This is a genomic window from Qipengyuania sp. ABI-127-1, assembly GCA_022953095.1.
Lineage (GTDB): Bacteria > Pseudomonadota > Alphaproteobacteria > Sphingomonadales > Sphingomonadaceae > Qipengyuania.
Genome location: JALJCR010000002.1, coordinates 506677 through 563816 on the forward strand (window position 1 = coordinate 506677; position 57140 = coordinate 563816).

The 57140-nt window shown below is 60.6% G+C and carries 50 protein-coding genes and 2 tRNA genes; 32 read left to right on the top strand and 20 right to left on the bottom strand.

Annotation, left to right across the window (positions count from 1 at the left end):
* Positions 1-148 precede the first annotated feature (148 nt).
* The 11 genes from MUY37_RS11970 to MUY37_RS12020 all read left to right on the top strand — a co-directional run bounded on the left by MUY37_RS11970 (position 149) and on the right by MUY37_RS12020 (position 8780).
* A tRNA-His gene (locus MUY37_RS11970) sits at positions 149-225 on the top strand.
* A 53-nt stretch (positions 226-278) separates the two neighbouring features.
* Positions 279-1343, top strand: a complete 1065-nt coding sequence (locus tag MUY37_RS11975) for a Leu/Phe/Val dehydrogenase (protein ID WP_499195573.1) — start codon at positions 279-281, stop codon at positions 1341-1343.
* 59 nt (positions 1344-1402) lie between these two features.
* A complete protein-coding gene (gene ccmC / locus MUY37_RS11980) occupies positions 1403-2125 on the top strand; it encodes a heme ABC transporter permease CcmC (RefSeq protein WP_499195574.1) in 723 nt (240 codons plus the stop codon).
* Entirely contained in the window at positions 2125-2265 is a 141-nt protein-coding gene (locus MUY37_RS11985) for a hypothetical protein (protein ID WP_236924728.1), read from the top strand. The genes ccmC and MUY37_RS11985 overlap by 1 nt, the downstream gene beginning before the upstream one ends.
* Positions 2262-2732, top strand: coding sequence for a cytochrome c maturation protein CcmE (gene ccmE / locus MUY37_RS11990; protein WP_236924727.1), 471 nt, complete (start codon positions 2262-2264; stop codon positions 2730-2732). Before MUY37_RS11985 ends, ccmE begins: the two co-directional genes overlap by 4 nt.
* Entirely contained in the window at positions 2729-4684 is a 1956-nt protein-coding gene (locus tag MUY37_RS11995; protein WP_499195575.1) for a heme lyase CcmF/NrfE family subunit, read from the top strand. The genes ccmE and MUY37_RS11995 overlap by 4 nt, the downstream gene beginning before the upstream one ends.
* A complete protein-coding gene (locus tag MUY37_RS12000; protein WP_499195576.1) occupies positions 4681-5205 on the top strand; it encodes a DsbE family thiol:disulfide interchange protein in 525 nt (174 codons plus the stop codon). The genes MUY37_RS11995 and MUY37_RS12000 overlap by 4 nt, the downstream gene beginning before the upstream one ends.
* The gene (locus MUY37_RS12005) at positions 5202-5609 is read left to right on the top strand and encodes a cytochrome c-type biogenesis protein (protein WP_499195577.1); all 408 of its coding nucleotides are present in this window, start codon (positions 5202-5204) and stop codon (positions 5607-5609) included. The genes MUY37_RS12000 and MUY37_RS12005 overlap by 4 nt, the downstream gene beginning before the upstream one ends.
* Positions 5606-6259 carry a tetratricopeptide repeat protein gene (locus MUY37_RS12010; RefSeq protein WP_499195578.1) on the top strand — a complete coding sequence of 218 codons (654 nt, stop codon included), beginning with the start codon at positions 5606-5608 and terminating at the stop codon, positions 6257-6259. The genes MUY37_RS12005 and MUY37_RS12010 overlap by 4 nt, the downstream gene beginning before the upstream one ends.
* A gap of 106 nt (positions 6260-6365) precedes the next feature.
* Positions 6366-8309 (top strand): potassium transporter Kup, encoded by a 1944-nt coding sequence (locus MUY37_RS12015; RefSeq protein WP_499195579.1) that lies wholly within the window; start codon positions 6366-6368, stop codon positions 8307-8309.
* Between the two features lie 45 nt (positions 8310-8354).
* Positions 8355-8780, top strand: coding sequence for a hypothetical protein (locus tag MUY37_RS12020; RefSeq protein WP_499195580.1), 426 nt, complete (start codon positions 8355-8357; stop codon positions 8778-8780).
* Here the strand turns inward: MUY37_RS12020 and MUY37_RS12025 are convergent.
* The 5 genes from MUY37_RS12025 to MUY37_RS12045 form a co-directional block, all read right to left on the bottom strand.
* Positions 8777-9427: an inner membrane-spanning protein YciB gene (locus tag MUY37_RS12025; protein ID WP_499195581.1), complete on the bottom strand. Its 651-nt coding sequence runs from the start codon at positions 9425-9427 to the stop codon at positions 8777-8779. The genes MUY37_RS12020 and MUY37_RS12025 overlap by 4 nt on opposite strands.
* A gap of 129 nt (positions 9428-9556) precedes the next feature.
* The gene (gene ftsY / locus MUY37_RS12030; RefSeq protein WP_499195582.1) at positions 9557-10483 is read right to left on the bottom strand and encodes a signal recognition particle-docking protein FtsY; all 927 of its coding nucleotides are present in this window, start codon (positions 10481-10483) and stop codon (positions 9557-9559) included.
* Positions 10480-11655, bottom strand: a complete 1176-nt coding sequence (locus MUY37_RS12035) for a MiaB/RimO family radical SAM methylthiotransferase (protein WP_499195583.1) — start codon at positions 11653-11655, stop codon at positions 10480-10482. Before MUY37_RS12035 ends, ftsY begins: the two co-directional genes overlap by 4 nt.
* A complete protein-coding gene (gene dapF, locus MUY37_RS12040; RefSeq protein WP_499195584.1) occupies positions 11652-12461 on the bottom strand; it encodes a diaminopimelate epimerase in 810 nt (269 codons plus the stop codon). The genes MUY37_RS12035 and dapF overlap by 4 nt, the downstream gene beginning before the upstream one ends.
* 48 nt (positions 12462-12509) lie before the next feature.
* Complete coding sequence (locus MUY37_RS12045; protein ID WP_499195585.1) at positions 12510-14180, bottom strand: putative bifunctional diguanylate cyclase/phosphodiesterase; 1671 nt, start codon at positions 14178-14180, stop codon at positions 12510-12512.
* Between the two features lie 187 nt (positions 14181-14367).
* Between MUY37_RS12045 and MUY37_RS12050 the strand changes: the two genes are divergently transcribed.
* The gene (locus MUY37_RS12050) at positions 14368-14775 is read left to right on the top strand and encodes an EVE domain-containing protein (protein ID WP_499195586.1); all 408 of its coding nucleotides are present in this window, start codon (positions 14368-14370) and stop codon (positions 14773-14775) included.
* Between the two features lie 75 nt (positions 14776-14850).
* Here MUY37_RS12050 and MUY37_RS12055 read toward each other — a convergent pair whose 3' ends face one another.
* Positions 14851-16518, bottom strand: coding sequence for a thiamine pyrophosphate-binding protein (locus MUY37_RS12055; protein WP_499195587.1), 1668 nt, complete (start codon positions 16516-16518; stop codon positions 14851-14853).
* Positions 16519-16654: 136 nt separating this feature from the next.
* Here MUY37_RS12055 and MUY37_RS12060 point away from each other — a divergent pair, with 136 nt between their 5' ends.
* Positions 16655-16849 (top strand): hypothetical protein, encoded by a 195-nt coding sequence (locus MUY37_RS12060; protein WP_499195588.1) that lies wholly within the window; start codon positions 16655-16657, stop codon positions 16847-16849.
* A 3-nt stretch (positions 16850-16852) separates the two neighbouring features.
* Here the strand turns inward: MUY37_RS12060 and MUY37_RS12065 are convergent, their stop codons facing one another.
* Complete coding sequence (locus MUY37_RS12065; RefSeq protein ID WP_499195589.1) at positions 16853-18190, bottom strand: MFS transporter; 1338 nt, start codon at positions 18188-18190, stop codon at positions 16853-16855.
* A 115-nt stretch (positions 18191-18305) separates the two neighbouring features.
* On the opposite strand from MUY37_RS12065, the gene pgsA reads away from it, so the two are divergent.
* Positions 18306-18899, top strand: coding sequence for a CDP-diacylglycerol--glycerol-3-phosphate 3-phosphatidyltransferase (gene pgsA / locus MUY37_RS12070; protein WP_499195590.1), 594 nt, complete (start codon positions 18306-18308; stop codon positions 18897-18899).
* Positions 18900-18919: 20 nt separating this feature from the next.
* Here the strand turns inward: pgsA and MUY37_RS12075 are convergent, their stop codons facing one another.
* Both MUY37_RS12075 and rnd read right to left on the bottom strand, forming a co-directional pair.
* Positions 18920-19816, bottom strand: coding sequence for a LysR substrate-binding domain-containing protein (locus tag MUY37_RS12075; protein WP_115416451.1), 897 nt, complete (start codon positions 19814-19816; stop codon positions 18920-18922).
* Positions 19813-21015 carry a ribonuclease D gene (rnd, locus tag MUY37_RS12080; protein WP_499195591.1) on the bottom strand — a complete coding sequence of 401 codons (1203 nt, stop codon included), beginning with the start codon at positions 21013-21015 and terminating at the stop codon, positions 19813-19815. The genes MUY37_RS12075 and rnd overlap by 4 nt, the downstream gene beginning before the upstream one ends.
* 214 nt (positions 21016-21229) lie before the next feature.
* Between rnd and MUY37_RS12085 the strand changes: the two genes are divergently transcribed.
* Together MUY37_RS12085 and aspS are read left to right on the top strand one after the other, a co-directional pair.
* Positions 21230-22087: a hypothetical protein gene (locus MUY37_RS12085; protein ID WP_499195592.1), complete on the top strand. Its 858-nt coding sequence runs from the start codon at positions 21230-21232 to the stop codon at positions 22085-22087.
* A 120-nt stretch (positions 22088-22207) separates the two neighbouring features.
* A complete protein-coding gene (gene aspS / locus MUY37_RS12090; protein WP_499195593.1) occupies positions 22208-24073 on the top strand; it encodes an aspartate--tRNA ligase in 1866 nt (621 codons plus the stop codon).
* Between the two features lie 52 nt (positions 24074-24125).
* Here the strand turns inward: aspS and MUY37_RS12095 are convergent, their stop codons facing one another.
* On the bottom strand, positions 24126-24557 hold the full coding sequence (locus MUY37_RS12095) for a ferritin-like domain-containing protein (protein ID WP_499195594.1): 432 nt from the start codon (positions 24555-24557) through the stop codon (positions 24126-24128).
* 154 nt (positions 24558-24711) lie between these two features.
* Between MUY37_RS12095 and MUY37_RS12100 the strand changes: the two genes are divergently transcribed.
* From MUY37_RS12100 to MUY37_RS12120, 5 genes are all read left to right on the top strand, one after another.
* The gene (locus tag MUY37_RS12100) at positions 24712-24948 is read left to right on the top strand and encodes an acyl carrier protein (protein ID WP_006834437.1); all 237 of its coding nucleotides are present in this window, start codon (positions 24712-24714) and stop codon (positions 24946-24948) included.
* Positions 24949-25042: 94 nt separating this feature from the next.
* A complete protein-coding gene (fabF, locus tag MUY37_RS12105) occupies positions 25043-26302 on the top strand; it encodes a beta-ketoacyl-ACP synthase II (RefSeq protein ID WP_499195595.1) in 1260 nt (419 codons plus the stop codon).
* 1 nt (position 26303) lies between these two features.
* A complete protein-coding gene (gene mltG / locus MUY37_RS12110; protein WP_499195596.1) occupies positions 26304-27275 on the top strand; it encodes an endolytic transglycosylase MltG in 972 nt (323 codons plus the stop codon).
* The gene (locus MUY37_RS12115) at positions 27272-27802 is read left to right on the top strand and encodes a 2'-5' RNA ligase family protein (RefSeq protein WP_499195597.1); all 531 of its coding nucleotides are present in this window, start codon (positions 27272-27274) and stop codon (positions 27800-27802) included. The genes mltG and MUY37_RS12115 overlap by 4 nt, the downstream gene beginning before the upstream one ends.
* A gap of 262 nt (positions 27803-28064) precedes the next feature.
* Positions 28065-28141: transfer RNA gene (locus MUY37_RS12120), tRNA-Met, on the top strand.
* A gap of 348 nt (positions 28142-28489) precedes the next feature.
* On the opposite strand, the gene MUY37_RS12125 is transcribed toward MUY37_RS12120, so the two are convergent.
* On the bottom strand, positions 28490-29743 hold the full coding sequence (locus MUY37_RS12125) for an aminotransferase class V-fold PLP-dependent enzyme (RefSeq protein ID WP_499195598.1): 1254 nt from the start codon (positions 29741-29743) through the stop codon (positions 28490-28492).
* Positions 29744-29785: 42 nt separating this feature from the next.
* Positions 29786-32140, bottom strand: a complete 2355-nt coding sequence (locus tag MUY37_RS12130) for a TonB-dependent receptor plug domain-containing protein (protein ID WP_499195599.1) — start codon at positions 32138-32140, stop codon at positions 29786-29788.
* A gap of 167 nt (positions 32141-32307) precedes the next feature.
* On the opposite strand from MUY37_RS12130, the gene MUY37_RS12135 reads away from it, so the two are divergent.
* From MUY37_RS12135 to MUY37_RS12165, 7 genes are all read left to right on the top strand, one after another.
* On the top strand, positions 32308-32541 hold the full coding sequence (locus MUY37_RS12135) for a hypothetical protein (protein WP_499195600.1): 234 nt from the start codon (positions 32308-32310) through the stop codon (positions 32539-32541).
* A 292-nt stretch (positions 32542-32833) separates the two neighbouring features.
* A complete protein-coding gene (locus MUY37_RS12140; RefSeq protein WP_499195601.1) occupies positions 32834-33451 on the top strand; it encodes a TetR/AcrR family transcriptional regulator in 618 nt (205 codons plus the stop codon).
* Complete coding sequence (locus MUY37_RS12145) at positions 33448-34452, top strand: HlyD family secretion protein (RefSeq protein WP_499195602.1); 1005 nt, start codon at positions 33448-33450, stop codon at positions 34450-34452. The genes MUY37_RS12140 and MUY37_RS12145 overlap by 4 nt, the downstream gene beginning before the upstream one ends.
* Before the next feature lie 3 nt (positions 34453-34455).
* The gene (locus MUY37_RS12150; protein ID WP_499195603.1) at positions 34456-36180 is read left to right on the top strand and encodes an ATP-binding cassette domain-containing protein; all 1725 of its coding nucleotides are present in this window, start codon (positions 34456-34458) and stop codon (positions 36178-36180) included.
* The gene (locus MUY37_RS12155; protein WP_499195604.1) at positions 36177-37295 is read left to right on the top strand and encodes an ABC transporter permease; all 1119 of its coding nucleotides are present in this window, start codon (positions 36177-36179) and stop codon (positions 37293-37295) included. Before MUY37_RS12150 ends, MUY37_RS12155 begins: the two co-directional genes overlap by 4 nt.
* Positions 37296-37299: 4 nt before the next feature.
* Positions 37300-38406 carry an ABC transporter permease gene (locus MUY37_RS12160; RefSeq protein ID WP_499195605.1) on the top strand — a complete coding sequence of 369 codons (1107 nt, stop codon included), beginning with the start codon at positions 37300-37302 and terminating at the stop codon, positions 38404-38406.
* Between the two features lie 373 nt (positions 38407-38779).
* Positions 38780-39355: an RNA polymerase sigma factor gene (locus MUY37_RS12165; protein ID WP_499195727.1), complete on the top strand. Its 576-nt coding sequence runs from the start codon at positions 38780-38782 to the stop codon at positions 39353-39355.
* Between the two features lie 280 nt (positions 39356-39635).
* Here MUY37_RS12165 and MUY37_RS12170 read toward each other — a convergent pair whose 3' ends face one another.
* From MUY37_RS12170 to MUY37_RS12190, 5 genes are all read right to left on the bottom strand, one after another.
* Positions 39636-40682: a type II glyceraldehyde-3-phosphate dehydrogenase gene (locus tag MUY37_RS12170; RefSeq protein ID WP_499195606.1), complete on the bottom strand. Its 1047-nt coding sequence runs from the start codon at positions 40680-40682 to the stop codon at positions 39636-39638.
* Positions 40683-40728: 46 nt separating this feature from the next.
* Entirely contained in the window at positions 40729-41667 is a 939-nt protein-coding gene (locus MUY37_RS12175; protein WP_499195607.1) for a ribose-phosphate pyrophosphokinase, read from the bottom strand.
* A complete protein-coding gene (locus MUY37_RS12180) occupies positions 41667-43202 on the bottom strand; it encodes a thymidine phosphorylase family protein (protein ID WP_499195608.1) in 1536 nt (511 codons plus the stop codon). Before MUY37_RS12180 ends, MUY37_RS12175 begins: the two co-directional genes overlap by 1 nt.
* Positions 43202-44563: an MBL fold metallo-hydrolase RNA specificity domain-containing protein gene (locus MUY37_RS12185; protein WP_499195609.1), complete on the bottom strand. Its 1362-nt coding sequence runs from the start codon at positions 44561-44563 to the stop codon at positions 43202-43204. Before MUY37_RS12185 ends, MUY37_RS12180 begins: the two co-directional genes overlap by 1 nt.
* A gap of 96 nt (positions 44564-44659) precedes the next feature.
* The gene (locus MUY37_RS12190; protein ID WP_499195610.1) at positions 44660-45979 is read right to left on the bottom strand and encodes a hypothetical protein; all 1320 of its coding nucleotides are present in this window, start codon (positions 45977-45979) and stop codon (positions 44660-44662) included.
* An 84-nt stretch (positions 45980-46063) separates the two neighbouring features.
* Here MUY37_RS12190 and MUY37_RS12195 point away from each other — a divergent pair, with 84 nt between their 5' ends.
* Positions 46064-47716 (top strand): acyl-CoA dehydrogenase family protein, encoded by a 1653-nt coding sequence (locus MUY37_RS12195; protein WP_499195611.1) that lies wholly within the window; start codon positions 46064-46066, stop codon positions 47714-47716.
* A gap of 45 nt (positions 47717-47761) precedes the next feature.
* On the opposite strand, the gene MUY37_RS12200 is transcribed toward MUY37_RS12195, so the two are convergent.
* Together MUY37_RS12200 and MUY37_RS12205 are read right to left on the bottom strand one after the other, a co-directional pair.
* Positions 47762-50134, bottom strand: coding sequence for a heavy metal translocating P-type ATPase (locus MUY37_RS12200; RefSeq protein WP_499195612.1), 2373 nt, complete (start codon positions 50132-50134; stop codon positions 47762-47764).
* A 220-nt stretch (positions 50135-50354) separates the two neighbouring features.
* The gene (locus tag MUY37_RS12205; protein WP_499195613.1) at positions 50355-53093 is read right to left on the bottom strand and encodes an HAD-IC family P-type ATPase; all 2739 of its coding nucleotides are present in this window, start codon (positions 53091-53093) and stop codon (positions 50355-50357) included.
* A gap of 337 nt (positions 53094-53430) precedes the next feature.
* On the opposite strand from MUY37_RS12205, the gene MUY37_RS12210 reads away from it, so the two are divergent.
* Positions 53431-53958, top strand: a complete 528-nt coding sequence (locus MUY37_RS12210; protein ID WP_499195614.1) for a hypothetical protein — start codon at positions 53431-53433, stop codon at positions 53956-53958.
* Positions 53959-53964: 6 nt separating this feature from the next.
* Here MUY37_RS12210 and MUY37_RS12215 read toward each other — a convergent pair whose 3' ends face one another.
* On the bottom strand, positions 53965-54162 hold the full coding sequence (locus MUY37_RS12215; protein WP_499195615.1) for a hypothetical protein: 198 nt from the start codon (positions 54160-54162) through the stop codon (positions 53965-53967).
* Between MUY37_RS12215 and MUY37_RS12220 the strand changes: the two genes are divergently transcribed.
* Positions 54143-55750 carry an L-lactate permease gene (locus MUY37_RS12220; protein WP_499195616.1) on the top strand — a complete coding sequence of 536 codons (1608 nt, stop codon included), beginning with the start codon at positions 54143-54145 and terminating at the stop codon, positions 55748-55750. The genes MUY37_RS12215 and MUY37_RS12220 overlap by 20 nt on opposite strands.
* Positions 55747-56973 carry a cation:proton antiporter gene (locus MUY37_RS12225; protein WP_499195617.1) on the top strand — a complete coding sequence of 409 codons (1227 nt, stop codon included), beginning with the start codon at positions 55747-55749 and terminating at the stop codon, positions 56971-56973. The genes MUY37_RS12220 and MUY37_RS12225 overlap by 4 nt, the downstream gene beginning before the upstream one ends.
* Positions 56974-57140 lie beyond the last annotated feature (167 nt).

Consider the following 57140-nt stretch of genomic DNA (forward strand, 5'->3'; position numbering starts at 1 on the left):
GAAAATTGCGCGCATTTACGCCTTTGACGTTTTTCGCTTCCCAATCACCGCTCATTGTGCAACAGGCACGCGCCGTTACGCAGGGCGGCTTGACGCTGCCACACTCATGCGTATCAGGCCCCTTCCCGGACGGTTCCGGGGGCATGTGGCGATCGTAGCTCAGTTGGTTAGAGCGCCGGTTTGTGGTACCGGAGGTCGCGGGTTCGAACCCCGTCGATCGCCCCATCTTTTCCCCTTGTCGCAGCCGTCCTTCACAGCTCTTTGGGGGCACGCAAGGCATGACGGCTTTCTGGACCGAACCGGATTTCGATGACCATGAACTCGTACAGGTTGTACGGGATGCGAAGAGCGGTCTGACTGCCATTATTGCACTTCATTCGACTCACCTTGGCCCGGGCGCGGGCGGAACCCGTTTCTGGCACTATGCGGAACCGGCCGATGCCATGCGCGATGCGCTGCGCCTGTCGCGTGGCATGAGTTATAAGAACGCGATGGCCGGACTGCCCATGGGCGGCGGTAAAGCGGTGATCCTGGCGGACAAGGACAAGACGAAGACGCCGGAAATGCTTGCGGCTTTCGCCGATGCGGTCGAGGCGCTGGGCGGCCAGTATGTCACTGCCGAGGATGTGGGCATCTCGGAAGCCGATATGGCCGCCGTGGCCCAGCGCACCCAGCATGTTTCCGGCCTTCCTGTGGAAGGAGAGGATACGGCGGGCGGCGATCCAGGCCCGTTCACCGCCTTGGGCATCTTTCTCGGCATCAAGGCTGCCGTGCGGCACAAGCTGGGCAAGGATAGCGTCGAGGGTGTTCATGTCGCCTTGCAGGGCACCGGCAGCGTCGGTGGCGGCGTTGCGCGCCTGCTCGCCCGCGACGGCGCGAAGTTGACCCTGTCGGACATCCACCAGGACCGCGCCCAAGCGCTGGCCGCCGAACTGGGCGCCGCCACCGCTGCACCCGATGCGATCATGTCGGTGGCCTGCGACGTGTTCAGCCCGAACGCCTTGGGGGCGATTCTCGACGAAGAGGGTATCGCGCGGCTCGATTGCCAGATTGTGGCAGGCGGCGCGAACAACCAGTTGCGGCGTCCCGAACACGGCCCGATGCTTGCCGAGCGCGGTATCCTTTACGCGCCGGATTACGTCATCAATGCGGGGGGGATCATCTCGGTAACGCTCGAATATCTGTGCCGCCAGGACAAGGCGCCCTGCGATATCAACGAAGTGCGCAAGCGTATCGCGCTGATCCCCGGTCGGCTCGAACGGATATGGCAGGAAAGCGATCGCGGTGGCGGTTCGCCCGACCAGGTTGCCGACCGTATGGCCCAGGAACTGATCGGTCGCTGAACTGCACTCTTGCTAGGCCGGATGAGCACTGCCAAAGCGGAGCTGAACGGTATATTTCGATGCATGGCTTCGCCAATCCCAAGCGCTTCCTTTCGCTCGCAAACTGGTTGACCCCGCTGCTGCTGGTCGCCGGTCTGCTGGTGAGTACGGCTGCGCTCTACTGGGGATTGTTTCGCGTTCCCCCGGACCGGCTGATGGGCGAGACCGTGCGAATTCTCTTCCTCCACGTTCCCACAGCGTGGCTGGGGATGGGTGGGTGGACCGCCATTGCTGTGTCCAGCCTCGTATTTCTGGTCTGGCGTCATCCCCTGGCCGCGCTGGCCGCACGCGCCGCAGCGGTGCCGGGCCTCGTCTTCACGCTGATCTGCCTTGCCAGTGGTTCTATCTGGGGACGGCCGACCTGGGGCACCTGGTGGGTGTGGGACGGGCGGTTGACCAGCATGCTGGTGCTCGCCTTCCTTTACCTTGCCTATATGGCGCTCGCCCAGGCGGCTGAGCGCGAGGGCGTATCTCCGCGTATCCCCGCGATTTTCGGACTGCTTGGCGCGATCAACATCCCGATTATCAATCGCAGCGTGGTATGGTGGAATTCGCTCCACCAACCGCCCAGCATCACCATGGGCAAGAGCGCCATCGATGGCGAGTTTCTGGTGCCGTTGCTGGTCGCGGTGACCGGCTTCTCGCTGCTGTTCGGCGGTGTGGTGCTGGCCCGCATGCGCGCGCTGCTCGCCGATATTCAGGCGGAGGCGCGCCTGCGCCGCAAGGCGATGGAGGCTGCGTGATGCGCGAGGCGCTCGACCAGTGGGATTTCGTGATCGCGGCCTACGCGGTTGGCGTGGTGGGCACACTCGCCATGATCGCCTGGGCGTGGATCGACATGAAGCGCGCGGAGAAACGCCGCGAAGAGAGCAGGCGAAAATGAGCGCATTAAAACCCAAGCATCAGCGTCTCGTGCTGGTCGTCCTTGCGCTCGTCGCGCTGGTCGGGGCGGGACTTCTGGCGGCCTATGCGCTGCGCAGCCAGGCGAGCTATTTTTACCTCCCTGAGCAGATGCTGGCCGACCCGCCCGAAGTGGGGCAGGCGGTGCGGCTTGGCGGAATGGTGGAAGAGGGGTCTCTTCAAACCGCAGATGACGGGATCACATTGACCTTTGCCGTGACCGGCAATGATGGTTCGCGCGTGCCGGTCCGCTTCAGCGGGATCGCGCCCGACCTGTTCGTCGAAGGTTCGGGCGTAGTGGCCGAGGGGCGCCTGGGCGCCGATGGCACCTTTGTCGCGGACAATCTCCTCGCCAAGCATGACGAGAATTACGTCCCGCGCGAATTGCAGGAAATGGAACAGCATCAGGCGGCCAAAATGGCCGAGGAAACTACCGTAGGCCTCGAATGATCGCCGAACTTGGCCTGGCCGCCCTATGGCTCGCCGCCGCGCTTGCCGCGTTGCAGATGATCGCCGGCTTCATGGCGGTGCGCGATGACGGCAAGGGTGAACTGGCCGGACTGATCCGCCCTGCGGCCATCATACAGGGCGTGCTGGTGACTCTATCGTTCGCCATGCTCGTCTGGCTGTTCGCGATCACCGATTTGTCGGTGAAGCTGGTTGCATCGAATTCGCACTCGATGAAGCCGTTGATCTTCAAGCTGTCGGGCAGTTTCGGCAACCATGAGGGCTCCATGCTGCTGTGGGTCATGGTCATGGGCTTGGCAGGCGCGCTGATCGCGCTGGTCGAGCGACGCCTCCCCGAGCGCACCATGAACGCCACGCTCGCTGCGCAAGGGGTGGTTGCGCTTGGCTTCTACGCCTTCTTGTTGCTCAGCTCGAACCCGTTCGAGCGCATGCCGAACCCGCCAGCGGAAGGAATGGGGCTGAATCCCCTGTTGCAGGATATCGGTCTCGTCTTCCACCCGCCAACGCTCTATCTGGGCTATGTCGGCCTGTCGGTTGCCTTCAGCTTTGCGGTCGGCGCGCTGCTGACGCGGCAGGTGACGCCCGATTTCGCGCGCGCCATGCGGCCCTGGGTGCTGGGCGCGTGGGTCCTGCTGACGATCGGCATCACAGCGGGCAGTTACTGGGCCTATTACGAGCTGGGCTGGGGTGGCTGGTGGTTCTGGGACCCGGTGGAAAACGCCTCGCTCATGCCATGGCTCGCCGCGACGGCGCTGCTCCATTCGGCCAGCGTCCTTGCCAGCCGCGATGCGCTGCGGACCTGGACCATCATGCTCGGCGTGGTCGCCTTTTCGATGAGCATGGTCGGCACCTTTCTCGTTCGGTCGGGCATTCTCACCAGCGTCCACGCCTTCGCTGTCGATCCGGAGCGCGGAACGTTTATCCTCGTGCTGCTCGGCATTTTCATAGGCGGCGCGCTGCTTCTGTTCGCGATGCGCGCAAATACGATCAACGAGGGGCAGCGCTTCGCGCTTGCCAGCCGCGAAGGGGCGTTGGTTTTCAACAATGTGATGCTGAGCGCGATCCTCGCGATCGTGCTCCTCGGCACGCTCTATCCGCTGCTGACCGAGGCCTTCGATGTGCGTGTTTCGGTCGGGCCGCCCTATTTTAACCCGGTTGGGGCCATTTTCACTATCCCCATGCTGGCGGTGATGGCGGTCGGGCCACTGCTGCGCTGGCGGCAGGACCGGGTGGACCGGATCGGCAAGGAGATTGCACTTTTCGCGGCGCTGGTGCTGGCCGCGCTGATTCTGTTCAGCCTGTTGGCGGAAATTGCCCTGCTCCCACTGCTCGGGCTGGCGCTCGGCCTTGGCCTCGCAGTTGCGAGCCTGCTGCCGCTGCGCGGGCGCAAACTCTCACGTACACCACTCGCGACATGGGGCATGGTCGTTGCCCATTTCGGCATCGCTGTCGCCCTGATCGGCATGGCGAGCGAAAGCGCTTTCACCGAAGAACGGCTCGCGGCGGTGGCGGAGGGAGGAAGCGCCAGTGTAGGGCCGTGGACAGTGGTGTTGCAAGGCGTGGAACCCGTCGCCGGCCCCAACTGGACCGCGATCGAGGGTCGTCTCGCGGCAAGCTATAATGGCGGGGAGGCCAGGGTTCTCACCCCGCAGGCCCGCAATTTCTGGGCTCCGCCGCAACAGACGACCGAAAGCGCGCTGGTCACACGCTGGAACGGCCAGCTCTATGCCGTGGTCGGCGATCGCGCGGCCGACGGCCGGTGGCAGTTGCGCCTATGGTGGAAGCCCTTCGTCACGCTGATCTGGTATGGCGGACTACTTGTCGCGCTCGGCGGCGTCCTGGCGTTGATCGGCCGGTTGTTGAGCGACCTGCGCCATCGCCGCCTGGCAGCGCGTATCGCCGAACGGCGCGCCGATCGGGAGGCTGTAGCATGAGCTGGCGCTTGTGGGTCCCGCTATTCGCGTTCGCGCTGTTCGTCGGCCTTGCCGCTTATCAGCTCACTCAGCCGAAAGACGACTTCGTCGAAAGCCGTATGGTCGGCGAAGCGTTGCCCTATTTCGATCTTCCGCCGGCGATGGAGGGTGTCGAGGGCGTCTCGAACGCGACCTTCGCCGATGGCAAGCCGCGCCTGCTCAATATTTGGGCGAGCTGGTGCCTGCCCTGCATCGCCGAGGCGCCACATCTCGAAAGCCTGCAAGAACAGGGGGCGGAAATCGTCGGTGTCGCGATCCGCGATCGGCCCGAGGATATCGCGCGTTTCCTCGCCCGGCATGGCAATCCCTACAGCCGGATCGGGCGTGACGATCTATCCGAAGTCCAGCTTGCCATCGGTTCGTCCGGCGTGCCCGAAACCTTCGTGATCGATGGCCAGGGCGTGATCCGCTATCAGCATATCGGCGACATTCGTGCCGACGATGTGCCGGTGTTGCTCGCCGAACTGGAGAAAGTGCGATGATCCGCGCACTCGTTTCGTCAATCGTTCTGGCTCTGGCGATCCCGCTCGCCGCGCAGCAATCCATGCCGCCCGCGCCCTATGCGTACCGTCAGCTCGACGATCCGGCACAGGAGGCGGCGGCGCAGGAACTGATGGAAACGCTGCGCTGCCTCACATGCCAATCGCAATCGATTGCCGATAGCGATGCGCCGATGGCGGGGGACATGCGCCACCAGGTCCGCATCCGTATCGCCGCAGGCGAAAGCCCTGGCGAAATTCGCAGTTGGCTGATGCAGCGCTATGGCGACTATGTCAGCTACAAGCCCGAAGTCAGTTCGACCACCTGGCCGCTCTTCGCCATCCCGCTGCTGCTCGTGCTTGTCGTGGGCGCTGTCCTGCTCGGTCGGTTCCGGAGGCGGGCGTGAACTGGCTCCCGATCCTCGTCCTCGCGCTTCTGGCCTTCGTACTGGCGATCTATGCGCTTAAACTGCCCCGCAGCCTGTGGATGCTGTTCGGTTCGACATTGCTCTTCGGGCTTGCGGGCTACGCCACCCAGGGCAATCCCGGCCAGGCATCCGCTCCCGCCGGGGCCGCACTGACGGCGGCGCCGGAAACTGGTGAACTGCTCGTCGAGGCCCGCCGCGAATTCTATGGAGGAGGTCGTGCGCCCTCCCGTTTCGTCGTGACCGCCGACGCGTTCACGCGCCGCGGCCAGCATGCCCAGGCGGCGAATTTCCTGCGCAATGCCGTGGCTGAGAATCCCGGGGATGGCGAAGCATGGGTCGCGCTGGGCAATGCCCTGGTGGAACATGCCGACGGACGGCTGACCGCCGCAGCTCTTTACGCCTTTTCACGGGCCGAGCAGGTGGCACCGAACAATCCGGCGCCAACATATTTCCTCGGCCTTTCCTATTTGCGAGCGGGAGAGCCGGGCAAAACGCTTTCCCTGTGGCGCGAATTGCTCGAATCCGCTCCCGCCGATGCGCAATGGCGTCTTCCGCTTGCCGCGCGACTCGCGCGTCTTGAAGGCCTTTTGGGTATTTCGCCTCGCGAGGAGCCGAAAGAACAGGAGTAAAATCAGCGGCTTGCGCGATATGTTGCGAGCGCAAACCTAGGCTGCTAACGCCCGCGCCTTCGCCCTAATGGCTGAGTGACACGATGCTGTCGGAACCCAATCTTTCATGAACGACACCGCGCCAGCGCAAACCCCGGTCCCAGAAGGCGCGCCTTCCAAGAGTGGTCACGGCCATGGACATGGTGCGTCGAAAGGCGCGCTGGCGATCGGAGCGATCGGTATCGTGTTCGGCGATATCGGGACGAGCCCGCTTTACGCTTTTCGCGAAACCTTTTCCGGCGCGGCGAATATCGCGATCGACCGGATGCACGTGCTTGGCGTGGTCAGCCTGATCTTCTGGTCGATGCTGATTGTGGTGGCGATCCAGTATGTCACCATTCTGATGCGTGCGGACAATAAGGGGCAGGGCGGCAGCCTGGCCCTGGTCGCGCTGCTCAGCCGCCATATCGGCAAGTCCCGCTGGGGCTGGCTGGTCGTGCTTCTGGGCGTGTTCGCGACCTCGCTGTTTTATGGCGACAGTATGATTACGCCCGCGATTTCGGTGCTCTCGGCGGTCGAAGGGCTTACCGTGGTCGATGAAGGTCTGACTTCCTACGTCATCCCCATTGCACTCGTCCTGCTCGTATGCCTGTTCCTTCTGCAACGGCGGGGCACCGCGAAAGTCGGAGCTCTGTTCGCGCCGGTAATGATCGTCTGGTTCCTTACGCTCGGCGGTCTCGGGCTCAATCAGATCGTTCAGAACCCCGACATTCTGTGGGCGCTCAACCCCTACTACGCGGTCATGTTTTTCGTAACCGACGGCTTCATCGCCTTTCTCGCGATGGGCGCGGTTGTCCTGGCGGTGACGGGGTCTGAAGCCCTCTATTCGGATATGGGGCATTTCGGCCGCGGGCCGATGCGTTTGTCATGGTTTGGCTTCGTCATGCCGTGCCTGCTGCTGAACTATTTCGGGCAGGGCGCGATGATCGCGGGCCTTCCGCCGGAGCAGGCAGCAGCAGTCGTCAAAAACCCGTTCTTCCTCCTGGCCAGCGAGGAGTTCCGCCTGCCGCTGGTGATCCTCGCCACGGTCGCAACTTTCATCGCCAGCCAGGCGGTCATCTCGGGTGCCTTCAGCATCACCCATCAGGCGATGCAGTTGGGCTTCATGCCGCGCCTGTCGATTCGCCACACCAGCGAGACCGAGGCCGGGCAAATCTACATCCCGGTGGTGAATTGGGCTTTGATGGTGGCGGTTGTCATCCTGGTGCTCACTTTCCAGACCTCATCCAGTCTTGCGAGCGCTTACGGCATCGCTGTAACGGGTGCGGTCACCATCGACACGCTGCTGATGGGCGTTCTGTTCGTGGGCGTGTGGAAATGGAAGTGGTGGTACGCGGCGCCGGTCGTGATCTTTTTCCTGATTATCGATGGCGCGTATTTCGCGGCGAACCTGTTCAAGGTCCCCGATGGCGGCTGGTTCCCGCTGGTCGTCGGCCTTGTCGCCTTCACCTTGCTCACCACCTGGGCGCGCGGGCGCAAGCTGATGCGCGACCGCATGAGCGAGACTGCGCTGCCGATCGAAATCTTTGCCAAAAGCGCCAAGAATTCCGCCACTCGCGTGCCGGGCACCGCCATCTTCATGGCCAGCCAGACGGCCGGCGTGCCATCCGCGCTGCTGCACAATATCAAGCACAACAAGGTGCTGCATGAACGCGTGGTGATCCTGACCGTGCTGATCGCCGATGCACCCTATGTCGATCCCGAGGAACGCTGCGAATATCACGATCTCGGCGACGGCTTCTATCGCGCGATCCTGCACTATGGCTTCATGGAAGAAACCGACGTGCCGCAGGGGCTCAAGAAGATGCAGCGGTGTGGCGGTGAATTCGACATGATGCACACCAGCTTCTTCCTCAGCCGCCAGACGTTGCTCGCCAGCGACAAGCCCGGAATGCCGATCTGGCGTGAGAAAATCTTCGCCTGGATGCTGCGCAATGCCGCCACCGCAATGGATTTCTTCCGCCTGCCGACCAACCGCGTGGTCGAGCTGGGGAGCCAGGTGGAGATTTAGGCGGGGCTAACCCAATGTTTAGCGATCGGGGTGTAGTTGTTCCCCATGATCGGGTTGGCAGAGCGCTGGTGCTTCGTTGCAATTTGGGCGCTGACGCTTCCGCTTGTCGGCTATAGCTTCTTCGTGGTCCTTACACTGGGCGTTGCAGGTCTGGGACTTCTGATCGGCCTGAAAAACCTGATCGTAGCGATCTATATCATGGGCTTCGTGCCGACAGTTCTCACAGGCATTGTCTATGAATTTTTCCTGCGCCGCCATTCCGTCGTGGTGGCGACCATCGGTGTGTGCATTGTCGGATTTGCTTCGGCGTGGGCCTGGTGGTTTCTCGTTCAGACGAAACCTCTGCGCATGGGATATGGCATGTTTGCGATGTTCGCGGCGACGGCTCTGTCCGTCGCCCTGATGCCTGTCATCGGGCGCGCGTGGGAAGAGCGCAAGTGCAAGAATTCGGCCGCGAAAGAGCCCTCCTAGGCCGTGGGCGGTTCGTCCTTTATCACTTCGTCCTTTTCCGCCAGCGCGAGGCCATGCTTCAGCAGCATCGGGATCTGGGTGAAAGTGAACAGGAACGAGAGCGGCATGAACACCCACAGCTTGGCCCAGAGCCAGCTTTCGAAGCTCAACTGCATACGCAGGACTTCGTTGAGGCCCGCCATGAAGAAGAAGAACACCCCCCAATTGCGCGACAGCTTAAGCCAGCCTTCGCGGTTCAATCCTTCGAAGGCGGCCTCTAGCAGGATTTGCAGCAGCGCCTTTCCGCGCAGCCAGCCGCCGATCAGCAGTACGCCGAACAGAAGGTAGATCGCGGTCGGCTTGATCTGGATGAATTTTTCGTCCTGCAACCAGATGGTCAGCCCGCCGAAGCCCACGATCAGCGCGGTCGACAGGATCAGCATCGGGCTGACATGGCCGAATTTGAACTTGCTGAAAACCAGCGCCGCCACCGCCGCGATCATGAAGGCGATGGTGCCGTAGATCACCGCGGCGATCTCCCCGAAGGTCGAAGTCTCCGGCGGCTGGTAGAACTTGTACACGCCGAGGAAGACCAGCAGCGGGCCATAATCGACGAGGATGTTGAGCCAGCCCGATTTCGGTTTGGGATTGGTTTTAGCTTCGGTCATTTCTTCCCAATCAGTCATTGCGAGGAGCCGCAGGCGACGCGGCAATCCATGGTGCATCGGAGGCCGCACGTTCCCGGATGATGGATTGCCGCGCGGCTGCGTCGCTTGCAATGACGGTGAAAGGACCCATCATGCCACTCCCGCAATCACGCGCGCCACCAGGTCCGGATCGAAGGGGCGCAGATCGTCGATCTTCTCTCCCACGCCGATGGCATGGATCGGCAGGCCATATTGCTCGGCCGCCTGCACCAATACGCCGCCGCGCGCCGTACCGTCGAGCTTGGTCATAACGATGCCGCTGACGCCTGCGACCTCCTTGAATACATCGATCTGGCTCAAGGCGTTCTGGCCATTGGTGGCATCGAGCACCAGCACCACATCATGCGGGGCCTCGGGATTGAGACGGCCGAGGACTTTCCTGATCTTGGCCAGTTCGTCCATCAGCTCGCGCTTGTTCTGAAGCCGCCCCGCAGTGTCGACGATGAGCACGTCGGTACCGATCTCTGTCGCCTGCTTGACCGCATCGAAAACAATACTGGCCGGATCGCCGCCTTCCGGCCCGCGCACGATCGGCACACCGACGCGGTCGGCCCAGGTCTGTAGCTGGCCGATGGCTGCGGCGCGGAAAGTGTCTCCCGCCGCCAGCATCACCGCATAGTCGTCTTCCTGGAACAAGTGGGCGAGCTTGGCGATCGTGGTGGTCTTGCCGCTGCCATTGACGCCGATCACCAGCAGCACTTGCGGGCGCGGGAACGCGGTGATTTCGAGCGGCTTGGCGACGGGGCGCAATATCGCGGCGATTTCCTCGGCAACGGCTTCCTTGAGTTCCGTCTCGCTGATTTCCAGACCGAAGCGCTTATCGCGCAGCCTTTCGCGGATACGCGCGGCAGCCGAAGGGCCAAGGTCCGACAGGATCAGCGCGTCCTCGACCTCGTCGAGCGTCGCATCGTCGAGCTTGGCCGTGCCGACGACCTCGGTGAGATTGCTCGTCAGCTTTTCGGAGGTCTTGCGAAACCCTCCGAACAGCCGGTCGGTCCAGCTTTGCTTGTCACTCATTGCAGAAGGCCATTCTCGAATGTGGTCGGCGTCACGGTGACAAGGTCACCGGCGGGAGTGCCCTCGGGCACGGAAACACGAGCAAAATGCGGCGTGTAGCCGGTCCCGTCGCGTTCGGCGAGGACCGCGTGCGGCTTATCGACGAGCGACGCCAGCCACTGATCGCGCATCGCGGTCACCGCCGCGCGCAGCTCGGCGGCCCGGCGCTTGACCTCGCCACGCTCGACCTGCGGCATGCGCGCGGCGGGCGTGCCTGGGCGGGGCGAATAGGGGAAGATGTGTCCGTGGACGATTTCCAACTCGTCGATGATCGAGAGGTTTGCCGCGTGATGCGCGCCGGTTTCGGTCGGGAAGCCCGCAATCAGGTCCGCTCCCACTGCCAGATCGGGGCGAAGCTCCCTCAAGCGGGTAATCAGATCCACCGCATCGCCACGAAGGTGTCGGCGTTTCATCCGTTTCAGGATCAGGTCGTGCCCGTGCTGCAGCGAAAGGTGGAGGTGCGGCATCAGGCGCTGTTCGTGCGCGAAAAGTTCGAACAGCAGCGGATCGATCTCGATCCCGTCGAGCGAAGACATCCGCAACCGTTCAAGTTGCGGGAAGGTGTCGAGCACTGCGTGAGCCAGCTTCCCCAGCGCAGGTGTGCCCGGCAGATCGTGCCCCCATGATGTCACATCGACGCCGGTCAGAACCACTTCGCGCGCGCCAAAGTCGAGATGGCGTTCCACCTCGGCAAGTACCTGCGCGATCGATAGCGAGCGGCTCGGCCCGCGCCCCTGAGGGATGACGCAGAATGTACAGGCATGATCGCAGCCATTCTGCACCGCGATGAAGGCGCGGGTGCGGTCCTGCGGGGCAGGGGGCGCTTCCGAAGGGACGTTCCAGGCGCGCGGATCGAGCTTGGCCGTGTTGGCGACGAGGCCGTCGACTTCCGGCATGGCGGCGATTTGGCCGCGTTCGATTTCGGCGGCACAGCCAGTGACAAGCAATCGCGCATCGGGATTCGCGCGCCGGGCGCGCCGGATCGCCTGGCGAGTCTGGCGCACGGCTTCACTGGTAACCGCACAGCTATTGACGACCACGAGATCGCGTTCCGCCGAAACCATTGCGCGGATCTGCTCGCTTTCGGAGATGTTCAACCGACAGCCGAGCGAAATGACCTGCGCCTCGTTCACGCGAAATCGTCCCATTCGAAACTGCCGCGATAACTTTCGCTGGCCGGCCCGGTCATGCGGATGCGCTCGCTATCATCCCATTCAATGATCAGATCGCCGCCGGGCAGGGTCACCGTCACCTCGCGCTCGACCAGGCCCCGGCGCATGGCGTGGACTGCGGTTGCGCAGGCGCCGGTTCCGCATGCGCGTGTGAGACCGGCACCGCGTTCCCATACCCGCAGGCGGATATGGCTGCGGTTCTCGATAGTGGCGACATTGACGTTGATGCGCTGCGGGAACAGCGGATCGGTTTCGATCTGCGGTCCGATCACGTCGAGCGGAACGGCATCGGTGTTTTCGACAAAGAAGATCACATGCGGATTGCCGACATTGACCGCGCCGGGCCGGTCCAGGCCTTCCCAGCCGACAGGCATGACCGCTGTGTCCATGCCATAGGCGAGGGGGATCGCTTCCCAGTCGAAGCGCGGTTTGCCCATATCCACGCTTGCGCCCCCATTTGTCGGTTCGACATGGATTGTTCCGCCGGACGTTTCTACGCTCGCAGCAGATCCGTGGAGCAGTGCGGCGGCACGGCTGGCATTGCCGCATGCCTCCACTTCGCCGCCATCGTGGTTGAATATCCGCATCCGGAAATCGGCCGCATCGCTGGGCTCGAGCAGGATCAGTTGGTCGCAGCCGATTCCGGTGCGCCGGTCGGCGAGGGCGCGCGCTAGCGCTGTATCGATAGCGGGAACAGGGTGCACCCGGGCATCGAGCACGACGAAGTCGTTGCCCAGTCCGTGCATTTTTGTGAAATCGACGCGCATTGCGCCGCTGCATTTATGCACTTGGCGCCACAGCGTCCAGTGTATGCGTCAGCCCGCGAGCTTGCCGCCCCCGCTTCGCGCTTCGCGAGAGGTGAAATCGACCTTCGTGACGTTGTCGTGTCCGTCCTTGGCCAGAAGGTTCTTGGCCCGCAGCCTTTCGATGACCTGTTCGGACGGCTCGGGGCGTCCATAGTGATAGCCCTGGCCCTTCATCTTGCCCATGCGCTTGAGCGCCTCGAGAACCACCTCGTCCTCGATTCCCTCGGCGGTAACAGGCAGTTTGAGCCCGTCGCTCATGGTCAAAATGGCATCGATCAGCTTGGCGCCGTGCTCTTGGTCCTTGAGTTCGGAAATGAAGGCGCGGTCGATCTTGAGACGGTCGAATGGCAGGCTGCGCAATTGCGCCAAACTCGAATAGCCGGTGCCGAAATCGTCCAGGCTCACGCCTACACCCTGATTGCGAAGGCTGCTGATCATCGAACGGACCATGCCGACATTCTCGTGCAGACAGCTTTCGGTAATCTCGATATCCAGCCGGTTGGGCGGGAAATTGTGGGCGACAAGCAGCTTGAGCAGCTTCTGTGCGAACCAGGGATCGCGCATCTGCACGGGAGAGATGTTGACCGAGAGCGTCAGCTTGGGATCCCACGACAGGGCATCTTCGAAAGCCCGTGCGATGAGCGCTTCGCTCATGTCGCCGATGACGCCGATCTCTTCGGCGATCGGGATGAAGATGTCGGGGCCGACCACGCCCATTTCGGGCGATTCCCAACGCGCCAGCATCTCGAACCCGACCAGTTCGCCGGTCTCCAGATCGATCTGCTGTTCGTAATAGGGGCGGAATTCGCCATTCGCGATTCCCCGGCGAATGCCCGCCTCGAGCTCATTGCGGAAGCGTAGCTCGTTTTCCATCGACGGTTCGAACCAGTAGAAGCGGTTCTTGCCCTGCTTCTTGGCATGATACATGGCGATGTCGGCCTTGTGCATCAGATCCTGCGCCGATGAAGTGCCTTCGCGCACGTTATCGAGCTGCATACTGGACGCCAGTCCAAGCGACATCGTTACGTCGATCGTCGCTTCTCCGCTTTCGACCGGGCGCGCGACATGCTGGATCATCCGCGTGGCGAGTTGGTCGATGCGGTTGGGTACTTGCGGATGATAAGGGACAACGCACACGAATTCGTCGCCGCCCAATCGTGCCAGGACACCGCCTTCCGGGAGTATCCGCTGGATCCGTGCAGCCGTGTTTCGCAGAACTTCGTCACCGGCCTGGTGGCCATGAAGGTCATTAACCTGCTTGAAGTTGTCGAGATCGATAGCGATCGCGGCGAGCGCCCGTTCGCGGCGTTCCAGACCGACGAGTAGATCGGCCAATACCGCAGTGAAGCTGCGCCGGTTGTGGCAGCCGGTCAAATGGTCGATCTCGGCAAGGCGCCGCGCTTCCTCTTCGGATACGCGGCGGGTTCGCAGTTCTTCGGTCAGCGCCTTGTAGCGATGCCAGCCCAGCAAAATCAGCGCGATGTTCAGCAAAAGAGCATTGCTTAGTGCCACATCGAGCGAAGCGGCCTGACCGTTCCATGCTTTGACGAGGTTTGGCACGACTATCCCTGCCGTGCCCACGAAGAGGATTATGGCCGCGAACGCGATTCCCAGCGTGACGAGGTCGTGGTCTTGACGAGCGGTGGCTTTGCCCGTTCCGGCGGGTCCATTACTGGCCATATTTGCGTTCCTCCCGACCAAACCGCCCCGTGGGACTATGTCACGCCGAAAGCGATAGGCCTTATCGCCTAAAAAGCCGTTAATCGGGTGTTTTTCGCGGGGGGGCCGGTTACGAGGTCTGGCCATCGCGCGCAGGGCGCGTTACCCGCGCCGTTACCGAACCGAAACTGAAGGAGCAGCTTTCCCGATGCGCTATTGGCTGATGAAATCCGAACCCTTCAAATATAGCTGGGACGATCTCGTCGCCGAAGAGGAGGGGACTTGGGACGGAGTGCGCAATCATCGCGCCAAGAACAACCTCGCCGCGATGGAAGTGGGCGATCAGGCATTCTTCTACCATTCGCGGGAAGGCCTCGAGATTGTCGGCATCTGCGAAGTTAGTGTCGCGGGGATTACCGATCCGACCGATCCGGAAGGCAAGTGGGCGGCGGTCAAGGTCAAACCCAAGACCAAACTGCCGCACGCGGTCACCCTCAAGCAGATCAAGGCCGAACCCAAGCTCGCGGATTGCGAACTGGTCAAGCTGTCGCGCCTCTCGGTCGCCGAAATCAAGCCCGACGAATGGTCGGTGATCTGCGCCATGGCGGGGATCTGACAGAGCCAGCCTAAAGAAGGAGGCGGGCGCGTGAGAAAGCGAAGCTCCCTTAGCGACGAGGTTCCGCCGCTTGACCTAGCGGTTGCGTAATCCGCTAACGCTCGCGCCGCTTGCGGCGAGCTGCTCGATATCGATCGTGCAATGGATCAGCCGCAATCCGCCACGCCCCTGCGCATCGACCAGCGCATCCTTGAACTCCTGAGTGGTCGCCGCGCGCGCAGACCAGCCACCGAAAGCGTTCGCCAAGGCCGCAAAGTCGGGGTTGGCGAGGCGGGTGGCGCTAATTCGCTCCTCGCCCGGGAATTCGCGTTCCTGATGCATGCGGATAGTGCCGTAGGCGGAATTGTCGACCACGATGACGATCGGGTTCGCGCCATGCTGGACGGCGGTTGCCAGTTCCTGTCCATTCATCAGGAAATCGCCGTCGCCCGCCACGGCGACGACCGTGCGCTGCGGGAAACGCAGCGCGGCCGAGACCGCTGCGGGAACGCCATAGCCCATCGCGCCGCATGTCGGCGCGAGCTGTGTCGGAAGGCCCTCGTAACGCCAGTAGCGGTGCCACCAGCCGGAGAAATTGCCTGCGCCGTTACAGATGATCGTGTCGGCGGGCAGCGTGTCGCGCATGAACTGGACGGCCTGACCCATGTCGAGCGCGTGATCGTTCGGATGCGCGGTCGCCCAGGCTTCCCACTCGGCATGCGCCTCGCGGCCCGCGTCGAAATCGATCGCATCGCCCTGGTCCCATAGAGCCGCGCTTTCCGCGAATTCGTCCATACTCGCGCAAATCGCCAGATCGGCCGGGTACACGCTGTTCGGCTCGTTCGCATCGGGATGGACATGAACGAGCTTGCGATCCGCTGCGGTAAGCGGGGGTACCGTATAGCCGTCGGTGGTGGCCTCGCCGAGCCGTGCGCCGATGGCAAGGACAAGATCGGCACTCTTCACCCGTTCGACGAGCTTGGGGTTAGGGCCATAGCCGAGATTTCCGGCATAGACCGGGCTCGAGGGCGAAATCGCGTCCTGCCGCCGGAAGGCCGTTGCGACGGGGATACCGAGCCGCTCGGCGAAGAGTTGGAAGTTCTCGCGCGCCTTGGCGTTCCAGCCCGCGCCGCCGATGATCGCGACGGGTGAAGCGGCATCGGCGATCAGCGCCATCATCGCCTGCATCGCATCGGGGCAGGGGGCCTGCGCGGGACGTGCGACGCACGGGCGCGGCTTGCTATCCGTATCGCGGCTCAGCATGTCTTCGGGAAGAGCGAGCACTACCGGTCCCGGGCGACCGGAAATTGCGGTGGCATAGGCGCGGGCGACATATTCGGGGATGCGATCCGCACTGTCGATCCGTGCCGCCCATTTGGCGATGGGGCCGAAAAAGGCGCTGAAATCGACTTCCTGAAACCCCTCGCGATCGCGCATTTCGCTGTCGACATCACCGACGAACAGGATCATCGGCTGCGAATCCTGCATCGCTACATGGATACCGATGCTGGCATTCGTCGCACCCGGCCCGCGGGTGACGAAGGCCACACCGGGTCGGCCGGTCATTGCCCCGTCTGCGCAGGCCATGAACGCGACGCCGCCTTCCTGCCTGCAGGTGACCACATCGATCGCATCCTGCCGACCGAGCCCGTCGAGCACTTGCAGGAAGCTCTCTCCCGGAACGGTGAAGATGCGATCGCAGCCCTGCTCGGTCAGGCAATCGATCAGGAGCTGGGCGGCTTGCGGTGTGTCGGGCGCTGTCATGACACCGGCGATTAGCTCGCCAATCGGGGCGGTGCAATCGCTGCAAACATGGTTAATTTCTACCAAAGCGTGCCAATGGGGGACAGGTCGGACTCGAGAGGATACCGAATGGTTAAAAATTCGTTAACCCGTCGTCATGAGACGCGCATTGGTCCTCACGAGCGAAGGCAACCGGCACTGGTTCCGGGCCAGCCTGCCGCAGCGCCGCCGTGGTTTCGCGGACATACCCCAGGACAGGATGATCGACTGGCGCCTCACCGCCGAAGATGTGCGCGGCGTGGCGACGACCTATTTCGCCACCGTTGCCGCAGTGCTGGCCTTCATCGTCTAGATTTCAGACTCTGACTGCCGCGACCGCTTCGGCGGCTTCGTTCTCTGCGGCGATCAGGCGCTTCGCCAGCCATGCCGAGACCAGACACATGGCTGCGCACAGCAGGATCTGTTCGGTTATCGGCACGCCTGCCGCGCTCAAGCCCATGGCCACGAGCGACCCGACCACCATCGCCCCCGAGTTGACGATATTGTTGGCCGCGATGGTGCGCGAGGCCTTGTCGGGCGATACGCGTGTGGTGAGGAAGGCGTAAAGCGGTACGACGAACATCCCGCCTGCAACAGAGATCCCCAGCAGACACAGCAAGAGGACGTTGGCCATCGGCCACGCAACGAATTCGCCGACGCTCAACAGACGGCTCGGCTGGTCGGCCTCCCACAGCTTCGCGACGACGTAGAAGGCCACGACGAATACACCCATCGCGATGACCGAAACCGGCGAATACCGTGCCGATACCCGGCCCTTGAGCAGCGCATTGACCGCCACCGATCCGATCGCCACGCCGACCGAGAAGACCACGAGAAACAGGCTCGCCACTTCGGGGCTGGCCATGATCGTGTTCTTGGCCAGCGGGGGGAACTGGATGAACAGCACTGCGCCAATCGTCCAGAAGAAGCTGATCGCGAGGATGGCGTAATAGACCTCCGGGTTATGCATCGTATCGCGCACCAGCTTCACCGAAGCGCGCAGAATGTGCCAGTCGAGCTTTTCGACCTCGCCCATGGGCGGGGCGGGTGGCACCTGGCGGCTGACGAGATAACCGATGCAGGAGATCACGATGATCCCGATTGCCGCCCAGCCCGTATAGTCCACTGCCAGCGGGCCGGCGAGGATCGTGCCCATCAGAATGGCGATATAGGTGCCCGCTTCGACCAGCCCGGTGCCGGCCAGAACCTCGTCCTTCTTCAGGTGCTGCGGGAGAATCGCGTATTTGATCGGGCCGAGAAAAGTCGACTGCACCCCGGTCAAAAATAGGGCCAGCAACAGCAGCGGGATGGCCACCGTGTGGACGAGAATGCCCTGCCAGGCCATGTAGAGGCCGGTCGCCCCGATCATCATCAATCCGATCTCGCACAGTTTCACCGTGCGGATGATTTTCGCCTTGTCGCGCATGTCGGCGAGCTGTCCCGCCAGCGCCGAAAGGATGAAAAACGGCAGGATGAACAGGCCCGACGCCAGGCCGCTGAAACTCGCTTCGGTGGCCGGGTCGCTGTAGACCGCATACACGACGAACAGGACCATGGTGGTCTTGTACAGATTGTCGTTGAACGCGTTGAACAACTGCGTGACGAACAGCGGCAGGAACCGCCTGCGGCGCAGCAAATGCGTGGATGTAAGCATGACCCCCCGGGGCGAAACCCATTCTTCCGATCGACTCTAGTGACCTCGCCGTGGCGGACAAGGGAATTGAGCGGCTTTTGCGACGGGGCGAATGCCGCTAAGGCAGACCCCCAAGATGCTGAACCTGCCCAACATCCTCACGCTTTCGCGCATATTCGCGATCCCGCTGCTGGCCTATTTCCTCTGGTGGCCGGGCTGGGAAGCGGGCTATCTGATCGCTTTCGGGCTTTACTGCCTGATGGGCATTACGGACTATTTCGACGGCTATCTCGCGCGGACAAGCGGGACGGTGTCGAAGCTGGGTATCTTTCTCGATCCGATCGCCGACAAGATCATGGTCGGCGCAGTGATCCTCGTCCTGGCGGCGCAGGGCGTGCTGCGCGGCCCCTATGTCGGCGACATGCATGTCATCGCCGGGCTGATTATCCTGATGCGAGAGATCGCGGTGTCGGGCCTGCGCGAATTCCTCGGCCCATTGCAGGTCTCGGTGCCCGTGTCCAAGCTCGCCAAGTGGAAAACGACCTTCCAGATGGTCGCGCTCGGCTCGTTGATTCTTGGCCAGGGCCTGCCAAGATGGACCGTGATGCTGGGCGAAGTCGAAGCGAACGTCCCACATACTGTAGGGCTCACGACATTATGGGCGGCTGCCGTGCTGACGGTGATTACCGGCTGGGACTATCTGCGCGTCGGCCTCAAACACATGGATTGAAGGCCCCCGCGGCGGGGGGCCTAACCCGCGCGCAGTTCTTCAGCCAACAGCTCGAAATCGTCGCGGCGGGGGGAGTTCTTGCGCCAGATCAGGGCGATTTCGCGCGTGGCATTCTTGCTCTTGAGCGGGCGCGCAACGACTTCCGTGCCGTTGAGAATGCCCGCATCCACCGCCATTTTGGGCAGCATGGTCAGGCCGAGATCGTTGTCGACCATTTGTACCAGCGTGTGCAGGCTAGTGCCGATCATCGTCGCCGAAGCGCGCAATTCGGGGCGGTTGCAGGCGGCCAGCGCGTGATCCTTTAGGCAATGGCCGTCTTCGAGCAGCAGCAGGCGCCCTTCGTCGATCATGCTCGGCGGAATGATGTCGGGCGGATCGCGCGGATCGTCCTTGGGGAAGGCGACGTAGAGTTCGTCATCCGAGATATGCGCCTTCTCGACCTCGCCGGTGGCGAAGGGCAGGGCGAGTAGAACGCAATCGACCCGGCCGTGCTGGAGCGATTCGACCGCGTCCTGGCTGGTTTCCTCGCGCAGGAACAGCTCAAGGTCGGGTCGTTCCTTGCGCAGGCGCGGCAAAAAGCGCGGCAGCAGGAAGGGCGCAATCGTCGGGATGACGCTCATGCGTAATTGCCCCGCCAACGGCTTGCCCGCGGCCTGGACCAGGTCCGCCAATTCCTCCGCCTCTCGCAAGATGCGGTGCGCTTTGTCGACCACCTGATTGCCCAGCGCCGTGAAGCGCACCACGCGGCGGCTGCGCTCGACCAGAGTCACGCCGAGCAGCGATTCGAGCTCGCGAATGCCCGCCGACAGCGTGGATTGCGACACGAAGCTGGCCTCCGCCGCGCGGCCGAAATGGCCGTGTTCGTGCAGCGCGACGAGATATTGAAGCTGCTTGAGGGTCGGAAGGTAGGTGCTCACTCCGCTGCCTGCGCTTCGACCATGCCCGCATGGACCTCGTCGACATGGGTCATCAGCAACCGTCCGTCCTTGACCGCGAAGGCGAGCCTACCCTCGACCAGTTCGAGCGCATCCTTGCCGAAGACGTCGTAGCGCCAGCCTTCGAGGATCTTGAGGTCGCGCACGCCGGCGGCAAGCGCTTCCATTTCGTCGGCTTTGGTCAGCAGACGGGCAGCGACATCGATTTCGCGCGCGCGGATCTTGAGCAGCAGCTTGAGCAGATCGGCGACCAGCGCGCCTTCCTTGCCCAGCGGCGCGCCGCGCTTCGGCTTATCGGGCATTTCATCTTTCGGCAGCGGCTCGGCCTTTTCGAGCACTTTCATAAGACGCTTGCCGATGTCGTTGTCTTTCCACGCATTCGACAGGCCGCGAACCTTGGTCAGATCGGCCTGCCTCTTGGGCGGGTGGCTGGCGATATCGGCCAGCGTTTCGTCGCGCATGATGCGCCCACGCGGGATGTTTTTGTGCTGTGCCTCGCTCTCGCGCCAGGCGGCCAGTGCCTTGAGCCGACCAAGTACGGCAGGGTTGCGCCCCGGCGAACGGATGCGCTGCCACGCCTTGCCCGCGTCATTGGCGTAATTTTCGGGATCGGCGAGCTTTTCCATCTCGGCGTCGAGCCAGGCTCCGCGACCGGTCTTGATCAGCTTCTTGAGGATGCGCGGAAAGATCTGCGCCAGATGCGTCACGTCGCCAATGGCATATTCGATCTGGCGGTCGGTCAGCGGGCGGCGGCTCCAATCGGTGAAGCGCGCACCCTTGTCGATCGTCAGGCCGAGCCAGCTTTCGACGAGATTGGCATAGCCGATCTGTTCCGACTGGCTGATCGCCATCATCGCGATCTGCGTGTCGAAGATCGGCTGCGGTGTCCGCTGCGTGAAATTGTAGACGATTTCGACATCCTGCCCGCCAGCATGGAAGATTTTGAGCACGTCGTCATTGTCGCACATCAGATCCCACAGCGGGGTAAGGTCTATACCGTCCGCCAGCGGGTCGATTGCCGCAGCCTCTTCCGTATTGCCGATCTGCACCAGACAGAGTTCGGGCCAATAGGTGTTTTCGCGCATGAATTCGGTGTCGACGCAGACGAAATCGCTTTTCGCCAGACGCTCGCACAATTCGGCGAGCGGTTCGGTCTCGGTAATCAGATCGTGTATTTTCATCGTGTCTTTTCGTGTTCTGTCGGGCGGAGTACCGCCCCCGGGGCAAAGCCCATACGGTGGCGCGGGGTCATCCCGCATGCGCAGGGTAGCGGGATTTGCGCCCGGCCTGCAATCGCGCGGGCGGCGCTATGCACCGCCGCGACGCGCGCCGCTTTAGACCTGCCATATGCGCGGTCAAGCGAGTCTTAACGCTTGCGCGCTATCGCTGCGGCGCATGGGGCGGATCGATTCACGCGAGCATTTCCACGCGCAGGCGGCAGGTCGGCCGTTCGATCATGCGCGCTTCCGGCTCGCCTATCCTCACGCTGCGCAACCGCTTGGTCATACGCTCGCGGCGGAGCGCTGCTTCGCATGGGAGAGGCTCGCCGCTGTCATCGACGAGGGCGACCGATCGCTGATCGAGATTCGCGAAGACGGTTCGGCTGGGCGTTTCAGGCCGCTCGCCGAATTGCCGACGAAACTCAGCCCTCTGCTCTCCTCGCTCGGCGAAGCGAAGCGCTGGATCATGCTGCGCGATCTGGGACGCTGGCCCGAGTTCAAGGGGCTGGTCGAGGAAGTGCTGGCGGGCATTGCACCTGTGGCAGGCCCCGTGACGGGCGATCTGCTCAAGCCCGTTGCGTTTCTTTTCGTCAGCTCGCCCGGCCTGCTCACTCCGCTGCATTTCGATCCCGAATACAACATCCTGTTCCAGATCGCGGGGCGCAAGCGCTTCAGCGTGATCCCGGCGGAATGCGGTCTGCCCGGCAAGGCCGATAATGAGCGGTTTCACCGCACGGGCGACAATCTCCTGCCGTGGAGGCCGCAGCTGGCCGAAAGCGCGCTTCATTTCGATATGGGGCCGGGCGATGCCCTGCATGTCCCGTTCAAGGCGGCGCATACGGTCACGGTTGGCGATGCCCCATCGATCTCGCTATCGGTGACCTGGCGCTCACGCGATAGCCTGTTGCAGGATGACGCCTGGGCGATGAACGGGCTTCTGGCTCGTTGCGGGGTGCGGGTGTCGGCACCTGGCGCGCGGCCTTGGGTCAGGGCCGGGACGTTGCGGGCCTTGCGCCGCGCCCGTATCGCCTAGTTCCAAGCCAGACGAATCTTGACAAATCGGCCCCCGATGGCTGTTAGGGGCGCGTTTTCGCGCGGCGCCCGGATGCGCGCGCGGCCCCAATCAATTTCCGGCAGAAAGATCGAGCTTTTCATGCACGCCTACCGTACCCATACTTGTGCCGCGCTGACCAAGGACAATGTCGGCGAAACCGTCCGCCTGTCCGGCTGGGTGCACAACAAGCGCGACCATGGCGGCGTGCTGTTCGTCGATTTGCGCGATCACTACGGCATCACCCAGATCGTCGCCGACGAAGACAGCCCGGCGCTTCCGATCCTCGACAAGATCAAGCTGGAATCGGTCGTCACCATCGACGGAACGGCCAAGGCGCGCGCCGACGTTGCGGTGAACCCGAACCTGCCAACCGGCGAAATCGAGGTGTTCGCGCGCGAGGTGAGCGTACAGAGCCGCGCGGACGAGCTGCCGTTGATCGTCAATTCTGCGGAAGACTATCCCGAGGAAACGCGCCTCAAATACCGTTTCGTCGATCTGCGGCGCGAGCGGGTGCACAACAATATCATGCTGCGCAACCAGGTCATCACCAGCCTGCGCCGCCGCATGACCGACCAGGGCTTCAGCGAATTCCAGACCCCGATTCTGGGCGCTTCCAGTCCCGAAGGCGCGCGCGACTATCTCGTGCCCAGCCGCCTTCACCCGGGCCGCTTCTACGCGCTCCCGCAGGCGCCGCAGATGTTCAAGCAGCTACTGATGGTCGCCGGGTTCGATCGGTATTTCCAGATCGCGCCCTGCTTCCGGGACGAAGACCTGCGCGCCGATCGCAGCCCCGAATTCTACCAGCTCGACTTCGAAATGAGTTTCGTCACGCAGGAAGACGTTTTCCAAGCGATCGAACCGGTGCTCGCAGGGGTGTTCGAGGAGTTTTCCGGCGGCAAGACCGTTACCCCGGCAGGTGAATTCCCGCGCATTCCCTATGCCGAAGCGATGCTGAAATACGGCACCGACAAGCCCGACCTGCGCAACCCGCTCATCATTTCCGACGTTACGCACCACTTCGAAAAGTCAGGTTTCGGCCTGTTCGAAAAGATCGTCGGAGGCGGCGGCCGCGTTCGCGTGATCCCGGCTCCGAACACGCATGAGAAGAGCCGCAAGTTCTTCGACGAGATGAACGACTGGGCGCGCAAGGAAGGTTTCGCCGGTCTCGGCTACGTCACCCGCAAGGGCGGCGAGTTCGGCGGCCCGATCGCCAAAAATCACGGCACCGAAGGCATGGAAAAGCTCTATGCCGAGCTGGGCCTGGGCGAGAATGACGGCCTGTTTTTCGCTGCCGGCAAGGAAAAGGATGCAGCCAAGCTCGCCGGTGCCGCGCGTACCCGCGTTGCCGAAGTGCTCGAACTGATCGAGGAAGGCTGCTTCAAATTCTGCTGGATCGTCGACTTCCCGATGTTCGAGTATGACGAAGAGCTCAAGAAGATCGACTTCAGCCATAATCCCTTCTCGATGCCGCAGGGCGAGATGGAGGCGCTGGAAACCAAAGACCCGCTCGATATACTCGCCTGGCAGTACGACATCGTCTGCAACGGCTACGAGCTGTCCTCGGGCGCGATCCGGAATCACCGCCCGGACATCATGTACAAGGCGTTCGAGATCGCGGGCTACAGCCAGGCCGATGTCGATGAGAACTTCAGCGGTATGATCGAGGCGTTCAAGCTCGGCGCGCCGCCGCATGGCGGCTCGGCCCCGGGTATCGACCGGATTGTGATGCTGCTGGCCGACGAGCCGAACATCCGCGAAGTCATAGCTTTCCCGATGAATCAGCGCGCGCAAGATCTGATGATGGGCGCGCCAAGCATCGTGTCGCCCCGGCAATTGCGCGAACTGAACATTCAACTATCCCCGCAGGCGCGCGAAGCGGTATCATCCGGTAATGCCGCCGAAGCCATCGACGTAAATGGAAATGCCGCCAATCGTGACGAGCTAAGGCGCGACGAGAACGGCTGACGTAAAAAAGGCGCGGGGGGATCCGCGCCTTTTTCTCTTAGCCGAGCCGTGATCAGTCGTACTGTTTCTCGATCATGTCGCCAAAGCGTTCGCCTTCGCAAATCTCGCTGTAGCACTTTTGTACGATGGCCCGTTCCTGCGCTTCGAGCTGATCGCTTTCCAACGCGCTTTCGAACTTGCCCTTGATGTAATCCTCGCCTTCCTCGACCCGTTCGGCGGCGGCTTCGTCATTGCTTTCGAATGCCGAGGTGATCGATTGCCACAACTGATGGGCTTCGCCGGTAAGAGTGCCCTTGGTAACAAGGTCGTCGCCCTGCCGCTGCAGTTCGGCATTCATCTGCGACAGAGTCTGTTCGCGCTGCTGCAGGCGGTGGGTGAGAGCCTGCTTGAGCTGCGGGCTATCGGCTTTTTCGGCCGCTTGGCGATAGCCTTCGACCGAGTCGAAGGTGGTGTCGGTAAGGCTTTTGAATACGGTACTGGCCATGGTTTTGCTTCCCTTTGCAAAGTCGTGAATACCGGATAAACGGCCTGCAGAGACGATGGGTTCGACCTATCCGACGAGTTGCCCTTGCGCTGCGCCGCGCCGTTCATTAGGGCGACAGGCAATTCAATAACCCCCAAATCTGAGAGGGACAAAAATGAGCGATACTGCCGACCGCGTGCAGAAGATTGTCGTCGAGCACCTCGGCGTCGAGGCCGACAAGGTCACCCAGGAAGCCAGCTTCATCGACGATCTGGGCGCAGACAGCCTCGACATCGTCGAGCTGGTGATGGCGTTCGAAGAAGAATTCGGCGTCGAAATCCCCGACGATGCGGCCGAGAAAATCACCACCGTCGGCGACGCGACCAAGTATATCGAAGAGCATAAGGGCTAAGCCCAGCGCTTTTCAGAACCCGCGCTTGTTGCGGGAACGGACAGGCCCGACCCGATAACGGGCCGGGCCTGTTGTCTTATCTGCGGAGAATTACATGCGTCGTGTGGTCGTAACCGGACTTGGCCTGGTCACTCCCCTGGGTGGTGACGTCGAGACTTCATGGAAGAACCTGATCGCGGGCAAGAGCGGGGCGGGGCCTATTACCCGTTTCGATACCACCGGGCAGAAATGCACCATCGCCTGCGAGGTAAAGCCGAAAGACCACGAGGACGGGTTCGATCCGGATAAGCGCGTCGATCACAAGGTCCAGCGCCAGGTCGATCCGTTTATCGTCTATGGTATCGATGCCGCCGGCCAGGCGCTAGAAGATGCCGGACTTGCCGAGATGGACGACGATCTCAAGCTGCGGACCGGCGTATCGATCGGTTCGGGCATCGGCGGGCTTCCAGGGATCGAGAGTGAATCGATCGTCCTGCACGAGCGCGGCCCGGGCCGAGTTTCTCCGCACTTCGTCCATGGGCGCTTGATCAACCTCATCAGTGGCCAGGTTTCGATCAAATACGGGCTGATGGGGCCGAACCATGCCGTGGTGACGGCGTGTTCGACCGGTGCGCATTCGATAGGCGATGCGGCACGCATGATCGCGCTCGACGATGCCGACGTGATGCTGGCCGGCGGTGCGGAAAGCACGATCAATCCGCTGGGTGTTGCCGGTTTCGCGCAGGCGCGTGCGCTCAATATGAGCATGAACGACCGCCCGGCCGAAGCAAGCCGTCCCTATGACAAGGACCGCGACGGCTTCGTCATGGGCGAGGGCGCCGGTGTCGTGGTGCTCGAGGAATACGAACACGCCAAGGCGCGCGGCGCGACGATCTATGCCGAAGTGGTCGGCTATGGCCTGTCGGGCGACGCCTATCACGTCACCGCGCCGCATCCCGAAGGCAAGGGCGCGGAACTCGCCATGCGCATGGCGTTGAAGAAAGCGGGGCTCGACGCGAGCGATATCGACTATGTCAACGCGCACGGCACTTCGACCATGGCCGACACGATCGAACTGGGCGCGGTCAAGCGCGTTTTGGGCGACGATCTCGGCGGGGCTTCGATGAGTTCCACCAAGTCGGCCATCGGTCACTTGCTCGGCGGAGCGGGCGCGGTAGAGGCGATCTTCTGCATACTCGCGATCCGCGATCAGGTGGTTCCGCCCACACTCAACCTCCACAATCCCGATGAGGGCACCGAGGGCGTGGATCTGGTCCCGCTCAAAGCCCGGCAGCGCGAGGTAAAAGCAGCCCTCAACAACAGCTTCGGTTTCGGCGGCACCAATGCGTCGCTGATCGTCAAGAAGGTCGATTGATGTGAAGAAAGTCGGCTGCCTCCTGGCAGGCGCCCTCGCGCTGCTCCTGGCAGTGGGGGCCATCTGGTTCCTTTCTGGCTGGTGGGGTGGCGCCGAGGTTGATGAGGATACCAGCTTCATCGTACCTTCGGGCGCAAGCTTGACATCGGTCGCCGAAAAGCTGGCGGATGAAGGTCTGATCGGCGACGCGGACGGCTTTCTGCTTCGGGCCAAGATATTCGGATCGTCCGATCCGATTATGGCGGGCGAGTTTCTGCTGCCTGCCGACGTCAGCAATGCGCAGATACTCGACACTCTCCAGCATGGCGAAGTCATTCGCCGCTTCGTCACCATTCCCGAAGGCATGCCTTCGATCCTGGTGCACGAACGCCTGATGGCGGAGGAGTATCTGACGGGCGAAATCCCCGTTCCGGTCGAGGGCTCGGTCTTACCGGATACGTATGATTTCGAGCGCGGCGAGGCGCGTAGCGCGGTACTGGCACGGATGCAGGCGGCGATGCAGAATTATCTCGCCGAAGCGTGGCCCAAACGCTCTGCCGATATCGCGGTCGACAACATCAGGGACGCTGTCATCCTGGCTTCGATCGTCGAAAAGGAAACCGGAAAGCCGAGCGAGCGGCGTATGGTCGCAGGGCTATATTCGAACCGCGTGAGGGACGGCATGTTGCTGCAGGCCGACCCCACCATCATTTATCCGCTCACAAAGGGCAAACCGCTGGGCCGCCGCATCCGCCAATCGGAAATCGCCGCGATCAACGATTACAACACCTATACGATGGTGGGGTTGCCCAAGGGGCCGATCACCAATCCCGGCCGCGAGGCGATTGCAGCGGTGTTGAATCCCGCCGAAACAAGCGCGCGCTACATGGTCGCGGACGGCACGGGCGGCCATGCCTTCGCCGAAACGCTGGAAGAGCATAACCGCAACGTGGCAAAGTGGTTCGAAATCCGCCGCGAACGCGGGGAAATGTGAGCGAATCCGGTGACGCGCCGCTGATCCTTACCGCGCAGCTTCCGCAGGATTTGCACGCCCGCTTTACCGCCTTGAGGGACACGTATTTCCCGCCGGAGCGCAATTATCTCGAAGCTCATGTGACGCTGTTTCACGCCTTGCCTGCAATGTGCGAGGCGGAACTGTGCAGCTATCTGAAGAGGATTGCCGGCGAATTCGCGCCCGTAAAGGGGCGGGTCGATGGCCTGATGCCGCTCGGCGGCGGTACCGCTATCAAGCTGTCTAGCCCTGATATGCTTTACTTGCGCGATATGATCGCGGATCATTTCCGTGGCATGCTCACCAGTCAGGATCGGCACCGCCCCATGCTTCATGTCACGATCCAGAACAAGGTTGCTGGCAAGGAAGCACGGGCTTTGCAGATGGCGCTGGCGGGCACCATCGAACCGAGACCCTTCACCTTTCGCGGACTCGCCCTGTTTCGCTATCGCGGGGGACCCTGGGAGGCGGTGAAGGACTTCGCGTTCAGAGGGAGCGGCGGAGCATAGCACCTCGGTGCGCCGCGTTTGAGCGTGGCGACGATCGATCGTCGTGCGCTGGAGCATGGTGCGCCTGCCTGCCTAGGTGGATACTGCTTGCTTGAGGGCTCGGTCGCGGGCCGGTGACCAAGATCGGGCGCACGGACGAAGCGGCTACGCAGCCTATCGCAGAAAAGGCAGGCCATACGCAATTGCGCGGTTGACCACATGCCTCGACCGCCCTAAATGCGCCGCCTGCCGAGCGGATTGTTGCCCCGGCATGCCTCTTTGGGGCGGAGTAGCTCAGGTGGTTAGAGCAGCGGAATCATAATCCGCGTGTCGGGGGTTCAAGTCCCTCCTCCGCTACCAGAATCAGCGCGCGCATGGGATCGGCTGTCTCTGCCTTTTTCTGCGTCCGGATTTTTTGGAAAAACACTGCCGAGACGCACTTTAGGTGGGCGGTTCGCTTGAGGCCGCAAGCATTCGTATGCGTGCGTCTAAAGCCCGAGCTATTGGGGCGTTTCTCGCATCTGTGAATTGTGGCGATGCTCCCAATCGCAATTTCCTGAAAGGCAGTGGCGGCATTTATGTCGGCGGCAATGCCGACCTTTCTCTCCGCAAACGCATCGGTCAGGTACCGCGAAAGCTTCTCCGAGAAGTTCTGCGACCGGCATCATCTCTGTGCCTATCACCGAGCGGCAAGAGGATTTGTCGTTCTTATCGGCGGTTCCGCGCTTGGCTGACAATTTCCGTTAGTGCCTGCGTGAGAACGTCGATGTCAGCCATCGAATTAAATAGAGCCGGGGTTACGCGAACGCAGGCGCCCGAGGCCAGACCCGTCCGATGCACGGTGAAGATAGAGAACCGGTCTAGCAAGTCAGCGGCCAGCGCCTTGTTTGCTTCGACGGAGGTCTGTCCACTCAAGCGGAACGAGGTGATGCCAGCATGCATTCGCGGATCATCGGGAGTCAGTATCTCGATCCCCGGTTCGTTGCGCAGCCTTGCAACCCAGCGGTCGCGCAGTGCTCGCAGCCGCGCCGCGCGCCGTGAGCTGCCGATGCCGTTCTGAAAGCGCAAGGCGTCGGGCACAGTGAGGAGCGCGGCAAAGTCAACCGTTCCGGTGTGCACACGCGAATCGATCAGACCCGATTGCGGGCGGTCGTCGGCGATGTCGGGGTCAATTGCATCGACGCAACTGCGCCGGATGTAGACGGCGCCAACGCCGAGCGGCGCGCCGATCCATTTGTGCAAGTTAAGGCCGATGAAATCGGCTCCGAGTTCGGGCAGCGTGAATTCGGTCTGCCCCAGACTGTGTGCGGCATCGACGATTACGTCGATCCCGCGTTGGCGTGCCATAGCCGTGATCTCGGCGACTGGCAGCATCAGCCCGGTGCGGTGGCTGATGTGGGTAAGAAGCACCAGCCTTAGCGACCGATCGGCATCGAAGGCGCGCTCGTAGGCTGCGAGAATGTTAGCGTGGGTCGCCGGTTCGGGAAGCGCGATTCGGATAACGCGCGCGCCACGCCGTGCCATCGCAGCATGCATACTGGCCTGCATGCTGCCATAATCCAGATCGGCGTAGAGTGCGCTTTCGCCGGCTCCGATCCGGTTATAGCCGCCAATCAGCGCCTTGAGCGCTTCGGTCGCATTGCGCGTGAAGGCTATTTCGTCAGCATCGACACCAAGGAATGTGGCAAGTTCCGCGCGCACCGCCAAGAGATCGCGTCCCATCCCGCGCCGCGCGTAGTAGCTGGTGTCGCGATTGACCCGCTCGATACTGGCGCGGTATGCATCGAGCACCGGGCGCGCCATCATTCCCCAATTGCCATTCTCGAGCTGGATCACCTCGCCGGTGACGTCGTACTGGGCCGCGACCTTGACCCAGAACGGATCGTCGAGCCTTTGATCGATGCGTGCATTCGCCGTCGATACCGGGGAAGGGACGACGAGCGAGCCTACGCCCGCCGCCATTCCCTTCAGTACCAGACGTCTGCGGATTTGTGTCACCTGGCGCTAAAACCGTAGCCCCAAACGGGCATAATAGAGCCCGCCATCGGTATCGTATGGTGCGTTTCGGGAATAGATCAGCCCGCGATTGGCCTGAAATGTCGCCTCGTCCGGATAGGTGTCGAAGAGATTTTCGACACCCACGGTGAGGTCGAAGTGCTCACCCAGCCGCGCGGTTAACGAGGCATCCACGAGCACCACGGAACCGAAATCCTGGAAGATGTCGCCGACCGCGTTGCCGCTGCTATCGGTCCACGGCCCGTAATATCTGCCTCGCAGGTTGAACGCGGCGACGCCCAGATCGTAGACGAATGCGGCGACGGCGTTGTGCTGTGGCAGTCGTTCTTCGAATATCCGCCGTTGGGTATCGTTGGCGATCGTCGTGCTTGCACCGCCCACCACCTTCGTTTCGTTGTAATTATAGGCAACGCTGACAGTGAGGTTGCCAGGCCCGACGGGAGCACCATACGCTATGACCGCATCAACCCCTCGGGTACGGGTATCGAAATCGTTTGTAAAATAGTTGACCCTTGTAAACCGAAGCGGGTTGGGAACCCCCGCGGGAACAACGAAATTGGATGATTGCCCGAAGCGGCCATCGACATTCACTTCGTAGAGATCGAGGCTGGCGGTGAGCCCGCCCGACTTGAATGCCAGGCCTGCCGAGAGGTTGTCCGATTCCTCGGGCTGAAGCGGTACCGCGCCGAGCGCGACGGCGATCGGATCTTTTGGAGAGAGTCGGCCGCGCGTAAATATCTGCAAAGTCACCGTATCGAGCCCTTGGCTGGTACTCGAGGTGTTGAGCTGCCCGGGAGTCGGGGCGCGGAAGCCGGTCGAATAGGTTGCGCGCAGGGCAAGACCGGGAACTGGCTCGATGCGGCCGGATAACTTGTAATCGAATGTGTCGCCGAACTCGGAGAAATCTTCGTAGCGGCCTGCGGCACCAAGAGTCAGGATTTCGATCGGTGTCCACTCGATATCGATGTAGCCGGCGTAGCTCGTCTGACTCCATTCGCCCGCCTGTGAATCGCTGAAACCCGGAAATCCGTTGGAGTTTGGCGATAGACCCGCCACGGCGCCCGGTCCGACTGCGTACGATGCGGCATCGCCGGCGCGAACGAAGTAAGTTTCCTTGCGGCGCTCGGCACCGAAAGCGATGTTGAGCGGAGAGCCGTTGCTGAGATCGAGCGTGTAAACAAAATCGGCATTGATGTTGAATTCACGCTGACCGAGCCGACCAAGGTAGAAGCTCGTCGGGCTCAAGGGGCCGAGCGAAGCATTGACGGTGTCATCGATCGTGTAGTTGATGCGACTGCGGCCCGCCGAGACACTGAGATCGTAGGTCAGGCTATCGGAGATGCCACCGCGCAGGCCTGCGGCCACCTGATAATCGTCAAACTGGGTGCCGAACTGCGGCGTGAAGCCGGTCGGGAAGACTTGGTTGAAGTTGAACCCGGGAAAGACTGTCGTATCCGCAAAGACGCTTCTTGTCGTGGTCGGGTTACGCCAATTGAAGTCGGTTACCCCTTCGCCATCAGCGAGCGTTCCGAAGACGTAGAACTCGGCCGCGTCGGCGAACTCGTAGTGCGCGTTGACCGCAGCTCGAACGGTGCTGGTCTCTGGCTGGCCCCAGCGCTGCACCGGATTTGGAATCGCGAGGTCGGGTCGCGCTTCCTGCAGCGCGATGGCATCGCGGCGCTGGCGCGTGCGCGAAGTCGCTGCAGTGTCGGCATATTCCCAAGTCAAAACGATGCTGCCGCGCTCGCCGAGTGCGAGGCCACCTTGCAGGCCGATCTGGTACTTGTCGCCATCACCCTCGAAGTATTCGCTATACTGTGCGTAGGCATCGAGCCCCGGCTGATCGTCGAGGATGAAGTTGATCACGCCAGCGATCGCATCCGAGCCATATTGCGCCGAGGCACCGTCGCGCAGCACTTCCACGCGTTTGACGGCGAAACCCGGAAAGCTGTTGAGGTCAGGCGCTTGCGAACCGCGCGAACCGAGCAGCGCAGAGCGGTGATAGCGTTTGCCGTTGACCAGGACGAGCGTCTGGTCTGGCGAAAGACCACGCAGTGTTGCTGGCCGCACGAAGGCGAGGCCGTCGGCGGCGGGTAGGCGCTGGATGTTGAACGATGGCAGAGTACGGGCAAGTTTATCGCCGACGTCGGCCGAGACCACGGCATCGAGCGTTTCGTCTGAGAGTAGGTCGACCGGAGCGAGCGTGTCGAACGGCGTGCGATTGGCATCGCGCGTACCGGTGACAATGATGATCTCTGCTTGGTCCTGGTCGATGGTCGCCTCTTGGGCCACGGCAGGCATGGTGATGCCGAGCGCGACGAATGCGCTCCCTGCAAGCAACATTGGACGGATTAGGTTCGATTGGACCGACATGAAAACCCCCTGAGCATTGGTATTTCAGGGCAGGTACCGTCTGGAAAAGAATCTGGCGTGACCGAGCAATGAAGTTACGGTGACTGTTCGGCGGCGCAACGATGACATCTTGCTCGGAAGGTGACTACGGGCAACAGGTGACCCTCGGGCGCGGCCTGACTGCAAATGTGCAGGAGGGCATTATGGGTCTCGGCTCCAATGTCTTTACCGTTTTTCCCAAGTCCGTTGAGAACCGCGAGCCAACACCGTTCAAAAATTCCGATATCGTAGCTGTTGAGAAGCATACTCCCGGCGTGAACATTGCTACGGGATCGGTTCAGACCAGCGCCACGGCATTCCATAATGGCCAGGACTGGTCGACCACCTCGTAAGGCGGCGACGCAGAATGCTTTACCGCGCAATCGATCGACGTCGTGGAAGGTCGCGCCTTTTCGCGCACCGCCATTAGTTCTGACCCTCTGTTTCACGCCATGGCGGGCGCTCACAGCCCAATCGCAAGATTCGATCTGCCGCGACCCGGGAGTTGCATGGGCTGGTGTAATCCAGGCGATTAAAGAAACGGGCACCTCCTCTAGCCACACCCTTGGACCCCTATCGAACGTCTTGGTGTGGTGCGCTGTAATTCCTCGCTGACTGATGCGTCAGTCACATCGAGGTGATCCGATGTCCGACAAGAATAGACAAAAATTGAAAAGAGCTGCGGCAGTCCTGTTCACTCGGTACGGATTTGCGGCGACTCGCGTTGCCGACATCGTCGCCAAAGCGGGCGTGGCCCAAGGCACCTTCTACCTCCATTTCAAGAACAAGCCTTCGATATTCGTCGAGCTCGTCGATGATTTCTTTTCCGGCTTGTTGAAGGAAACCCTCGGGCGGCATCCTGTCGAAAAACTGCAAACCCGTTCGCAAGTGGCGAAAGAGATTGAGATTATCTGGAATGCGGTGATCCGATACTGTCGCCGCCACAGATCGCTCACCAAATTGGTTCTTCGCGAGACACAGGCACTTCCAGCAGAGCAGCGAAATCATATCAACCGACATTTCGAACAAGGTTCCGACACCCTCGCCCAATATGTCGGCCACGCTCAGCAACTGGGTCTTATCAAAGACTTACCCGCGCGACTGGCCGCTTGGCTAGTGATCGGGCTGATAGAACGGACAATGCACTATTCTGTTCTCATTGCACCAGATGCCCCGAGCGAGGTGCTTGCAGCACATTGTACCGAGTTCGAGCTCCACGGCCTGCTGGCGGTTGGGTGCGTCCGCGGGGAGGGGCAAGCATGACTTCTCGGAAGGGGCTCTATATTGGCGCGGCCTTGGTTGTCCTGCTCGTTGCGGTAGCTGCGGCGATCTGGTTCGTGCGTACCGATCCACATGAACAAGAAGGTCATTTGGTTCTGAATGGCAACGTCGATATCCGGCAGGTCAACCTCGGGTTCAAAGTATCCGGCAGGATTAAGACCTTGGTTTTCAATGAGGGCGATCGAGTAGTGGCCGGCGATCTTCTGGCTTCGCTCGAGCCGCAGGACTATGAGAACGAAATTGCGCTGGCCGAGGCGAGAGCCAGCGAACGCTCGGCGGTGGTTGCTGCTCTTGAAGCGGGTAGTCGGCCCGAGGAAATCGAGCGGGCAAGAGCGCGCGTTGCTGAAGCGGAATCGGCGCTCAATGTCGCGCAGGCCACTTTGGATAGGGTCGAACACCTCGCCCGAAAAGGGTTTGCTTCTCAACAGACGCAGGACGAAGCGCTTTCCCAGCGCAATCGTGCCGCTGCCCAACGGCAGATGGCGCTCGAAGAGTTCTCGCTTGTTCGCCAAGGTCCGCGACGCGAAGAAATCCAGCAAGGACGCGCCGCGCTTGGTGCCGAGCGCGCTGCCGCTTCGCTCGCCCGGCAACGTCTGGTGGATGCGAACCTTTACGCGCCCGCTGACGGGATCATCCTGACGCGTGCACGCGAGGCTGGAGCTTTCGTGGGTCCTGGTGAAACCGTCTTCACGCTGGCGCATACCTCGCCCATGTGGATCCGGGCATATATCGAGGAACCTGACCTCGAGCGCGTCGATCTCGGTGCGCCTGTGACAGTCCTGACTGAAGGCGCGCGCAAATTTCGCGGGCGCCTTACTTACATCTCACCAACAGCTGAATTCACACCCAAGTCCGTAGAAACGCGCGAGCAGCGCACCAGCCTCGTCTACCGCATACGTGTGCGTGTCGAAGATCAAACAGGCATCCTGAAGCAGGGCATGCCCGTTTCCGTCATCGTGCGGCCAGACGATCGCGAGAGCTGATCAATGTCGAAACTTGTGACGATCGATGGCTTGACCAAGCGGTTCCATAACCAGAACAGGTCGGCACTACAAAATGTGACCACACAGATAGAATCGGGACGCATTGTAGGACTCGTCGGTCCCGATGGCGCGGGGAAAACAACTCTCCTGCGCCTGATTGCCGGATTGCTCCGTGCCGATGATGGCAGGATCGAAGTCGGAGGTCTCGATCCCGTTGCCAACGCTCGGCAAGTGCGCAAGCGCATAGCCTACATGCCCCAGCGTTTCGGCCTTTACGAGGACCTTAGCGTTGGAGAAAATCTCATTCTCTATGCGGACCTTCGAGGGGTCGTCGGATCGGCGCGAAAGGAGACCTTCGAGCGGCTTCTGGAGTTCACCGGCCTAGGCTCATTCACGGACAGGCTGGCTGGCGCCCTCTCGGGTGGCATGAAGCAGAAGCTCGGGCTTGCTTGCGCTCTCGTCGCGACGCCCGAACTGCTTTTGCTGGACGAGCCGAGTGTTGGCGTCGATCCGATTTCACGGCGCGAGCTCTGGCGCATGGTAGGCCAGTTGACCGAGGAAGGCATTACGGTCGTCTGGGCGACTGCGTATCTCGATGAAGCCGAACAGTGCGAAACGGTGCTCGTACTGAGTGAGGGCGAGCTCATCTTTGACGGTCGGCCGACTGATCTGACTGCCGGAGTCGATGGGCGGGTGTACCTCGTAGAGGGCATAAAGGGCGACCGACGCCAAGTCCTTAACCGGGCACGCCAACACGAAGCTGTTCTGGACGGTACGATACAGGCCAGCGACGTACGGTTGCTGCTGATGGAGACGGCGCAGGTCCCCTCTTTGGATTCCCTGACGGGAGGCGCCGGCGCAAGATTACGGCGCATCCCCCCGCGGTTCGAGGACGCCTTCATCGATCTCATCGGCGGCGGGTTTCGGGCTGAATCACCCTTTGCGCGGAATTCGGAGCGCAGTCATGGTGCCACAATTGTAGTCGAGGCGCGCGGATTGACCCGGATGTTTGGTTCCTTCACCGCGGCGTCGGAAATCAGTTTCGACGTACGCCGCGGTGAGGTGTTCGGGCTCATCGGTCCGAATGGAGCGGGCAAATCGACTACTTTCAAGATGCTGTGCGGCCTGCTGAAACCAACGAGCGGCGAGGCTCGTATTGCCGGTGTTGATCTACGCACTGCGGCGAGCCAAGCGCGGGCTCGCCTCGGCTATATGGCCCAAAAGTTCTCCCTGTATGGCGACCTCAGTACATTGCAGAATTTGCGATTTTTCGCGCGCGTTTACGGCCTGACCGGCGCGAAGCAGCGTCTCACGATCGAGCGCATGATCGACAGCTTCGCCTTAGCCGACAAGCTCGATGAGAATTCCAGCCAGCTCCCGCTTGGCTTCAAACAGCGCCTGTCGCTCGCCTGCGCCACTATGCATGAACCGGACGTTCTGTTTCTCGACGAACCTACCTCTGGTGTCGATCCGCGTACCCGCCGTGAATTCTGGGCCCACATCAACACGATGGTCACGAATGGTGTGACGGTTATCGTAACGACGCACTTTCTCGACGAGGCGGAGTATTGTGACCGCGCCGCGCTTATTTATCGCGGCGGTATGGTCGCCTTGGGCCCCCCTTCCGAGCTCAAGGCGCGGGCGATCTCGCCCGAACTTCCCAGCCCGACATTCGAAGACGCATTCATCGCTCTCATTGAGCAGATTGAAGCGGGAAGGGCACGATGACCTTCTCGCGTCTGGCTGCGATCATGCGCAAGGAAACGCGCCAAGCCGTTCGAGATCCGAGTACCCTCATGATTTCCGGCCTGCTTCCGATAATGCTGATTTTTCTTTTCGGTTATGCGGTGTCTTTCGATCCTCGGGAGTTATCCATCGGGGTTGTCGTCGAACAACCGACGAGCGAAACCGAAAGCTTCGTCGCATCCCTGCGCAATACGCGCTATTTCGGAATCGAAGTCGCCATCGACCGACAAGTGTTTGCATCGCGCATGGCTGCGGGAAAACTCGATGCAATCATCGTCTTGCCTCAGGATTTCAGTGCAACTGCGCTTCGCGGCGAGGCCGCGCCGATACAGGTTCTTGTTGACGGGGGTGATCCGAACACGGCTGGCCTGGTGGGTTCTTACGTCGAAATGCTGGTTCTCAACTGGCTCGAACAGGAATGGCTGGACAGGGGACAACCGCCGCTTGCGCCGCTCGTCTCGATCGAGCCGCGCACGTGGTTCAACGCCGAGGTGTCGAGCCGCAATTATCTCGTGCCCGGCTCTCTGGCCATTATTCTCACCATTATCGGAGCGCTTCTCACGGCGCTCGTTGTGGCCCGCGAGTGGGAACGCGGTACCATGGAAGCGCTTCTGGCAACTCCGGTCGGCCCGCTCGAACTCCTTCTGGGCAAGCTGATCCCCTATTTCGTTCTCGGGCTTGGCTCGTTTATGCTGTCCGTGCTCGTGACAGTGGGGTTCTTCGATGTTCCCTTTCGCGGCTCGTTTCTGGCCCTGGCACTCGCAGCCTCGCTCTTTATGCTGTGTTCGTTAGGCCAGGGACTGCTCATATCGACGCTCACCCGAAACCAGCTCGTGGCAGCGCAGGTCGCCGTGATGCTTGCTTTCCTGCCCGCGTTCTACTTTTCCAATTTCGTTTTTGAGCTCGACAGCATGCCACCGGCGCTCCAGCTGTTCAGTTACGTAATCCCGGCCCGTTTTCTCGTCTCGACCCTGCAGACGCAATTTCTCGCTGGCAATGTATGGGCGGTCCTGCTGCCCGACCTTGCCGGGCTTGCCATTTTCGGGATTGTGATCTTCGCAGTCTGCGCGCTGTTCACACGCACGCGGCTCGACTGAGACCATGTGGCACCGCATCTATGCCTTGATCGTGAAGGAGCTTCTGGCAAGCGCGCGCGACCCACAAACCCGGTGGGTTGTACTGTTCTCGCCGCCATTCCTGCTTCTTATCTATGCCTTCGCGATTACGCAGGAGGTGTCGGACGTCACGCTGGCCGTGTACAATCAGGATCAGGGCCGTGCCTCGATAGAACTTATCAGCCGCTTCGAGGGGGCCGGGGTTTTCGATGAAATAGTGCATCTTCGCGCCGAGGCGGAGATCGCGCGGGCTATCGATACGCGCCGCGCAACGCTGGTCCTGCGTGTCGGGGAAGACTTCTCACGCCGTCTCGAGCGCGGCGAAAATGCGCAGGTGCAGCTCATTCTCGACGGCCGCAGGTCGAACACCGCGCAAATCCTCTTGGGATACAGCAGCCGGATTGTTAAGGCCTTCAACGAAGAACGTCTTCACCAGCTTGGGCTCGTACCGCCCATTCGGCTGGTCCAGCGGACTTGGTTCAATTCCAATCTCGAACCGCTATGGTCGGCCGTGCCAGCGCTGTTTGCCGTACTCGTTGCCGTGGTCGGTTTCATGGTGTCGGCGCTTTCGATCGCGCGCGAGCGCGAGCTCGGAACCTTCGAACAACTGCTGGTTTCGCCTCTGCGCCCATTCGAGATTTTGGTGGGCAAGAGCGTTCCGGCTCTCCTGATCGCGCTGACAAGCGCGAGCGCGATGCTTGTACTGGGTCTATTGTTCCTTAACGTCCCGATACGCGGCTCTCTGGCCCTGCTCTTCGTTGGCATGCTCATGTATCTCTCGGCGATTATCGGAATCGGCCTGTTTATCTCATCGCTTGCCAAGACCCAGCAGCAGGCGATTATCGGGCTTTTTATGTACATGGTGCCGGCCGTGCTTATTTCGGGCTACGCCACACCGGTGGAAAACATGCCAGATTGGCTACAGGGTCTCGCCACAGCTACCCCCATCACGCACTTCATAGTCATCAGCAAAGCGGTATATCTTCGTGATGCCCCGATTGGGCTCTATTTTTCCCACATCTGGCCCATGGCGGTCATTGCGGCCGTAAGCCTTTCGGCCGCCATCTGGCTGTTCCGCCGCCGAACGGGCTAGACTGTTCTATGGGGTCATTTTGCTCTCGCATAAGTCGTCCTTTGCACTGCGTTTCAGGAGGGAAAGCCAGCTTGGCAGGACGAGGTAGTATCGTTTTTGGTCCTGATGCCGCTACTCTCCAATGGATCCTTTGGTGAGTTCGCAAGTGCTACCCATGCGCCCTTTTCCTGACCCCCACCTATATTCACTATATTCGCCTTGCTCTCCTGCTGCGGCAGTGCGAAGGACGGCTTTCAGAAGTCAGGTGTTCTGTGTGTTTGTCTCCGGAATGAGTTGCGCTTGGCCTCCTCCGAAGAGCTTCGATCCATCGGAAGATTAGATGAACCAGAGTAAACTCTCCGAGACTGAGGGTGTAGATGAGGCACTGAGGCCTATGGATGAAGCTGTGCGTCGGGCCTTGGTCGAGAGTCACGAGGATATGATGCGCTTCCTTGTGCGCCGCATGCGCGGGCGCCAGGAGGCCGAAGAAGTCCTACAGCGCTTCATGTTGCGCGCCATAGAGCGGGCCAACGATCTCCGGAATATCGACTCTGTGCGGGGGTGGCTGTCCAGAGTTCTTGCGACGACGATTGCGGATTTTTGCCGGCAGGCCGCGCGGAACAGCAAAAACGAGACGATTGTCGATCCGCATGATCTTGCGGAAATGGGCGAAGCGACGAGTGTGCCCGATGAAGAGCTTGAAGCGGCGGTTTGTGACTGTCTCTATCGTCTTTTGCCGACCCTAAAACCCGAATATGGCGAGGTGATTTGGCGCGCGGATCTGCTCGAAGAGTCGCGCGAGAGCATTGCCGAAAGTCTTGGCACGAGCGTCAACAATATCAATGTGCGGCTCCACCGCGCGCGGGGAGCCTTGCGTGAGCGGCTGCTGCAAATGTGCCGCACCTGCGTTATCCATGGCTTTCTCGATTGCGACTGCAAAGCCCATGAAACCGCATCGGCACGCGTGTAAGCTTTGATCAGTGGTGGCGTGTCTTTCCCAATCGCTGACGAGGTCTCTCAGGGAACCGTTCCGGGCGGAGTCTTCCACTTCGCTCCAGTGCAGTTCGGTTCAGCCGATTTGTCCGCTCCCAGCGTCCATGAAGGGGGATCGCTGGCGGGGTAGGATTCGCGCAAGGCTTCGTCGATTGCTTCCTCGCGCAACCGGTGCGCGCGAGAGGTCTTACTGGACCCACACGTTCCTTTTTTATTGAAATCCATAGTAAAGATCCGGATATTGCATCCGCTCCTAATTAGCCCAGATTGAATCCTCCGATCCCGAGGCTCTTTTCGGTGAGCGCCATCGAAACTGCGCGTTCGCTTTCGACTGAGGAGAGCGCACGGATTGCATCGATTGTTTCGGGAATTACGATCGCCTGATTATCGACCATATAATTGTAGCACAGTTCGGTGCCTTCAACCGAGAGGATGTTGCTCCACAGGGCGACCTCGTAAAGGTCCGAATTAGGCCGACCGTGCATCGCCATCGCTTCCTTTACGCTGTTGAGTGCCGATAGGCCGCTGCGCCCGTCGATCAAAAGGATTCGTGTCGAGGAGGCGAAAGCTTCAAGCACTTCTTCCCGGCTCGCAGGGCGCGTCAAATCGACGTACCAGCTATGCAGATGTGCTAGCGTTTCGGGAACCTTGACAGCCATCGTCACCACATTGAGCTCCGGGTCGACCAGACGCGCATCGGGACCCTGATGGCTTGGAATACCGGGTTCGGGGACCAGCGTATTCATGATCCCGCCAAGATGGCTTTCCCAGGGATCGGCTGCTCGGCGCATGAGCGTACCGCGCGCTCGTTTCAGCAAGTCGGCCCGCTTGAGAGCGCCCAGTGTACGCACGATTGACGTCGTGTTGCATGAAACCACCCGGGTGGCATTGCGGCCGACAGCGCTTTCGTAGCTCGTTTCGGCGACGAAGGAATGGCCGGCGACCTCGTGCTTTTCACCGCCCTGGATGATAAAAGGGCGTCCGATGCGTCGATAGAACTCCGCATTTTTGGCGCCGACGCCCTTAGGCGTGCAATCGACGATCACATCGGATTCTTCTGCGAGATCCTCGAGCGTACCAACCACCTTCAGGCCTGCATCGGCGTATTTCAATGCAGCGGTCGGGCTTGCCGAATAGAGATCGACGTCCTGCTGTGCGAGGCGTGCGATCCGCCAGTCGGCGGCGATGTCCGCGACCCCGGTTAGGGACATGTCCGCTTGTTGCTCAACGGCACTCGCGACACGGCGCCCGATCACACCATATCCGACGACGCCGACGCCTATCTTCTTATTATTCCCGGTCATGTCCGCATTCTCCAAATCTCAGTCGTATAACGCCGTAGGCGGGCGATCATCTGCTTACAGGGCGGGGGAACTGCTCGACATCGTTGAGTTCGTCGCTATCCAGGCCGAACTCTTCGAGTGCCGTAGCGATTGACTCTGACATGTCGATTGCGTTCGAGGGATGGTGCACGGTATTTGCGCTGACCACCTGTTTCGCGCCCGCGGCAAGCAATTCGTCATAGGAATGCCCGGCGAATATCGGATGTACCACCACACAGATGGGAGCTGGTGCTCGGGCATTCTTAAGGAGTTCGACGGTTTCGACCAGCGTTCGCGCGCTCGATGCAATATCATCGATGATTACCGGTTGTTTTCCCGTCATGTCGGGTAGGCTGCCGCCGTTTATGGAAACGTCGAAGTCGCCCCAGCGCCTTTTTTCAAGGACAATGGAGGAAGTCTGCGCGCGCTGCGCGACGTCCTGCACCCATTGCTCGCTCTCTTCGTCCGGGCCGATGAGAAGGGCGTTGGGCGCATGTGTGCGTACCCAATCCGCAATCGCCGGGGCAGCTGATACGACCTGGGTTGGCACCGTATAGACGTCTTCCAGCGCCGCGATGCGGTGTAAATGCGGATCGACAGTCACGAGAAGGTCGAAATAGGTCGATAAGAGTCGGGCGAACGACGTCGAGGATACGGCTTCACCGCTTTTGAAAGCTTTATCCTGCCGCATATAGGCCAGATAGGGGGCGACGAGCGAAACGCTTCGGGCGCCTTGGTTGCGGGCCGCCTCGGCAGCGATGAGCAGCGCCATGATTTTCGGATCGGGCCGATCCAGAGTGCAGACCAGAACCACATCTGCGGCCTGTACCGGGGTCATGAGCCGAAGATAGGTCTCGCCGTCCGGAAAATGCCGTCGCTCGATTTGTCCAAGTTCTGCGCTGTAAATCCGAGCAAGCTCTTCGGCCATTCCCGGGGCGGCGCTTAAGGGAAATACGATTCTGTTCATTATGCCTCCAGTTGAACCGCCGCGTCGTTTCGCAATGCGTATGCGAAAGCGTAGTCGAGCTCTCCGCGGCTTTCGCCGTGGATGGTGAAGAGGGGTTGAGCTTTCTCGACCCGTTCGCCCGGCCTGACATGGAGATAGAGGCCTGCGGTGGAGCGTTGCGGCGCACCCGCCAGCTTTGCGATCCGAGCGATGATCCGGTTGTCGAACCCGCTCACATGTCCGGCGCGCGGAGCGAGGAAGTCTAGCGTTTGCGGAGCACAGCCCGGATCGCGAAAGCCGCCTTGCGCTTCACAGATGGCAAGAAACTTGGCTTCTGCCGCACCCTCTGCGAGCAATCGCGCTGCCAAGGCATAGGCGTCGTCCTTGGGAGTCCCGCTCAGTTCAAATATTCCGGCAGCCAGCGCCAGAGCCCGATCTCGCAGATCCATCGGCGCATCCGGCTTACGGCCCAGCACGGCAAGTATGTCATTCGCCTCGAGCGCCGGGCCGATCCCTCGTCCCACTGGATAGCTTCCGTCGGTCTGAACCGTAGCCACGGTAAGGCCGCACTCGAATGCGACGCTCTTGAACAAGTGCGCTAAGGTACCCGCATCGTCGGCACTGCGTATCTTCGCTGTCGGACCAACTGGCAAATCGAGAACCACATGGGTCGACCCAGCGGCGAGCTTCTTTGACAGCACTGAGGCGACCAGCTGCGCGTCGCTGTCGATATCGAGCGCTCGCTCGATCCGGATAAGGACATCATCTGCCGGGCTGAGGTTGACGCTTCCGCCCCAGGCTATGCAGCCGCCTTCCTTCTCGACGACCCGCTTCATCGCGGCAACGTCCAGCGCAACCGGAGCCATGGTCTCCATAGTATCGGCGGTGCCGGCAGGCGAAGTAATCGCGCGCGAGGATGTCTTTGGCATCGTGAGGCCTGCGGCCGCGGCGATCGCGACGACGATCGGCGTGGTCCGGTTTCCGGGCAGGCCGCCGACACAATGCTTGTCCACCACCTGGCCTGTCGACCAGTCCAGCCGATCGCCGGCCGCGAGCATTGCTTTCGTAAGTGCGGCGGTCTCCTGAATGTCCGTTGGTTGTGCGGCGAAGGCGGCGATGAAAGAGGCGATTTCGATGTCGGAGAAGCGGCCTTTCGCCACGTCGAAAACAATCTGCCTTAGCCGTGTTTCGTCGAGCCGGTGTCCATAGAGCTTGGCCCTGACATCGCTGAGCGAAGCGAGCGGTTGGGGATGCCTTACGGTGAGCGTATCTCCATCACGTAGGCACAATCTCTCCAGTAGCGGGAAGGGCATGCCCACTTCATCTTCTGCAACCACATCGTGTTTCGAGCGATAGAGCGTAGCAAGCAGCGTTCTGCCGTTTGCGACGAGCTCAACTCTGGTACGCGCCCGAAATCCCTCCGATTTGGCAACCGGACAATCCTCGTGGATAAAGATCAGCGCTTCGCCATCGGTCTCGATCGGCAAGGCCCGCGCGCGCAAGGGGTGGTGTTCGCCTGCATCACTGGCGATCGGACTAACCGAATTGTCTTGCATCAGAGTGCCACCTCTTCGCCATGTTCGGGCACACGCGCATTCCATCCCAGGCGTTCGGATATGAGCAGTCGGAATGTATCGGATGCGGTTGCCTCGCCATGGGTGACGAAGACCTCGCGTGGCGGCGATCTGAATCCTTCGAGCCAGCGCAGAAGTTCGCTCTGGTCGGCATGAGCAGACAACATATCAAGCTGCGCAACTTCGGCTCGGACGGGAACATAGTTACCGTGGATCTTGAGTTCCTTCGCCCCGTCGCGCAGTGCCGCCCCTCGTGTGCCTCCAGCTTGGAAACCCGCCAGGACGATTGTGTTGCGATGGCTTGGGGCATAGTGCTTGAGGTGATGGAGTATCCGCCCGCCCGTTGCCATGCCGCTTGCCGAAATGATGATTTTGGGCATGGCGTCGCGGTTGAGTTGCTTCGATTCCTCTGCCTCACGAACATAGGTTGCGATACCGCACGCTGCGCGGCATTCTTCTTCCGTAAGCCTGTGTTCGCCAACGTGCTCGCAAAAGATCGAACTGGCATTGATGGCCATGGGACTGTCTAGATAGATCGGCAGCGCTGGGATCCTGCCTGTTCGTTGCAACTGCCCGAGGTGGTAGAGCAATGTCTGGGCGCGACCGACAGCGAAGGAGGGGATCAGCACTGTGCCGCCGCGCCTCACCGTCCGTCCGATAATCTCCTCGAGCAAGGTCTCCGGGTCGCCTTCTCCATGATGCCGGTTGCCGTAAGTCGATTCCGTTATGACGTAGTCGGCTTCACGGATGGGTTCTGGATCGACCATCGTGGCGCTGCCATAGCGACCGATATCGCCTGAAAATGCGATTTTAAGGTCTCCGCATCGCAGTTCTATGCTCGCGGCACCGAGGATATGACCCATCGGTCTGAAAATAGCGCTGCAATCCGGCGTCACCGCGACCGCTTGCGAAAAATCAACGCTCCTGAATGAATCGAGACAGGCTTTGGCGTCGGCTTGCGTGTAAAGGGGGCGGGGGTCGTCATGCTTGCTGTACCCCCTCCGCTTTGCATACCGCGCGTCGGCTTCCATCAGGTAACCGCTATCGGGCAAAAGCAGTTCGCACAGCCGCTGGGTAGCATGAGTGCTTATCACAGGCCCGGCAAAGCCGTCCCGTACCAGGGCCGGTATATAACCTGAATGATCCAGGTGGGCGTGTGTCAGAACGACAGCATCAAGCGATGCAGGATCGACCGGGAAGGGTTGCCAATTGCGGCGTCGAAGTTGTTTGAAGCCTTGGAACACGCCGCAATCAATCAGGATCCGGTGTTCTGGCGTTTGAAGCAAATATTTCGATCCGGTGACCGTTCCCGCCGCACCCAGGAAGCTCAGTTTAAAGCTCACTTTCGACCTTTCTCAATCCCGCTGCGTCATTTTGACGCGCGCAAGTAAAGAGACGTGGCGGTCGGCCTGAGATTACAGAGCTGCCTGTCGGATCGTCTATGCAGGGGCCGCGAAAGAAAGGACTGGGGCAAACCCTCCGCCCGATGTGCGCATGTTGGTGGTCTGGCCCTGATATAGTCGGGCGGCTGCCATCAGTGCGCGCCCGGCATAGGTATAGAGCCGAATGTCGACCTTGAGATCGACGGTTTCGCCGGCCACGCTGACCCGGCGCAGGCTGGGCGCAGTGTAGCGCTGTGCGACGTAACCGCCACGAACGATTTCATCCCAGACCTTTTTGGTCAGTTTTGCGCCGCGATAGGCGGCCTTGCTTCCATAACCGCCAGCGGGTTTGAAGAACCACGCCCGGCGTTCTTTCCAGAGCGTAGATGCGTTGTCAGGATCGACGATCAGGGTTTTCGGAACGGCACTTTGCAAAATCCCGGCATGCGCTTCTGAAACCCCATGCGCGATAAGCCGATGGCGATCCGACAGAAACGCCAAGTTGCGTTTGTCAGCATAGAGGGCATGAACATGAGGATTTGGCGATACTACGACGCGGCCACTCAAATAGGCCTGTCTTAGTGCGCCATTCGTTGGCTCTTGCAGTGCAAAATCTACCAGCCGATTGTAAACAAGATCAATGGGCTGATCGTTCAGCATTAGCGCGTGGCCCGAAAAGGAAAGCTGTTCGGGCGCGCAGATGTCGACAGCGAATCCCGCATTCTTCAACAGCGCGCGCGCCGTGAGAAATTCCGGATATAGAGGCTGGGCCGGCGGTTCTTCGTCGACGATTGCGATACGTTCTGGACGTCCTGTACCTCGCTGCGTACGCCACTCTTCTTCAAACATGGAAGCGATCCGCTCGTTGAAGGCGTGGCTCGGGTGATGCGGGAGGAAAGCCGTTTCCGCATTCGTGCAGCAGCTTTCCTGTGCGTCGGCCAGAATGGCATTCAGAAATGCGCCTCCGGCATTGGTGTTGATCTCGATGAGCTGTGGTCCATCGGCGGTGAGGTGGAAATCGTAACCCATGAACAGACCTCTGGTACCAAAATCATGGGCAGAAATCGGCGGGGCGTAACCTAGGGCTGTCGAACGAAACCCGGGATTGTGCGCGGCAGCTTCGCTCGCCTCGACCACCAACATCATGCGGTCCAGCACTTCTCTATCGACGAACACAGGGGACCTGGAAAACAAATGTGGATGCGATGCGAGAAGGGTTTCGCCGAAGCCAGGCTCCCCGATTCGCTCGTCGAGCATCCGAACGAGCGCTGCCGTGTCGAGCGTAATGCATAGACAATCGACATTCGCATTCTGAGCGTTGAACGCGGTCGTGGCGGAAACAGTCAAATTCTGGATCTCATCGAAGGATTTTCCCAAGAGGCCGAGTTCCTCTGGATATGAAGCACAGTTCCGATAGCATATGGCATCCTCGTCTCTCTTCGCGTCTTACGAAGGTTCGGAATGTCTATTTATCGCCCCCAAAGTCAGCTCATCACCCACGAGGTTTCCAATCAACCTCCACCTCTCGAAGACTTCGATGCCTTTGCGCTCGACCAGCCCTTGCGCGATGCGCTGGCCCGGACAAGCGCGAACCAGCATGGTTCCCGTCTCTCGGCTTTTGGCAAGAAGGTTGGAAGTGCAGAGGTAATCGAGTGGGGACGGCTCGCTAATGAAAATTCCCCGAAGTTGAGAACATTTGATCGCTTCGGGCACCGTATTGACCAGGTCGAGTTTCACCCCTCCTACCACGAGCTGATGCGCCTCGGGTTGGAAGGAGGCGTCTCTGCGGCCGCGTGGAAAGAAGAAGGCGGACATGCGCTGCACGCCGCACTGCTTTATCTCATGACACAGGCGGATGCCGGCACCGTCTGCCCCATGTCGATGACCTATGCGGTTGTCCCGGCACTGCGCGTCGAGCCGGCGATTGCGAATGAATGGGAGCCTCGCGTGACGAGTTGTCGCTACGATACGCGCGTCATCCCGGTCGGCGATAAAGAGGGCGCGACCATGGGCATGGCAATGACCGAGAAGCAGGGCGGTAGCGACGTGCGTGCAAATACAACACGCGCGCGTTGTGTTGGGGAAGGAGAGTACGAGCTGACAGGGCACAAATGGTTCTGTTCCGCGCCGATGTCCGATGCCTTCTTGACGCTGGCTTATGCCGAAGGCGGATTGACCTGTTTTCTGGTTCCGCGCTGGCGCCCTGATGGGAGCCGCAATGCCATTCACCTCATGCGACTGAAGGACAAGCTGGGCGATCGCTCGAACGCGTCGTCCGAAATCGAGTATCACGGCGCTCTCGCGCACCGCGTTGGCGATGAAGGCAGAGGGGTGAGGACGATCATTGAGATGGTACAGGGCGCACGCCTTGATTGTATTGCAGGCTCTGCCGCGGGAATGCGTGCCGCCCTCGTGCAAGCAATTTGGCACACTCGACATCGCACCGCATTCCAGCGGCGGCTGTCCGATCAACCAGCGATGCGAACCGTGCTTTCGGACCTTGCGCTCGAAGCCGAGGGCGCCAGCGCTCTGACGATGCGCATAGCCTCGGCATTTGATGCCGCGGAGAAGGGTAACGAGGAAGAAACAGCCTTCGCCCGCCTGGCGACGCCAATCGCGAAATACTGGGTCTGCAAGCGCCAACCCGGATTCGTCCACGAGGCCCTCGAATGCTTGGGAGGGGCCGGATATGTCGAAGAAGGACCCATGCCCCGGCTGTTCCGACAAAGTCCCTTGAACGCGATCTGGGAAGGCTCTGGGAATGTCATTGCGCTCGATGTTTTGCGCGCGCTTGGCCGCGAACCCGATGCGTGGGAAGCGTTTCGCGGCGAATTGGTCCAAGCTTCCGGCGCGCATGCGTTGCTCGATACGACGATTGAAAGGCTGGACACGCTTTTGGCTGAGGGATTGCCTAGAGAAGCGGACGCTCGGCGGTTTGTCGAAACGGCCGCCCTCGCGCTTGAGGCCGCCTGCCTCAAGCATGCCCCTTCGGCGGTATTTGACGGCTTCTGTGCAGCGCGCCTCGATCCTGCAGCCCGCGCCTTCGCGTATGGTGGCAGCGGCGTTGTGCTGGATCACCATACGATATTGTCGCGGGCCTTGCCGCCCACTTGAATGCTTTGCGCTGCCCACGAATGAGGCATCATGGAACATTGCTGATCAGGCCGACAGCTGACTTGCGTCGTGTTCAGTTTCCTGCCGTATTGTCTTGTCCGGAGACGAAATCCCTTCGAGACGGGTTCGTTTCAGCAAAAGCGCATTTACGGCGACGAGAGCCGAGCTGCCCGACATGGCGATCGCGGCGACTGCAGGGCTGATGATGAGCGGATAGAAAACGCCCGCCGCCGCTGGAAATGCGACCACGTTGTAGGCGACTGCCCAGAAGAGGTTTTGATGCATCTTCCGCAGAGTTGCACGTGAGAGTTCTACCGCCCCGACGACATCGTAGGGGTCGCTGCGCATCAGGACGACATCGGCGCTTTCCATGGCCACGTCGGTACCCGCGCCGATCGCAAAGCCGACGTCGGCCTGAGTGAGCGCGGGGGCATCGTTGATCCCGTCACCGACCATTCCAACCCGTTTACCCTGCGCCTGCAGTTCCTTCACCTTTTCCGCCTTCTGGCCCGGAAGAACATCGGCCAGGACGATATCTATACCCAGCTCTTCGGCTACGCGGCGCGCCGTTCCTTCGTTATCGCCGGTAAGCATCGCCACCTCGATACCCTTGGAGTGGAGCTTCTCGATTGCCCGCCGCGCAGTCGGCCGCGGTGCGTCGGCTATCGCGATGAGGCCTAATAGGCGGCCCCGATAGGCGACATGGACAACAGTCCGCCCAGCGCCCTTCAGGTCTTCTGCGCGCGAGGTCAGATCGCCGATTGCGACATCGTTCTCGTCCATCAGCCGACGATTGCCGAGCAGAATCTTACCATCATTCAAGTCGGCCTGGGCGCCCCTGCCGTCTATGTTGAGGAAGTTTTCCGCATGAGGTGCGTCAAGATGTTTGGCGTGTTCAAGAATGGCGATCGCGAGTGGATGCTCCGACCCCCGCTCGACAGCGGCAGCATATCTGAGAACGTCATCGACCTGTTCCGAAGCAGCCGGCACGACATCAACCACGCGTGGTTCGCCCATCGTCAACGTGCCGGTCTTGTCAAAGATCACCACGTCGAGTTTGGTTGCATCTTCGAGGGCGGAGGCGTTTTTGAAGAGAATGCCGTGCGTTGCGCCCAATCCCGTTCCGACCATTACCGCCATCGGCGTCGCGAGCCCGAGCGCGTCGGGGCAGGCGATCACGAAGACGGTGATGGTCAAGGTCACTGCGAAGAGTAGTGTCTGGCCTATCCACCAGAACCATACAGCGAAGGTCAGAAGGCCGATGACGATCGCGATGAGGACGAGCCACTGCGACGCGCGGTCTGCAAGGAGCTGGGCGGGTGCCTTTGAATTCTGCGCCTCCTGAACAAGCTTTACGATTTGCGCGAGCGCCGTATCGGCACCGACTTTGGTCGCCCGGTAGCGGAAGCTGCCACTCTTGTTGATCGTCGCGCCAATGACCGTGTCGCCAGGGGCCTTGCCCACCGGCATGGACTCGCCGGTCAGCATGGACTCATCGACCTGCGAGCTGCCTTCGACCACCTCGCCGTCGACGGGTATCTTGTTGCCTGGCCGGATGATGATAAGGTCGCCTTGAAGGACTTCTGCGGTGGGGATTTCCAGTTCTTCGCCGTCGCGCTGAACCACGGCCATGGGTGGTGCCAGGTCGAGCAGTGCCCGGATCGCCTGCGAGGCTCCGGCTCGCGCGCGCATTTCCAGCCAGTGGCCGAGCAGGATGAACACTAGGAGGACCGCGACCGCCTCGTAAAACTGGACGCCGGGGAAGAAGAATGTCGATCCGACGCTGAAGAGATAACCCGTTCCTACCGACAAGACGACCAGAACAGCCATGTTCAGAACGCCGTTCCGCAACGCCCGCCAAGCGGCAACAAAGAATGGCCATGCGGGATAGAGCACAGCTGCGCTCGCCAGCCCAAACAGCCAGAGTTTCAGCTCAATGCCGAAGGGTGGCGCGGGCGGTGTGAAAAATCCGCCCATCGGCGAGTAGATGAAGATCGGAACTGTAAACAGTAGCGCGATCCAGAAACGGTTGCGCATGTCGCGCACCATCTCCTGCATGTCCATGCCCCCGCCGTGACCCATCTCGTGGGCCATTTCGTCTTTGCCGGATGGGGCCGCGGACCGGTGCGCATGTCCAAGGGCATCTCCGAAGTGCTCCGTAATCGTTGGTCCGGAGTCTGGCGGCGAACAGACGTGTTTCGGTGTGATCGAGCCCTGGCAACGGAAGCCGCAGCGCGAAATGATGTCCCGCAACCGGTCCGGATTGGTCAAATTGGGGTGGTAATTGACGGTCACGCTCCCTCCTGCCGGATTGGCATTTGCCGAAATGACACCAGCTTCCTGAAGGAGCTGCTTTTCGACCCCCAAATGATCGAGCTCTTCAAATAGGGCGCCGACTTCAAGCGTCAGTGTGGACAAACCAAAATCCTTTCTCGCGGGAAGAACACATGTGGATTCAGATTCAGACGATATCCGCTTGCCTGTCTTACACTCTCCTTTCGCCATATTCGCGCCAAGTCTCCTTCGGTGGATTTGTGCGGGCGATATTGAAGCCCGTGGACAAGGATCGCTAAGGGATGAGGCTGCAAGGAGGTTCCAGGTGGCGCAGTAGCTGCAATCGGTCTGTCGCAGCGTTCGGCTAGCTTCGATGTCCGAAACCACGCGCCAGATGTCTGCCCGCAAGCTTTTCCAGTTCCAGAACCATGAACAGCAGCAGCCCTGACCCGATTGCCATTGCTCCATCGATCGGATCCAGCGACCGCGTGTCGAATAACGCCTGCAGTGGTGGAGCATAGGTGAAGGCAAGCTGCAGCAAGGCTACGGTACCGACACCGATCAGAACTGCCGGGGTGCCCAACAAACCGTCCCAAGTGAAAGATGCACCGTGCCGGTATCGGATGCTGAACAGATAGAATATCTCCATAACGACTATCGTATTTACAGACAGCGTCCGCGCAGCTTCTAACGAAAGGTCGCGGCTTTCAGCCCAGAAGAAAGCGCCAAATGTGCCGATTACGAACAGCACCGATATGAACATGATACGCCAGACAACAAAAGCCGAAATGATTGGCTCATCGATCAACCGCGGGGGGTTGTGCATCGCTCCCGGTTCGGGTGGCTCGAAGGCAAGCGTCAGGCCGAGTGCGACCGCAGTCACCATGTTGATCCACAAGATCTGGACAGCGGTCATGGGCAACGTCAGCCCAAGAAGGAGCGCGCCGATGATTGCAAGCGCTTCGCCACCATTGGTGGGCAGCGTCCATGCAATGACCTTTTGCACGTTGTCATACACGGTCCGGCCCTCGTGTACGGCGTCAACGATCGAGGCGAAATTGTCATCGATCAACACCATGTCTGCTGCTTCCTTGGCCGCTTCGGTTCCTTTCTGTCCCATGGCCACCCCCACATCCGCCCGCTTCAATGCCGGAGCATCGTTAACTCCATCTCCGGTCATTGCCATGATGGCGCCGCTGGCCTGTAGTGCCGTGACCAGCCGCAGCTTGTGTTCAGGTGTTGTGCGAGCAAATATGTCGGTGTAGCCGATGACGCTTTCCAACGCTTTATCGTCAAGCTCATCCAAATCCGCGCCGGTCAGGGGGGCTCGCGCTGCCTTTATCCCAATCTGGTTGGCAATCACTGCTGCGGTCGCGGCATGGTCTCCCGTGATCATTTTTACCCGAACGCCAGCAGTCTGGCAGCCACCGATTGCCGATAGCGCTTCAGCGCGTGGTGGATCGATGAGGCCAATCAATCCGAGTATGGTAAAACCATCTGCCACTTCGGAAAATGAGAGGCTTTCGGTTTCGGACGGCATGTCCTTTGTGGCAATCGCGATGACCCGCCGTCCATGCCTCGCCAATTCATCCACCCGTTGCCGCCACTCGTTAGGGTCGATGGCGCAGACCCCCGCAGCAGTCCCTTGCCGATCGCTCATTGCCACGATGCGTTCCGGAGCGCCTTTAAGGCAGATGAATGTCCCTTGATCGTCGGGCTTGCTGTGTAGCGTGGCCATGAAACGATGGTTGGCATCAAAGGGAATTTCGTCGAGACGAGGATAGCGCTGGCGGACTGGTCCTGCATCAAGGCCAGCTTTGGCCGCAAAGACCACAAGTGCACCTTCCATCGGATCGCCTTCGACGAGCCAACCCGCATCGCTCTTACGTAGGCTTGCATCGCTGGCAAGCAGGGCCGTACAGGCCAACTCGGTCAGCGCGCCATGTTCAGAAGGCTGTATCACCCGTCCATCGCGTTGGATCTCTCCATCTGGTTCGTAACCGACACCGCTTACCGCGTAAGAGCCCGTGTCGATCGCGACGGTCGTAACGGTCATTTCGTTCCGAGTGAGCGTGCCGGTTTTATCGGTGCAGATTACCGAAACCGAGCCGAGGGTCTCGACTGCGGGAAGCCGCCGGATGATGGCCTTTCGCGCTGCCATGCGCCGGACACCGATCGCGAGAGCTATGGTCAGAACGGCGGGGAGACCTTCAGGAATTGCCGCGACCGCAACACCAATAATGACGAGAAACGCTTCTTCGGGTGCATAATCCCGGACCGTTACGGCAAAGCCAAAAATTGCCGCGGACAAAACCAAGATTACAAAGGTTAGGCGCCGGGCAAAGACATCTATCTTTCGCAGCAAGGGCGTCTTGAGCGTATCAACACTTCTGACAAGCGCGCTGACGCGGCCCAATTCGGTAGCACCGCCGGTGCCGACCACCACGCCAGCCCCTTGTCCGGCCACCACCAGAGTTCCCGTAAACACCATGGAACTGCGGTCTCCCAACACCGTTTCCGAAGCGACAGCATGCGGGGATTTGGCTACCGGTACCGATTCCCCGGTAAGCGCGGCTTCGTCGGCCCTAAGGTTTCGGGTCCGGACTAATCGTAGGTCAGCCGGGACCTTGTCGCCCGGGCCGAGTAATACCAAGTCTCCGGGAACGAGCCCTTCCGCGCCAAGAGTCTTGCGCTGTCCGCTCCGGATGACTGTGGCGTTTGGGGAAAGCATGGCCCGAATGGCGTCGAGCGCAGATTCTGCGCGCCCCTCCTGAACGAAGCCGATGACAGCATTCAACAGTACCACCGCCGCAATTACGCCTGCGTCCAGCCGGTGCCCGAGAGCGAAGGTGATGGCTGCCGAGGCAAGAAGTACGTAGATGAGCAAATTGTCGAATTGTGAGACGAAGCGGCTTATTGCCCCTTTTACGCGAGCCGGGGGAAGGCGGTTTGGTCCAACAGTGGCGAGTCTGCGCGCAGCTTCGGATTCAGCGAGCCCTCGATGATCTGTTTCGAGATGTTTCAGGACCTCGTCCACAGATTGGGCGTGCCATGTTTGCGTTTTCACCGGGGCGACTGGTAAGGGTCGAGCAGGTTTTGTCATCGGCTTGTGAGAGACTTCCGGCAGTTTGTGTTGCGTTTGGTAGGAAGCAGGATCGCTGCAAGCTGGACAGCGGTCTTATGCCGTCCGTGAAGTCCAGATCAGACGAATTTCCCGAGGGCGTGAGGAAGCGTCGATCCTGGAGCGACAAGTCGTTGCCTCGCCTTTGAGTTATAACAGACAACGGACGCGGCGAATCGATTGGTCTTACAGTTCGCTGCTTGCTGAGTGATCGGAGTGCATCCGAAGCGGTGCTTGCCGTCCGGAAGAGACAGGTCCTGCGCCGTGTAATATCCGGAGCTGCAAGCCGTCATATCCATCACACAGAAGTGAGGATGATGTGCTGAATTTGGCAAACTGGGGCTGGAGAAGTGCAGCCGTTGCAATCGTTATCGCGAGCTTCGTGGGTCGGCCGACCGCCAGTGTTGCCGGCGTCGTGGACGGGTTTAAGTCGTCAGGCGATGTTGCGGTCTATCTTGGTGTCGTACCGGCGGCGACGGTGCGTGGACATCCGACCGGTCACCCTGAAGCGAGCATGCACGGCGGGGCTCCGGCAAGCGCGCATAGTGTGCACATTGTCGCCGCAGTATTCGAGAAAGCTTCTGGAAAGCGCATTACCAATGCCAAGGTCACAGCGCATATTACGGAGCCTGGTGGTTTCCAACGAGTGGTGCGTCTTGAACCGATGACCGTGGCAGGGGCCTTGACTTATGGTGGCTTCACAAGCTTTTCCCGGGGGAACGACTACCAAATCGGTATCAAGATGGATTGGCCGCCTCACATGGAAGCGCCCCAGTCACCCTCAACTCCTCCTCGGATGCACCGCGTTCGAAGCGTGACGGTACACTTCGACTACACGCATGACTGAAATATTTTACGATTTGTGCTCACCTCCTTCCACTGCCGTATCGCAGTGCACGATCAGGCTGTATTTGGCGCTGGTCTGACCGGCCAGAAGATCCTCTGAAGGCAAGGCTGGTGTTGTCGTCTGGGAATCGCGTTGGCGAAACGCGTTGGATCTATCGTCGACAATCTTCAGGGTTGGGAAGGGCGTGATAACGAGTTGGCTCATTCTTGCAGCATTGTCGCCCTTGCTGGCCGTCTTGCTTCTGCTCGTCGGTCTCCGGACGTCTGCATCAAAGGCTATGGCTCTGGGCTATGTGATTACGATCGTGGCGGGTCTCGCGGTATGGCGGATGCCCATCCGGACGATCATCGCGGCATCGATCGAGGGTCTGGCGATTGCTGCCTCGATCCTCTGGATCGTGTTTGGCGCCATCCTTCTGTTAAAGCTATTGATAGAGGGAGGGGCGATGCAAAGGATCCGCGAGGGATTCTCGTCGATTTCTTCCGAGCCGCGTGTTCAACTCGTCCTCGTAGCCTGGGTTTTTGGCGCGTTTCTCGAGGGGGCTGCAGGCTTCGGTACGCCGGCGGCGATCACGGCCCCCCTGTTGGTTGCCTTGAGATTCCCACCATTGGGCGCCGTGACGCTGGCGCTTGTGGCAAACAGCACGCCCGTAGCATTTGGCGCGATTGGAACTCCCGTGGCGATCGGACTTGTTCAAGGGCTGAATCAAGGCGGTGCAGGCGAGATACCCGCAGGTTTGGTTGAAAGCGCGGCCGTGACGGCCGCTGGCATCGACCTCGTAGTGGGTTCGTTCATACCCTTCGTGCTGATCCTCATCTATTCGCGAATTTTCTCCGATGAGCGAACCTGGCGCAGCGGTCTGGGCTACTGGCGTTTCGCGCTGATTGCCGGTTGTGCGTACACGCTGCCAGCCTTTCTCGCGGTCAGCTTTCTCGGTCCAGAACTTGCCACACTCTCTGGCGCGCTCATCGCGATCATGATCGTGGTGCCGATCGCAAGGCGTGGCCTGTTCCTTTTGCCTACTCGGGCAGGTGCGCGTGATGCCAAACACCCGGCTAAGATATCGTCCCTACCGCTTCTTCACGCCTGGGTTCCCTATCTCTCACTCGCCGTGCTGCTCTTATTGAGCCGGATAGAGCTTCTGCCGTTCAAGGAAGCTCTTCAAGCGGTGACGATCGGTTGGGCCTCTGTCTTGGGGACTTCGATCAATGCGTCGGTTGCGCCATTCTACCTGCCAGGCACCATGTTCGTCATTGCAGCCGCAGTGGCAATCGGGGTGCTTCCCCTCGGGTATAGGAAAATCGACCGTGCAGGGCGAGCAACGATCAAAGCGACAACGGCCAGCGGACTGACGCTTGCAGCCGCTGTACCAATGGTCCGTGTTTTCGTGCACTCTACCGATAATGGCGTCGGCTTCGAAGGTATGCCGATGGCGCTAGCTGGTCTCGCGGTCGATGCCGCCGCTTCAAGTTGGCCATTCTTCGCCCCATTCATCGGCGCGTTCGGTAGCTTTCTCTCTGGCAGCGCGACGTTCAGTAACATGACCTTCGCGGCATTTCAGCTGACCGCCGCCGACCAAGGCGGCTTGCGGCCTGACATTGTCCTGGCGGCCCAGATTCTGGGGGCGAGTGCCGGTAATATGGTCTCTGTGGTGAACGTGGTCGCCGCAGCTGCCATAGTCGGTTTGTCGGGCCGCGAGGGAGCAATCATCCGACTGACGCTAATCCCGATGCTCGGATATGCGGGAGCTGTAGGTCTTTTCGCAATGTTCCTTATGAGCATCACAACATGATCGACCATCTGATCCATCTTATTCTACTGCTCTTGCTGGCCAGATTTCTCGGCGAAGTGGCAGTCCGGCTCGGTCAACCGGCGCTCGTTGGCGAGATATTGGCCGGACTCCTGCTCGCGCTTGCCGCCCTCTATGGAAATGTCTCATTCATCCTTGAGCTTGCTGATAGCACCTTCCTCGATCTCGCCTCGGAATTTGGCATATTCTTTCTGCTGCTGATCGCCGGACTTGAGATCGCGCCAGGCGAGCTCCTACGGCATTCAGCACGCTCAGTTGGAGTTGCGCTGGGCGGCGTGGTGGTTCCTCTAACGCTCGGCTTCGCCTTGGCGTGGCTGACCATTCCCGAGAATCCGCTACTGTTCGTCCAGGCCCTGCTGGTTGGCGTATCGCTGGCAATCTCCGCGGTCCCGGTCGCTGTCGGTGTCTTTATGGATCTGGGTATGTTGCACACGTCGACCGGCCGCACCGTGGTTGCGGCCGCAATACTCGATGATGTGGCCGGTCTGGTCTTGCTGGCGCTTTTGGTCGGGGCAATCGCCGCCGGTAATGTTCCGGGCGTCGAGGCTATGCTTTGGGTCGTTGGCAAGGTCGCGCTCTTTTTTCTGATAGCAGGCACGACCGGATATTTTGCGGCGTCGAGGATAGCCGATTTCGTCGCGCGGCTAAGGGTCCCGGCTTCCGAATTTTCCGCCCTGCTTTTGCTGGCCTTGGCGTTTTCTGGACTTGCCGAGATTCTCGGATTGGATTTCATTCTGGGACCATTTGTGGCCGGACTGTTTTTCACTGCGAAAAATCTTGGGACCGCGCGATTTGCGCGTCTCAAGGCGACGACAAGCGATTTGACGCTTGGCCTGTTCGCGCCGCTTTTCTTCGTTTCAATTGGCATTCGAGTCGACTTTGCGGCTCTGACAGTCATGCCAGGATTTGTCATCTCGCTAATCGTCATTGCGCTTCTCGGAAAAATCTTTGGATCGGGCGTACCCGCCTGGTTGTCGGGGCTCACGCGCAAAGAGGCGTTGGGAGTGGGCATCGGCATGAGCGGCCGCGGCGCGGTTGAACTGGTGATTGTGAGCATCGCTTTGGAAGCGGGACTGTTCGATCACCCGGATCCCGTGATTGCTAATCTGTTTTCCGCTCTCGTGCTCATGGCGCTCGTCACGACCATACTGACGCCGATTGGCCTGCGCTTGCTCTTCCGGAGCGAAAAGAGTTCCGCACTGTAATGCGCCGCCCCAAAACCCGTCTCCAAAAGGCCGGCTCCGGGGGCCGTCTTTGGGAAAAGACAGTTTGGAGGCACTCGTAGCAAATCATGTGCTCCTGCGGGTTCCAATGTGATTGTCATCCCTCACATCGCTTAGAACACACATGAACCTGTCGTACGCATTCTCGA

What these genes read in the sequence shown, in the direction of transcription:
- MUY37_RS11975 (WP_499195573.1), top strand. Translation starts at nt 279, where the DNA reads ATGACGGCTTTCTGGACCGAACCGGATTTCGATGACCATGAACTCGTA.
- ccmC (WP_499195574.1), top strand. Translation starts at nt 1,403, where the DNA reads ATGCATGGCTTCGCCAATCCCAAGCGCTTCCTTTCGCTCGCAAACTGG.
- MUY37_RS11985 (WP_236924728.1), top strand. Translation starts at nt 2,125, where the DNA reads ATGCGCGAGGCGCTCGACCAGTGGGATTTCGTGATCGCGGCCTACGCG.
- ccmE (WP_236924727.1), top strand. Translation starts at nt 2,262, where the DNA reads ATGAGCGCATTAAAACCCAAGCATCAGCGTCTCGTGCTGGTCGTCCTT.
- MUY37_RS11995 (WP_499195575.1), top strand. Translation starts at nt 2,729, where the DNA reads ATGATCGCCGAACTTGGCCTGGCCGCCCTATGGCTCGCCGCCGCGCTT.
- MUY37_RS12000 (WP_499195576.1), top strand. Translation starts at nt 4,681, where the DNA reads ATGAGCTGGCGCTTGTGGGTCCCGCTATTCGCGTTCGCGCTGTTCGTC.
- MUY37_RS12005 (WP_499195577.1), top strand. Translation starts at nt 5,202, where the DNA reads ATGATCCGCGCACTCGTTTCGTCAATCGTTCTGGCTCTGGCGATCCCG.
- MUY37_RS12015 (WP_499195579.1), top strand. Translation starts at nt 6,366, where the DNA reads ATGAACGACACCGCGCCAGCGCAAACCCCGGTCCCAGAAGGCGCGCCT.
- MUY37_RS12020 (WP_499195580.1), top strand. Translation starts at nt 8,355, where the DNA reads ATGATCGGGTTGGCAGAGCGCTGGTGCTTCGTTGCAATTTGGGCGCTG.
- MUY37_RS12025 (WP_499195581.1), bottom strand. Translation starts at nt 9,427, where the DNA reads ATGACCGAAGCTAAAACCAATCCCAAACCGAAATCGGGCTGGCTCAAC.
- ftsY (WP_499195582.1), bottom strand. Translation starts at nt 10,483, where the DNA reads ATGAGTGACAAGCAAAGCTGGACCGACCGGCTGTTCGGAGGGTTTCGC.
- dapF (WP_499195584.1), bottom strand. Translation starts at nt 12,461, where the DNA reads ATGCGCGTCGATTTCACAAAAATGCACGGACTGGGCAACGACTTCGTC.
- MUY37_RS12045 (WP_499195585.1), bottom strand. Translation starts at nt 14,180, where the DNA reads ATGGCCAGTAATGGACCCGCCGGAACGGGCAAAGCCACCGCTCGTCAA.
- MUY37_RS12050 (WP_499195586.1), top strand. Translation starts at nt 14,368, where the DNA reads ATGCGCTATTGGCTGATGAAATCCGAACCCTTCAAATATAGCTGGGAC.
- MUY37_RS12055 (WP_499195587.1), bottom strand. Translation starts at nt 16,518, where the DNA reads ATGACAGCGCCCGACACACCGCAAGCCGCCCAGCTCCTGATCGATTGC.
- MUY37_RS12060 (WP_499195588.1), top strand. Translation starts at nt 16,655, where the DNA reads ATGAGACGCGCATTGGTCCTCACGAGCGAAGGCAACCGGCACTGGTTC.
- MUY37_RS12065 (WP_499195589.1), bottom strand. Translation starts at nt 18,190, where the DNA reads ATGCTTACATCCACGCATTTGCTGCGCCGCAGGCGGTTCCTGCCGCTG.
- pgsA (WP_499195590.1), top strand. Translation starts at nt 18,306, where the DNA reads ATGCTGAACCTGCCCAACATCCTCACGCTTTCGCGCATATTCGCGATC.
- rnd (WP_499195591.1), bottom strand. Translation starts at nt 21,015, where the DNA reads ATGAAAATACACGATCTGATTACCGAGACCGAACCGCTCGCCGAATTG.
- MUY37_RS12085 (WP_499195592.1), top strand. Translation starts at nt 21,230, where the DNA reads ATGGGGCGGATCGATTCACGCGAGCATTTCCACGCGCAGGCGGCAGGT.
- aspS (WP_499195593.1), top strand. Translation starts at nt 22,208, where the DNA reads ATGCACGCCTACCGTACCCATACTTGTGCCGCGCTGACCAAGGACAAT.
- MUY37_RS12095 (WP_499195594.1), bottom strand. Translation starts at nt 24,557, where the DNA reads ATGGCCAGTACCGTATTCAAAAGCCTTACCGACACCACCTTCGACTCG.
- MUY37_RS12100 (WP_006834437.1), top strand. Translation starts at nt 24,712, where the DNA reads ATGAGCGATACTGCCGACCGCGTGCAGAAGATTGTCGTCGAGCACCTC.
- fabF (WP_499195595.1), top strand. Translation starts at nt 25,043, where the DNA reads ATGCGTCGTGTGGTCGTAACCGGACTTGGCCTGGTCACTCCCCTGGGT.
- MUY37_RS12125 (WP_499195598.1), bottom strand. Translation starts at nt 29,743, where the DNA reads ATGGCGGCGGGCGTAGGCTCGCTCGTCGTCCCTTCCCCGGTATCGACG.
- MUY37_RS12130 (WP_499195599.1), bottom strand. Translation starts at nt 32,140, where the DNA reads ATGTTGCTTGCAGGGAGCGCATTCGTCGCGCTCGGCATCACCATGCCT.
- MUY37_RS12140 (WP_499195601.1), top strand. Translation starts at nt 32,834, where the DNA reads ATGTCCGACAAGAATAGACAAAAATTGAAAAGAGCTGCGGCAGTCCTG.
- MUY37_RS12145 (WP_499195602.1), top strand. Translation starts at nt 33,448, where the DNA reads ATGACTTCTCGGAAGGGGCTCTATATTGGCGCGGCCTTGGTTGTCCTG.
- MUY37_RS12150 (WP_499195603.1), top strand. Translation starts at nt 34,456, where the DNA reads ATGTCGAAACTTGTGACGATCGATGGCTTGACCAAGCGGTTCCATAAC.
- MUY37_RS12155 (WP_499195604.1), top strand. Translation starts at nt 36,177, where the DNA reads ATGACCTTCTCGCGTCTGGCTGCGATCATGCGCAAGGAAACGCGCCAA.
- MUY37_RS12160 (WP_499195605.1), top strand. Translation starts at nt 37,300, where the DNA reads ATGTGGCACCGCATCTATGCCTTGATCGTGAAGGAGCTTCTGGCAAGC.
- MUY37_RS12165 (WP_499195727.1), top strand. Translation starts at nt 38,780, where the DNA reads ATGGATGAAGCTGTGCGTCGGGCCTTGGTCGAGAGTCACGAGGATATG.
- MUY37_RS12170 (WP_499195606.1), bottom strand. Translation starts at nt 40,682, where the DNA reads ATGACCGGGAATAATAAGAAGATAGGCGTCGGCGTCGTCGGATATGGT.
- MUY37_RS12175 (WP_499195607.1), bottom strand. Translation starts at nt 41,667, where the DNA reads ATGAACAGAATCGTATTTCCCTTAAGCGCCGCCCCGGGAATGGCCGAA.
- MUY37_RS12180 (WP_499195608.1), bottom strand. Translation starts at nt 43,202, where the DNA reads ATGCAAGACAATTCGGTTAGTCCGATCGCCAGTGATGCAGGCGAACAC.
- MUY37_RS12195 (WP_499195611.1), top strand. Translation starts at nt 46,064, where the DNA reads ATGTCTATTTATCGCCCCCAAAGTCAGCTCATCACCCACGAGGTTTCC.
- MUY37_RS12205 (WP_499195613.1), bottom strand. Translation starts at nt 53,093, where the DNA reads ATGACAAAACCTGCTCGACCCTTACCAGTCGCCCCGGTGAAAACGCAA.
- MUY37_RS12215 (WP_499195615.1), bottom strand. Translation starts at nt 54,162, where the DNA reads ATGAGCCAACTCGTTATCACGCCCTTCCCAACCCTGAAGATTGTCGAC.
- MUY37_RS12225 (WP_499195617.1), top strand. Translation starts at nt 55,747, where the DNA reads ATGATCGACCATCTGATCCATCTTATTCTACTGCTCTTGCTGGCCAGA.